The following is a 47717-nucleotide window of genomic DNA, read 5'->3' on the forward strand; positions in this document are numbered from 1 at the left end:
GACCGGCCCGGCTCTTTGTCCGGATTGAAAATCCGCCCTTCCTTTAAAGTCGACGCCCCGTATTAATCGTGATATAGTATATATGTTAAAACACAGTTATATATAGGGAGGCACAAAGTCATGAAGGAATATAAACCTTATAAATCCGGCAAAGTACGTGAAGTGTACGATATCGGCGACAGCATCATCATGGTTGCGACCGATCGTATTTCCGCATTTGACCACATACTGAAAAACCGCATTACCCATAAAGGCGCGATCCTCACACAAATGTCCGCATTCTGGTTCAACTTCACCAAAGATATTCTGCCTAATCATATGCTTTCGACAGATGTCCGGGACATGCCCGAATTTTTCCGGCAGGAACGGTTCAGCGGCAACAGCATGAAATGCCGTAAATTGAACATGATCCCCTTAGAATGCATTGTCCGCGGTTACATTACCGGCAGCGGCTGGGAAAGCTACAGAGAAAACGGTACGATATGCGGGATTTCCCTGCCGGCAGGATTAAAAGAAGCGGAAAAATTGCCCGAGCCGCTTTTTACGCCGAGTACCAAAGCCGAGTTGGGTGATCATGACGAAAATGTCTCCTTTGCACAAAGCGTCGGCGCAGTGGAAAAAGCATTTCCCGGAAAAGGGCGTGAATATGCGGAAAAAGTGCGCGATTACACGCTTGCGCTGTATCGGAAGTGTGCGGACTACGCACTTTCCAGAGGCATTATCATTGCCGATACGAAGTTTGAATTCGGTATTGACGAAAAGGGCGATGTCATCTTAGGCGACGAAATGCTGACCCCCGACAGTTCCCGTTTCTGGCCGCTTGAAGGATATGCGCCCGGCCGGCCTCAGCCGTCCTATGACAAACAGTTTGTCCGCGATTGGTTATCGGCTCACAAAGACAGCGGCTATCTCCTTCCCGATGCTGTCATCGAAAAAACGATCGCCAAATACAAGGAAGCGTATGAACTTCTTACGGGCAGCCCGTTTAACCGGTAACCAAAGTCCCGGTTTAATACGGCGTTCCCTGTATTTTATTACTCGAATTCTGAAAAGGAGTGTGCATCATGACAGCAGAAAAAGGTATTCTCAATCACCTCTTTCACCTCCATGAAAACGGTACTACCGTAAAGACCGAATTTCTTGCCGGTATTACGACCTTCATGACGATGGCCTATATTCTGGCCGTCAATCCTATTATTCTGAGCGCTACGGGAATGGACAAGGGCGCAATCTTAACGGCGACGGCGTTGGCTTCCTGCCTGGGCACCGTTCTCATGGCCTTGTTTGCGAACTATCCCTTCGCCTTAGCCCCGGGCATGGGTTTAAACGCTTTCTTTGCTTATACGGTAGTCCTCCAGATGGGATATTCCTGGGAAACGGCCTTATCCGCCGTTTTCGTGGAAGGTATAATTTTTATCGTACTTTCCCTCACAAATATCCGCGAAGCCCTGTTTAATGCTATCCCGATGACGCTGAAAAAAGCCGTGTCCGCCGGTATCGGTCTTTTTATCGCCCTCATCGGCCTTTTTAACGCCCAGGTCGTCGTCGCCAACGCGGCGACAAAAATCTCACTGTTTTCCTTTAAAGAGTCACTCCGTTCCGGCAATTTCCATACAGTAGGCATCACGGTGGTCCTTTCTCTTTTAGGCGTGCTGTTTACGGCGATTCTCATGCAGCGTAAAGTTCGCGGCAATATTCTCTGGGGCATTCTCTTCACGTGGATTTTGGGCGTTATTTGCGAGTTAACCGGACTTTACGTCCCCGATCCGGCTCAGCATATGTTCAGTGTAATTCCGAATTTTTCCGCCGGCGCCGCCGCTTTTACACCGTCCAGCATGGCTCCCATATTCGGTAAAATTGACTTTACGAATATGCTGACCCTTGATTTTTTCGTCGTCATGTTTGCCTTCCTGTTCGTAGACATATTTGATACGCTGGGGACCTTGATCGGCGTTTCGTCCAAAGCCGATATGCTTGACGCGGACGGAAAGCTGCCGCGCATTAAAGGGGCCCTTATGGCCGATGCGGTAGCCACGACGGCCGGAGCCGTTATGGGAACAAGCACGGTAACGACCTTTGTCGAAAGCGCCACCGGCGTGAGTGAAGGCGGTAAGACGGGGCTTACGGCCGTCTTCGTCGCTCTCTTCTTTCTCCTTTCCCTCTTCCTCTCGCCCGTGTTCCTGGCGATACCGGCTTTTGCCACGGCGCCTGCGTTAATTATCGTGGGATTTCTCATGCTCGGCGCCATTACGGGCATCGAATTCAATGATTTAACCGAATCGATCCCCGCCTATCTGACAATTATTGCCATGCCCTTCTGCTACAGCGTGTCGGAAGGCATTTCCTTCGGCGTTATCTCCTATGTACTCATCAATCTGCTGACGGGGAAACGGGAAAAGATCAGTATTCTCATGTATGTCCTGGCCGTTCTCTTCATTTGCAAATACATCTTTATCTAAAACGGGTACATCCCTACACCGCACTGTATGTTCGGACAGTGCGGTTCTTTTTCTGTAACACCTCTGCAAACAGTTTCATTTCATACGGCTTATACGACCGCTCTACCCCGCTCATATCCTTTTTTTCAAGAACCGTTAAGAGGTCTTTTAAAATCGTTGCCTTACGGGGCGGCAGGGACGAAGGCCGGCCGTCCGCCGCGTTTAAACAGGCACGCGCTTTTTCATAGTTCCCTGCTTTCAGGGCCCGGCGCAGGTTTGTCAGCTCTATATACGACGGTTCCATATAATCCCCGTATTCCTTTAAAAAAGCGCCTAATTTTTCTTCAGTGCCGCACATAAGATAAAAATCGCATAACGAATGATACATATGCGAGAATCCGCTGACAGGCAGGCCCTCACTGCGCCGTTTTCTGTCAAGTACGGCCGCGTACGTGAAGTATTTTTCACAGGACCGTACCGGCTCGGATCGATTCGGCAAGATATTATATTTTACGGCAAAGAGAAAGAGCCGCCCCATCATATAATAAATATCCCACGGCGCTTCATAACGGTAATCACAGTCATAATACCTGCAACCGTCCTCCATGACCGTGGGAATATTTTCATATCTGCGGACGCTGTCAACAGCTCTGCAAAGCGTATAAAAGACGGTTTTCTTTACTTCCTTCGCCCGTTCCGAAAGGTAATATCCGCCCGTCAGAAGCACATATTCCTTCTGTAACGGGGTTTCATACCCGTATAACTCCAGCCCGCAGCGGCAAAGACCGTACGCGGCCCGGATATACGGCCGTTCAACCGTTTTTTTATTATTATTTCTGTTATATGCCTCCATGACTTCGCCATATATACGGTACGCTTTTTCTTTTCGTTCCAGCCGTTCCCGAACGCCTGCGGCGGCGGAAAAGACGGAAGAGCTTTTATATAGCAAATGTGCATATTCATAAAGTTCATATTCATCGGGATGATCGTTATAAAGGCGTTCGTAACAGTCAAGCGCCCTATGAAGGAGCTCTTCTTTTGTTTTCGTCCCGATTCCGGGGCTGCCGCCGTAGGCCTGCCTGTAGAGTCCGGCGAGGACGGAATACACATAACGGGACGGGGCAGTATCAGCCAGGCGCAGAAACAGCGTTTCCGCCAAAAGCCAGTATTTTTCTTTATCGTCGCCCGTTCTGAAAGCGCATAGATAGGCTTTGCCCAGACGACGGGCGGCGGTATTTTCCAGTTCTTCCGGAACGGTATCGACAGCTTCCAGCCCCGACATGACGCCGTACCAGTCAAAGGTTTCTTTATTGCTCATCTTCATTCCTCCTTTTTCTTTCACTGCTCAGTATGGCAGATAATTCTGAAAAAAGAGGAAGAAAAAAGATTAAATTCTCATTAAAAAACAAACCGCTCCGTACTCCGGATTTTCTCATTCCGGTTTACGGAGCGGTTCACTGCGGGACACATTTTTTGTCAGCCCTGTAGGCGTTAATTTCTTCGAGAAGAGCCGGTACCAGCTCTTTCTCCGGCACAGTACGCAATACCTTCCCGTGCGAGAATATGATCCCCTTACCGACGCCCCCGGCAATACCGAAATCCGCTTCCCGCGCCTCACCGGGGCCGTTGACCGCACAGCCCATGACAGCAATTTTCAAAGGTTCTTCAATTCTCTCCAGGGCCTGCTCCACTTCTCGGGCCAGATGAATCAATCCGACCCGCGTTCGGCCGCAGGTGGGGCATGATACTAACGTGGGGCCGAAATGCCGCAGGCCCAGAGAGGAAAGGATAAGGCGGCCCGTTTTAATTTCCTCCGCAGGATCATCCGTAAGCGAGACCCTGATAGTATCGCCGATTCCCCGATAAAGCAACGTACCTATACCGATAGATGATTTGACGGTGCCTTCCCGCAGCAGGCCCGCTTCCGTAACGCCCAGATGCAAAGGATACTCCACCTTATCGGCAAGGAGCGAATACGCTTCTATCATCAGAGGCACATCCGACGCTTTCAGGGACACAACGAGATCCCTGCAGTCAAGCCGTTCGCATATACGGATATGCCGCAACGCGCCTTCAACCATTCCCTCCGCCGTCGGATGCCCCTCATATGCCGCCAGTATATCTGCCGGCAGAGAGCCGCTGTTGATGCCGATACGGATAGGGATATTCTTCTTTTTTACCGCGGCGACGACGGCCGCCACCTTATCATCCGAGCCGATATTGCCGGGATTGATGCGTAATGCGTCAACCCCGCTCGCAACGGCCTGCAAAGCGAGCATATGGTCGAAATGGATATCCGCCACCAGCGGTACGGGCGATCCTTTCACCACCGCGGCAAGTCCTTTTGCCGCTTTCATATCGGGGACGGCAAAGCGAATCAGTTCGGCGCCGCAAAGGGCCAACCGCTGTGCATCGATCAGGGCCGACTCGCTGTCTGCGGGACTTATCGTCGACATCGTCTGGACCGAAACGGGAGCATCTCCTCCGATTATGAGATTGCGCACCTTAACGGCACGGGATTTTCTACGTAACATATGACCTCTTTAAAATCTGCTTATATCCTGGAGCATTGCAAAAATAAACATACCGGCTAAAATAATGACCCCTGTCATTTGAATATAATATAAAGCCTTTTGCGGCATGCGCCGCCGTGTCAGTCCTTCCAGCATGATGAGGATGATATAACCGCCGTCCAGCATCGGTATGGGAAGGAGATTCAGTATCCCCAAGTTAAGACTGAGAAAGGCCGTAAACGTAAGAAGATTGACAAAGCCGACAGACGCGGCCTGGCCGGCCAATTGAGCCACGCCTATAGGTCCCGCCAGCTCCGCCTTTTCCGTTCCCGTCACCATGCGATATAAACCGCCCAGCATCATTGAACCGAGAGCCGCCGTGCGTTCCGCCGCGCAGCCGGCGGCGGCGGCAAAGCCCTTCTGCTCCGACGTAACGACGGGAACAACGCCTAAAAGCGGACGCTTAGTCTGGCTGTCCGTTTTCGGAATAAGAGAAACCGAATTGCCGCGGCCGTCGCGTTCAAATTCAACGGTGACGACTTCCCGGCTGTGCCTGGTAACGGTATCGGGTATATCCTGCCAGGTGGTCACGGCACTGCCGCTTATGGACGTAATGCGATCACCCGCTTTCAACCCGGCGGCCGCAGCGGCGGAATCTTCCATGACCGTGCCGATAACCGGCTCTGTCGAAACGGTAGCGATACCGTTGACAAAAATAATGCCCCAGAGAAGGACAAAAGCCAGGATGAAATTCATGACGGCGCCGGCACTGATGACGAGAAGGCGCGCCAGGACCGGTTTATTCAGGAACGACCGCGCCGTAAGCTCTTCTTCTTCAGTCATACCCGGCAATTTTATTAAAGCCGCCGAGAGGTATAACGCGTAAGGAATACAGCGTTTCCCCGCGCTTACAGGCGCAAAGTTTCGGGCCGAACCCGATAGCAAATTCGTCAACTTGCATTCCCGTTAATTTTGCCGTCAGAAAATGCCCCAGCTCGTGTACAAAAACGATTATACTGAACACAAAGACAGTTGCCAGAATTGTAATACCCAAAACGCGCTCCTTTCCGAGAGGCCGTTATGCGGCGAGAACCAAATAGGCATATACAGCGGGCGCGGCGATGAGAAGACTGTCGAAACGGTCTAAAATACCGCCGTGACCGGGAATTAAAGCCCCCGAATCCTTAACCCCGCAGGTCCGTTTCAATACGGATTCAGTCAAATCTCCGAGAGGCGCGGTTATGGCCACGATTAAACCGATAATAACGCCGTGCAGAACAGAAAAGCGGAAAACGAGCGAAACGATCAAAGCTACGGCGACGGTGCCTACAAAACCGCCCAAAGCCCCTTCCAGCGTTTTCCCGGGGCTGATGGCGGGACATAATTTATTTTTACCGAAAGCGCGTCCCGCAAAATAGGCGAACGTATCGCTGGCCCATACACTGAAGAGGACGAGGAACATGAAAAATCGACCCGGATCAAGCATAACCGCAGCGAAATCGTCACGAAAATAGGAACCGATCAAACCGCTCCGCAGGGCGAACATAGCTATAAACCCCGCGCCTACATATACGGTGCCGTACAGCGCATATGCCGAATTTACCGGTCTTATTCTGCCGTACTTGAAAACTGTGCGTAAAAAAAGAAAGAAAGGCAGGAGTACCGCTAAAAGAGTAAGCCCTTTTACACTGTTAAAAGCCAGGGCGAACAGGACGGCAAGCAGCCAGACGGCAATTGTGCCGCACGGCATTTTTTCTCCTGCCGCACGGACGAGCTTTGTATATTCAATCCATCCGCCGAGCATCAGGAACGACAGTAAAGCGAAGAACAGCCAGCTTCCTTCATAAATGATAAAAACGGCGGCCCCGCCACCGACGATACCCGAGATGACACGTGTTACCAACATATATCAGTTCTCCTTACTTCAAGCCGCCGAAACGACGTTCCCGGCCTTGAAAAGACTTAATCGCCTCTATCAGCGTTTCCTTTGTGAAATCCGGCCAGCACAGGGGAGTAAACCAGAATTCGGCATATGCGTTCTGCCACAGCAAATAGTTGCTGATACGCGTATCAGCGCCGGACCGGATAAGCAGATCCACATCATTTTCGGGAGCCGTATACAAATACGAGGCAACCAGCTCCTCCGTCACGTCGGCCGCACGCAACCCGCCTGCTTCCACGGCAAGAGCGATTTGCCGTGCGGCCCGGGTAATTTCCGCCCGCCCGCCGTAATTTACAGCCACATTGAGGCTTAATCCCGTATTGGCGGCAAGATTTGCCTCCGCTTCGGCAAATATCTCCTGCAGCGGACCGGAAAGGCGGCTTCTGTCACCGATAAAACGCAACCGGACATTATTTTTCCCTAATTCAAGCAGGTTCTTTTGCAGATACGTATACATGAGATCCATAATATATGTTACTTCTTCAGCCGGACGTTTCCAATTTTCAGTAGAAAAAGCATACACGGTAAGAACCTTTACACCCAGCTCTCCGGCGGCGGCAACTATTTTTTTCAGCGTATCGGCGCCCGCCTTATGCCCGGCGCTGCGCGGCAGCCCGCGGCGCTTGGCCCAACGGCCGTTACCGTCCATAATAACGGCAACGTGACGGGGAATAGTATTTATATCCGGTTTATCGTCATGACGGTCGGCCCGGGGTTCGCCGGACACGGAAAAAAACTTGCTGAGCATACTTCAGTTCTCCTTCTTTTCAAGTACAGCCCGTACAGAATCGCTCATACCCATACTCCTGTTGACGAGAAGACGGACATTTCCGTCTTTTTCTTCAGCACGCACTACATAAAGCGCCGCAGGATCACAGGAAAAAAAACGGCTTCCCGATTCCGTATACGTGATCTTGTAAGGGATATTTTCCTTCTCTAACGAAGATTTGGCATACCGCAACGGCATGCCAAAAAAATCTCGTATATTCATTATACTTCCATAACTTCTCTTTCCTTCTTATCCTTGATCTCGTCAATAGATTTAATCTTGGCGTCCGTAATCTTCTGAATTTTCATTTGGGCTTCCTTACTGTCGTCTTCCGTAATTTCCTTTTTTTTCTCCATCTTTTTAACGGCGTCGTTATTGTCACGGCGGATATTCCGGACGGCAACTTTTGCTTCTTCCGCTTCCTTACTTACTTTCTTACTCAACTCTTTACGCCGCTCTTCCGTGAGCTGCGGAATTTCCAGGCGGATAATCGTGCCGTCATTATTAGGGTTCAGGCCCAAATCGGATTTCAGGACAGCCTTCTCGATTTCACCGAGCATGGTCCGATCCCACGGCGAAATGGTGAGCAGCCGCGGTTCGGGTGCGGAAATATTGGCAACCTGATTTACAGGTGTCGGCGTACCGTAATAATCAACCGTGACACGGTCCAGCAGCGACGTACTGGCACGGCCCGTACGGATAGACGCCAGATTACGTCTGAACGTTTCAATCGTTTTATCCGTTTTAACTTCACATTCATTTAACAAGTCTTGAATTTCCATGGCAATCACTTCCTTATCGGGAGATTTCTACGTATATGATACCTTTTTTATTCCCCTTTGTCGACTATCGTACCCACTTCCTTACCGGCTGCGGCATCAATTATATTGCCCGGAATGTCAATACTGAAAACCAGGATGGGGATGTCGTTGGTCATGCATAAGGTCGTAGCCGTCGCGTCCATGACGCCCAGTTCCTTTTTGATTACGTCGAGATAGGTAAGTTTGTCAAACTTCCTGGCACCCGAATTCAGCTTGGGGTCGCTGTCGTAGACGCCGTCAACGAATTTCTTGGCCATGAGGATGGCGTCGGCTTCAATTTCCGCCGCACGCAGGGCCGCCGTCGTATCGGTCGAAAAATAGGGATTGCCCGTACCGGCGCCGAAAATAACGACGCGACCTTTTTCCATATGGCGAATCGCCCGGCGGCGGATATACGGCTCGGCAACCTGCTGCATGGTAATGGCGGTTTGCACACGTGTGGCGACGCCGTGTTTTTCGAGCGCATCCTGAAGAGCCAGGGAATTCATGACCGTGGCCAGCATGCCCATATAATCGGCAGACACGCGATCCATGCCTTCGGCACTGCCGGAAAGGCCGCGCCAAATATTGCCGCCGCCGACAACAATAGCGACTTGAATACCGCGTTTCGTCACTTCAACGATATCATCGGCTATGCTGTCAACCGTTTTCGGATCTATGCCGTACCCCTGTTCGCCGGCCAATGCTTCACCGCTCAACTTTAAGACAATGCGTTCAAATTTTCGGTCCATCCCTGTTTCCTCCCCTGTTGCAGCCTCTTCCGCTTAGAAAATAAGAGAACACGATGGGGTGTTCTCTTATTTTTGAATATCTTATTTAGCTTGTGCCATTACTTCCGCGACGAAATCGTCATTGCGCTTTGCCAGCCCTTCGCCCAATTCATATCGGACAAAACGGCGGACATCAATCTTTTCTCCGATCTTCGCAACGGCTTCCGTAATAACCTGGCTGACCGTTTTGTCCGGATCCTTGATGAATTCCTGATCCAGTAAACAGTTTTCCTTATAATATTTTTCGATACGGCCGACGATCATCTTTTCAACGATCTTTTCGGGTTTACCTTCATTCAAAGCCTGCTGACGAAGAACTTCTTTTTCATGTTCCAGAACATCAGCCGGCACTTCGTCGCGTTTCAGGTAAGACGGTTTGGCGGCGGCAATCTGCATGGCAATATCCTTGCAAAGATCTTTGAACCCGTCAGTTTGGGCAACAAAGTCCGTTTCGCAGTTAACTTCCACCAACACGCCGATACGGCCGTTACCGTGAATATAAGAGTACACAAGGCCTTCGGCGGCGATGCGATCCGCTTTCTTGGCGGCTGCAGCCAGGCCTTTTTCACGCAAAAAATCAATAGCTTTTTCTTTATCACCGTCCGTGGCAACAAGAGCTTTTTTAGCATCCATCATGCCTGCGCCTGTAATTTCGCGCAACTCTTTTACCAAAGCAGCTGTAATTTCCATATCATAACCTCCACAAAGTCGTTTGCCGTGTATTAGCCCGCATAACCGCCTTTAACCGCTTCGCGGGCATCTTCCTGCCAATCTTCAAAATGCTCCTCAGGCCGCGTCGCCGATCTGTTCGTCATTGTTGTAATCGCCGAGTTCCGTATTGTCTTCACCGTCCATGGATTCGCCCTGACGGCCTTCGAGAACGGCGTCGGCAATTTTACCCGTCAGCAGCTTGACGGCGCGGATAGCGTCATCATTTGCCGGGATGGGATATTCAATCATATCGGGATCGCAGTTCGTGTCAACGGTTGCAATAATGGGGATATGCAGCTTGCGGGCTTCCGCAACGGCGATTTCTTCTTTCTTCGGGTCAATGATAAAGAGAGCGTCGGGCACCTTTTTCATTTCTTTGATACCGCCCAGGTATTTCCGAAGTTTTTCCATTTCGTGCCTGAGGAGCGTAACTTCTTTTTTCGGCAGGACGTCAAATACGCCGTCTTCAGCTTGTTTTTCCAACGCTTTCAAACGTCTTACACGCTTTTCAATCGTCTGGAAGTTTGTAAGCATACCGCCGAGCCAACGTTCGTTGACAAAAAACATACCGCAGCGTTCAGCTTCATTTTTAATGCATTCCTGGGCCTGCTTTTTTGTGCCCACGAAGAGGATCTTGCCGCCTTCAGCCGCAAGGTCGCGAGCGAAATTATAAGCTTCATCCATCTTCTTTACGGTCTTCTGCAAATCGATAATGTAGATGCCGTTACGTTCCGTAAAGATAAAACGAGCCATCTTGGGATTCCAGCGACGGGTCTGATGCCCGAAATGAACGCCCGCTTCCAGTAATTGTTTCATAGATACTACTGCCATAATGTAATTCCTCCTGTTTTTCCTCCGCCCGCTCATCGCCTGCGGCTACCGTAAAACGGCACAGTGGCAGGCTCCGCGGTGCGTGCGTATTTAAACCTTATTGATTATATCACAGAACATATCCTGTCGCAAGACCGGACAGGGGATTCCCACAACCCGGAGCCCGCGAAAAAAAGAAGAGCCGCTACGGCTCTTCTTCTCAATCCAGTATATATACCGGTACGGTCCGGCGGCCGAAAGCCATACAGGCATCGTAATTTGTCATGCAGAGATCTATGCGGTTCCCGAGAATATCGCCGCCCGTGTCCTCCGCAACGGCGACCCCGTACCCCGGGATGAAGACTCTCGTTCCCAGCGGAATGACGCGCGGATCGACGGCAATTTCCCCGTAGCGGGCGAGCGTACCCGTGTATGTGATGCCCTCACCGTTTCCGTCGGTAGGCAAATACGCCGTCGCAACCATGGTAAGTACTTTTTTATACTTCGAAATATCGCCGGTACTGATTTCTATCGTTTCCTGCGTACCGACCTTACGGACAAGGGGTTTCATCTCGGAAATGAGTTCCGTTTTTACGTGTTCTTTGCCGACAACCTGTCCGTCCAGGCTGATAATGGTATTGGTAACTTTCTTTCTGCCGTTTTCCCCTTCCTGAACGATCCGTTCTTCCCCCTGACCGACAGTTTCATCGGGTATGCTTTCAATGACAAACTGCACGACGTCATCTTCCGTAACCGTTTTACGGGAAAGGTTGCCGATACGCACGGTCATATCACTGACAACCGGCGCATCGGGATTGCCGTAAGGTCTGTAGTTTTCACGGTCAAACCCGTATTGAGCCGCAACTTCCGCCACCGTCTTCTTACCCGACTCCACAGTGCGTACCTGCCCTTTATAGTCGAGCTTTACGGGAACGGCCCTGCGGACAGTCGCAACCGTCCCGTCCGTAAGTTCCGGTGTCGATAAATACAGTTCATCCTTTGATGACGGAGTAATGCCGAGTTCCCTCGCCAATGCGTCTTTATTTAATGAGCGCGTATATAATTCACGGCTGCCGCCGTACCGCACGACAGTAATATTTTTCCCTTTGTCCGCGAATCCCGTAAGGGACACCAAAATCAGCAGGGCCGTCAAAAGGGCATAGGTGCGTGTAACCGCTCCCTTCCATTTCCTCATACAATCCCTCCAACTTTGCCCTATTGTAGCAAAGGAGGCACGGACTGTCAATTTTCGGTCTCTACAGGCCCCTCTCTCGTTTCCGCTTCCTTTTGGAACGCGGCCTGCGCATCAATCGCCCCGTCCGTCGTTAAAGCGTCGAGCAGCGTATACGTGCCGTCGCTGTTCATGACATGGCCGTTCACATTGTCTTCATAATTAAGACGCAGGATCTCTTTTATCCGTTCTTTATGCGGGCCGTATTCAATCGGCACGAGAAGTTCGATACGTTCATTCAAATTGCGGGGCATCCAGTCGGCCGACGAGAGGAAGACGTCTTCCTCCCCGTTATTATAAAAGTAAAAGAGACGGCTGTGTTCAAGAAATCTGCCGACAATACTGTGAACGGTGATATTTTCGCTGACCCCCGCAAGACCGGGACGGAGAACGCAGATGCCGCGGATGATAAGACGGATGACAACGCCGGCCTGCGACGCCTCATAGAGACGGTTAATGACCTTTTTATCAACGAGGGAATTCATTTTGGCCACAATAAGGCCCTTCTTTCCTTCTCCAACCCACTTGATTTCCCTGTCGATCGCTTCATAAAGCCGTTCACGCAAATCAAAGGGAGCGACGCCCAGTTTATGCCACTGCGGCGCGTCGGAGTAACCGGAAAGGACATTGAAGAAAGCGGACGCGTCCATACCCATGAGAGGATCGCACGTGAAAATTGACAGTCCGTGTAAATGCGGGCCGTCTTCCCGTTATAGTTGCCCGTCGCCAGGTGAAGATAACGGCGGATGCCGTCCTTTTCCCGCCGGACCACCAGGGTGATTTTGGAATGCGTCTTCAGCCCGACTATGCCGTAAATAACGTGACAGCCCGCTTCTTCCAGACGGCGGGCCATATTAATGTTGTTTTCTTCATCAAAACGGGCCTTGACTTCCATAAGGACCGTCACCTGTTTACCGTTTCTCGCGGCATCGGCGAGGGCGGCGATAATAGCCGATTTGGCACTGACCCTGTAAAGAGTCTGCTTAATGGCCAGAACCTGCGGATCTTTTGCGGCCATACAGATAAACGCGTCAACGGCCGCAAAAGTTTCATAAGGGTGATGCATCATTATATTCTGCGTACGAATACTGTCCCATATACTTTGCCCGCTAAAGGGCAACAAGTCTTTAACCGGCTGCGGTACGGCGGCAGGATAGTGCAGCTCCTCGAAACCGGCAAGTCCCGTAAGCGCGAAAAAAGCTTTTAAGTCCAACGGGCCGGGAATGGAATACACATCGCCTTCATGCAACCGTAATACGGACTTTAAAAAATGCTTAATCGTGCGGCTGGCGTGCGAAGAAACTTCCAAGCGCACGGCAGCGCCTTTACGGCGTTTCTTCAACGATTTTTTTATTTCCGTCAAAAGGTCTTCCGCTTCATTGTTGATTTCCAAATCGGCATCTCTCGTTATGCGGAAGGCTACCGTCTCAAGGATTTCACAGCCTCTGAAAAAGATACCGGCATAGGCGCTCAGCACATCTTCCAGAAGGACGAATTTATGCGTCCGTCCTTCCGGCGGAAGGGCGATGATCCGTTTCGATACGCCCGTAGGCACGGGAAATACGGCCGCCTTTACACCGGTACCGTCGTTCTTACGCCGCAAGAGAACTGCCAGATTAAGTGACAGGCTTGTTAAAAACGGCACGGGATGGCTCGCATCAACGGCCAAAGGGGTGACCACAGGATACACTTCCCGTTCCACGTAATCGTCGAGCCATGTCCGTTCGCCGTCATTCAGCTCATCTACGGACGCAAGGACAATGCCTTTTTCTTTTAATCCGTCCTTGATCTTTTCGAAAAACTCATATTGTTCGCTTACCTGTCTGTGAACCATCTCTTCAATGGCATCGAATTGTTCCGTCGGCGACATGCCGGCCATATCAATATGTTTTATACCGCTTTCAATAAGATGTTTTACGCCGGCCATGCGAATCATGAAAAATTCATCCAGGTTGGAAGCGCTGATGGCCAGGAAATTCAGCTTTTCAAGAAGCGGGTTCTTGTCATCATCCGCTTCATGTAAAACGCGTTCGTTAAAATTTACCCACGTACATTCCCGATTGAGGAAATTCGTTCCTTTTGTCAGCATCATAGGGGCTCACTTTCCTTTCCGCCGCAATATAAAACGGCTCCCGGCAATACATATGCTTATATACAGTATAATACAGTATGAGCCTTTTTTCATGTGTCTTATGCCTGTTCACGGAGCGGATCGCGGGAACACGGTCACTGCAGAAGGTCATAAACTGAGTCTTTATCTTTTTGCCATTTATTTGTACAATAAAAGTGCTTCTACTACATTTCGGAAACGAGGTACTGATGGAACAATTAGCCATTATCGACATGGGCTCCAACTCAATCCGTTTCGTTGTAGCCCAAATCAAAGACAACGGCGCGTTCTCCTTTGTCTATCAGGATAAAGAGACGATTCGGCGCCGACAGGGGCTTAACGTGACGGGCGCACTCACGGAAGAAGGCATGGAAAAGGCATTGAAGAGCCTGCGCGTATACAAGCATTTAATGGATATAAAGGGGATCCGTAAATGCCTTGCCGTAGCGACGGCGGCCGTACGCAATGCTTCCAACGGGATGCGGTTTCTGGAACGCATTAAAGCGGAAACGGGGATCGACATGGAAATCATCCCCGGTGAACGTGAAGCTTACCTCGGCTATTTAGGGGCCATTAATACGATAGACATAAAGGACTGCCTTATTTTTGACCTTGGCGGCGCCAGTGTGGAAATGACGCTCGTAAAAAACAGGGAAATCATCCACTCCGTCTCCGTCCCTGTCGGCGCCGTCACGATTACGGAAAAATTCGACATGTCCCGCAGCGTAAGCGGGGAAACGGTAACGGCATGTCTCAAATATCTGCGCAAAACCTTAGGGGAAGTCAAATGGCTGTGCGACGCTGACCTGCCGCTCGTCGGAATCGGCGGCACGGCGCGTAATTTTGCAAAAATGGATCAGCGGGCACATAATTATGAATTGCCGACTATTCACAATTATATTCTCAGCGAACCGCATTTTGAAGAAATATTTACCCTGGTATCCTCCCGCAGCAGCGGCAATCGCAAAAAAATTCCCGGCCTTTCAAGTGAACGGGCCGATGTTATCGTTGCCGGCGGGGCCGTTATCAAAACGATTTTCGAGCTTTCGGGCAGCAGTGAACTCATTGTCAGCGGGTGCGGGCTCAGGGAAGGCCTGCTTTATGAATATTATGCCAGCTACTATCACATGAAGAGCCCCCGCTTTGACAGGATTCTCGAATTCAGCGTTAACAATTACCTGAATAACCTGGATAATTTCAATCGACCTCATGCAGAACAGGTTGCCAAAGTCGCGGCTATGCTCTTTGACGGCTTGCACCCGCTTCACGGCTTGGGCGACAGAGTGCGTGTACTGCTCATTACGGCCGCACTTCTCCACGATGTGGGGAAACGCGTCAATTTTTACAACCATGCACGGCATTCCGCCTTTATTATCGGCCATGCTCCCCTCTACGGCATGACCCAGCCGGAGCAAATGACGGCCGCCTTTATTGCCGGCTTCCATCACGGCATCAGCCGCAAAATTCAGCGTGCCTACAGGTATGCGAATATACCGACGGAAGAAGACTGGGCGATTATACGGAAAATGTCCGTTCTCCTCGCCTTGGCCGAAGCCTCGGACCATTCATACGAAAATATAGTGGAAAATATTGATGTCAAAATAGACGACAATGCCGTCGTTATCCTCTTAAAAGCCAAAAACGGCGTTCCTTATGAAAGCGCCGACTACGCAATGCAGCAGTACACGAAATCGTTCAAAAAAGAATTCGGCCTGCCTCTCGTACTGATCTGGCAGACGTAAATAACGGGGAATCACTGCGTTCTTATATCCCCTCTCTCCTTTTTCGCCCGCACGAACTCCGCCGCCAGCGATCCGGCGCCTGTCCCGTCCAGGGGGATCAGGGACGTAAAGGAGGTCGTCATATACAGAAGCAGAAGGGGGATCAGGCTCATATTGCACCACATATCAAGAAAACGCGTCCCCTTATGTTTTTCCCTCAGGAAAATATATTGATAGGTAAGAACATACAGGAAAAGATAACTGCCGACTGTAAAAATAATGAAGAAGAACGCGCCTGCCGCATCTTCCGCGACGTCCGAAAAGAAAAGAGCGTATTCAAATCCCAAAAATCCGGCAATGACGATAATGACGGACAAAAGGACGGGCATGACCGCGGCATACACGGCGTACCGCCACTCCCGCGCCACCTGCTTGATATATACTCTGTTTTTTACCGTTGACACCCCTATAAGGAAAAGCCAAAAAACAGCGATATAGATACGTCCGTCTCCCAATTCCGGAGCGAGCGAGACGGCATAAATTATCCATGAGACAAACGCGCCGATAAATGTTTTCAGAAAGAGCCGGAAAACCCGCCCCGTCATGAGTATATATACAAATATGCCTAATTCGAAAATGGAAACGGCCGCGCTCAGAACGGTACAGACGAGGCCGGCTCCCGCCGCGACAAGCGTGACGGTTCCCTCATTCTGCACGGTGCCGTAAGCGTCGACAACGGTTTCACTGAATGTCAGTAATACGGAAATGTACAGTAAAAAGATATAGGCGCCGTACTTTTTCGTTTCCGTCGGTAAGTACCGTTCTATCAAAGACCGTACAGGAAATCCTGACGGGGCCGTGTCATTTTTACTGATTATCGCGCCGCAGCGGGAACAAAAGGAATCACTGTCCCGGACAGGCTGGCCGCAATGCCGGCAGTACATGGGCAGGCCTCCTTTCCACAGTTTACCTATATAATACGTTAGTCCCCGCAAATATACAAGAGACGGGAATACGTATCATATTCCCGTCTCCCGTTACAGGCGGTCATTCTCCCGACAGCATCAGCGAATGGACACATCTTCACCGGCCAGGATTTTCTTCATGGTTCTGGCCGGACACATTTTACCGCACATCGTACACGTCCCCTCACATTCAGGCGTGCTCGATTCGTAATACTCGCGCGCTTTTACCGGGTCAACAGCCAGGGAAATCATCGTTTCGAAGTCCACGTCGACACGGGCTTTGCTCATGGCATCGTCCCAGGCCTGAGCCCCGGGTATACCCTTGGCGAGATCGGCTGCATGAGCCGCAATGCGCGCCGCAATAATCCCTTCCCTGACATCGTTGACATCGGGAAGGCGCAAATGTTCCGCCGGTGTTACATAACACAGGAAATCGGCGCCGCATGAACCTGCGACGGCACCGCCGATGGCACTTGTAATATGATCATAACCGGGGGCTATATCCGTAACGAGAGGGCCCAGCACATAGAAAGGCGCATTATGACAGAGGCGCTTCTCCAATTTCATATTAGCCGCAATTTCAGTTAAGACCATATGGCCCGGTCCTTCAATCATAACCTGGACATTCCGTTCCCACGCACGCCTGGTCAATTCGCCGAGCGTAATAAGCTCTTCTATCTGCGCGGCGTCCGTCGCGTCGTGAGTACACCCGGGCCGGCAGGCGTCGCCGAGACTCAAGGTTACGTCATAGGTCTCACAAATATCAAGAAGGCGTTCGTAATGTTCATAAAAAGGATTTTCCCGATCGTTCATTTCCATCCAGGCAAAGAGAAGCGAACCGCCGCGGGAAACGATGTTTGTCAAACGGGGATTGGCTTTAATCCGCTCCGCCGTCTTCCTGTTCATGCCGCAGTGAATCGTCATAAAATCAACGCCGTCCGCGGCGTGCTGCTCAACGACGCTGAAAAATTCTTCGACAGAAATATCCTTTAAATCTTTTTCCACCATCCCCACCGCATCATACATGGGCACGGTCCCGATCATAGCTGTCGACATGCCGACAAGACGCCGCCTGAATTCGCGGGTCTTGCCGAAATTACTGAGGTCCATGATGGCTTCCGCTTTCATGGAAATAGCGTTCTGCACCTTTTGCAGCTCTTCTTCGTAATTGTTCTGATCCTTCGAAACGCCCAAATTCACATTGATCTTCGTGCGGCATTTCATGCCTACGGCTTCCGGCGAGAGCGCGGTGTGAACCTTGTTGGCGGGAATAACGACTTTGCCTTCCGCCATCAGGGCCGTCAATTCTTTCACCTCCATTTGTTCTTTTGCCGCAACGATTTTCATTTGTTCGGTAACAATCCCCTTGCGTGCTGCATCCATTTGTGTTGTATACGCTGTCATCTTTACATCCTCCTCATGCTAAAAGCGGCTTACCCGTGCAGGTAAGCCGCTCTTTCACAAAGAAGTCCTGTTAAGCTTCCCTACGGTAGGATTATCTACATCAGGTAAAAGGGTCAAAGTGTCTTTTCTCAGCCGTTTACGGCTCCCCTAGCTTTTATTATTATTTTGTTCAGTATATCACATTATTCGTTTCAGAGCAATACTACGCCCGCTTATGAGCCGCCAGCCAGTTAACCGCGATCTGCGCGAATACGGCCGCCCCTCCGGTAAGCACGCCTTCATCGGAGGTAAAGTGATTGCTGTGATTGGAGTAAACCGTCCCCTCGGCTTCGTTATAATTGCCGATAAAGAAATACGCGCCCGGCTTTTTTTCCTGGAAATAAGAAAAATCTTCGCTGCCCATATTCTTTTCACATTCAAAGTACGCTCCGTCACCGAGCACCTGTGCGACCGCTTTGCCGATAAAAGCGGTTGCATCGTCGTCATTGATGGTCGCCGGAACGATGCGCTCATACTGAAGCGTCGCCGAACCGCCGTAGGCGGCCGCGGTATTCTCCGCAATAGAGCGGATAGAGTCCTTTACTTTCTTACTGATTTCCGAATTGAAATGACGTACGGTGCCTTCAATATGGGCTTCCCCGCCGACAATATTCCAGCGGTCGCCGGCATTGACGGTGCCGACTGTAACGACAACCGAATCAAGCGGGCTGATTTGGCGGGCGACGATGGCCTGAATATTCATTACCGTCGCCGCCGCGATGCAGACGGCGTCCACCCCCAGCTGAGGCTGGGAACCGTGTGACTGCTTTCCGCTGATATCAATGGTAAATTTTTCCGTAGCCGCCATGATCTCACCCTTACGCGAGCCGACGGTTCCGGACGGGAAGGTGCACCACAGGTGAGCGCCGAAGATAGCCCCCGTCTTTTCGAACCAGTCGCCGAATTCCATCATGTACGGGGCACCCGTACCGACTTCTTCACCGGGCTGAAAAACCAGATATATCGTGCCGCTCAGCACATCCTTTACAGACTATATCATCTTGGCGGCGCCAAGCAGCATGGCCATATGATTATCATGGCCGCAGGCATGCATGACGCCTTTATTTTCGGAAGCAAACTCCAGACCCGTATCTTCAAGCACGGGCAAGGCGTCGATATCGGCACGGAGCGCCACCGCGGGACCGAGCTTACCGCCGCTGATGACACCGACAAGGCCCGTATTCCGGGCCGGATTAATCGTGAAGGGAATACCCATTTCCGCCAGTTTTTCACCGATAAGGGCCGTTGTTTTCTGTTCGGCAAAACTGAGTTCCGGCATTCTGTGAAGTTCCCGGCGCACAGAGATGATATAGTCTGTATAATCGTTCATTATATCTTTGAAATTCATACCGTTTCCCTCCTAAAATTTACGGTTGCAGGAGCGGGATAAAGAGCGATGCGATAATAACGGAAGTGATCGTGACCGTTACAAACCCGCCGACGATCATCTGCGGCAGCATGGCATTCATTAAAAACTTCTTTTCTTCCGCCGTTTCCGCCAGCGCCGTCGTACATTCATCGGTTAACACGTAGTTCGGCGGGAAGCCGTAGAGGGCCGTCAAGCTGGCTGCAATAGCCATGTACGAGCTGATTTTCAAGAATTTGGATACTACATAGGAAAAAAGGACCATGCCGATGACGCCGACGATAATGATCAGCACCATAGGTCCGAGAATCCCTGCCAGCAGTGTCGGCGAAGCGCTGTTTAAACCGTTAAAGATAAAAATCATGACAATAAACATAATAAAATTAAAACAACCGTTCTGCACGAGAATGTTCGAACGCAGGAAGCCCAGCTCCGTGGCGATAATACCGAAAACAACGGCGAGTACGGCCGGATTAACGGCATAGGCGCCCATGAACGACTTGGTCCAGTTGCCGACGACAATGCAAAGCGTGGCAATAAGGCAAATGGTAGCCAGTGAATACGTAACGGAATAATATTTATCCGGAATCCGGGGGAACGGCTTTTTCTTAAGTGTCCCGCCCGTTTCCGCCATTTTGCCGTTAGCTTCATCCACGGTACCGCTGTCCGCAGTGTCCGTCATCTCCCCGTTCCGATAGGCCTTAAGAAGGCGATTGCCTTCTTTTTTCAGCATAACGGCGGTTAACGGGTATCCCGCAAATCCCTGGCAGACATACATGCAGATAGCCAGAACCGCTACCTTTTCAAGCCCCAGTTCCTGCGCGGCGGCCTGCATCATAGTGGCGGCAACGATACCGCCCGTCAAAGGCGGCAGGCCGGCAATGATATAATTGAAATCAATGACATCCGTAAAACCGAGAACCAAACAAAAAATAATCATACCGGCAAGCCCGGCCAGACAACCGATGATAATTTTCCATTGTTTGCCCAATTCTTTCAGGCTGATGGCCGTCCCCATATGCACGATGACCATCATAATGGCGATAATGCCGCCCAGAGGGGCGCCCAGCCCGCCTATTTTGACGACGTCTTTCGGTAAAAATGTCCAATAGCCGACGAGGAACAAGACGGCGATAACAAAAACCGACGGCACCCACGCTTTTGTGTAAGTCCCCACGAATTCACCGACAGCGTACAGCGCGCACAGGATGAAGAGGGCGAACACGGGGGTTGCCGTTAGAAAAGCTTGAAATTCCTGCATAAATAATTCTCTCCTTTACAAAAGTGTTGTTATATAAAAACGGCAGCCCCGTTTTTCGCAGAGACTGCCGTTATAACCCGACCTTATTTATGCGTCAGGTATTCCACCCGTTTAACAATCTTTCCGCCTCTTATATATACTCGCGGCACACGGCGGCTGATATTGCATGTCAGCTCGTAAACGATGGTGTGCATTTTTTCGGCAAGTTCGCTCAACGGGATAACCGCGCCGTCCTGCTCACCGAAGAGAACGACTTCGTCCCCGACTTTCGCATCGGGAATATGCGTGACATCGACCATACACTGATCCATGCAGATATTGCCTACCTGAGGCGCCCTCTTGCCGTGGATCAATACATCCGTATTGCGCGAAAGGATACGCGCATAGCCGTCAGCATAACCGACGGGCAATGTTGCTATTTTCGTCGGCTTTTCCGCCTTAAAGTGGCGGCCGTATCCGACCGTATCGCCCTCATATATGGTTTTAATATGACTGATACAGCAATGGAAACTCATAACCGGTTTGATTTTATCCGGATCGACAAGCACTTCATCGGATACATCATAGCCGTACTGAATAATGCCGGGGCGAATCATATCCCGATGAAAATCGGGCAATTCAAGTGTTCCCGCGCTGTTACAGCAATGGCAAACATTAAAGGTGACACCGGCCTTTTTCAGGGCATCAACAAAATCGGCAAAGCGTTTGTACTGTTCATTGGCCCATGTCTTATCCTTAATATCTGCTTCACTGAAGTGAGTGAAAATGCCTTCCATAACGACATTCGGCAGCGCCGCGATTTCCTTCACCTCGCCTACCGCGCCGGGCGACGGTACATAGCCGATGCGTCCCATCCCCGTATCGACGGCAATATGGAATTTCACCTTTTTGCCCAGTTCAACGGCTTTATCGGAAAAAGCTTTCGCATCCCTATACGTAAAAACGGCGGCATCAATATCGTTGGAAATCAACTCTTCCGCCCGTTCACCGGCCGTGTGCCCCAGGATGAGAACAGGCACATCTATTCCGGCACGCCGCAGTTCTACGCCTTCATCCATGCTGGAAACAGCCAACCGATCGGCACCGTTTTCCAAAAAAACCTCAGCCATCGTCACCGCGCCGTGACCATAGGCATCGGCTTTGACGACAGCCGTAATGAGCCGATCCGGGCCGGTAATCTTACGAATTTCCTGCATGTTGCGCGCCGCTCTGTCCAGATCGATTTCTACCCAGACAGGCCGTCGCGTATATTGTTCCGTCACTTCCGCCGTCGTGAGCTGAGTCATTTCCATCATCCTCTCTTTACTTTTACGACCGGGTATCCCATGCGCCGTATTAAAGAAATAAAAATATCTCCATTCACGTTAAATTATAAAGCAATATGCGTACAGTGTAAATAATAAAAAATAATTATGCCCCCGTTTACCGCTATATGTAAACCGGCGCAGACGGAACAGCGCCGACCATTCACGGAGTTTTTTTCCGGGTAACGGGAAACTTACCCTTGCCGACAGTGTCTTTTCCTATACCATGTTGCCACTATAAGCATAACAAAAATGACGAACACTGCAAATACTATATTAAAAATCTTGACATATCCCGTAAAACCGGCCCGGATCCCTAATAAAACAATACCCAGGCAGGTCCCCAGATCCATCATATTATAAAAGGTCGCACTCGCCCCGTTCCGCCGCTCGGCAGATACGAGCGTGAAAATCCAGGTCATGAGGGACGGCATGAGAAGGCCGGCGCCGAGCCCGTAAAAGACGGAAGCACCAAGCAGCACAGGCAGATTCTGCGCTTCAATCACTATATACAAGGCGGCGGCATAAAGCACGGCACCGGGCAAAATAACAAAAAACGGTCCCCGCCTGTCGTACAGTTTTCCCCCGATCAATCTGGAAAGAAAGGTAAAGGCGGTGCCGATAACAAAAAACATGCCGCTGCCTTCTATTCCCAATTCCAAAGCCGTCAGCGGCAGATATGTATTAACGCTGCCGAAGCCGAAACCGAAGATCACGGAGTATAGAGCCACAATTCCCGTTCCCGGCTCAACAACCCGTTCCCGCAGCGGTATATGCGGGTTCCCCGAGCAAACGTTTCGTTCGGGAGGACAACAGCCGCGCAGACACGCCCGGAAAAGCACAATGGATAAGATGATAAACGCCGTCGACAACCCGAAAAGGGCAAACGCCCCGACGCTTGTCAAAACGGCCACGCCCACAGCCGCCGCCGTACCCATGGAAATGGTATTGCCGAGGCCGAAATACCCCAACCCTTCGCCCCGGTGTGCGGGAGGCACTATTTCAACAGCCAGAGCGGCGGCAAAGGTGGTGCTCAGGCCGAAGCCGAACCCGTGAAGAATGCGCGCGGCCAACAAGGCATGAAATTCGGGAAACAAGACATATCCCGTTGTCGCCGCTACAGAACAGAACAGACCTCCGAAAAAACAAAGCCGTCTGCCCCAGCGTCTGACCAGTTCATCCGTAAAAAATCGCACAAAAATAGCGGAAACGGCGAAAATACCCGTTATAATCCCGATCTCGCCGCCCGATGCGCCGAGCGACGCGGCATACATAGCCATCGTCGGGACAAGACTGTGAAAATTGGCGAAGAGAAGACCGTTAGCCGCCGTCATCAAAATGAAATTACGGGTCCATAAAGAAGAACTTTCAGCCATCATTCCACCTCATTGAGAAAATCATATTACAGTAATTATAAGGGTAAACGGCCTGCAGCGCAAAGGCAGGACAGTCGTAACGATTATGCTTGGACCAGCGTCCTGAGCTCACCTTCCATTCGCTTGACGATCTCGTGCCATGAATGACTCTCCACTTCCTTTCTCACTTCCGGCGGCATGGATTTTCCGGCGGCCCATTGTTCGAATTGACGCAATACGGCCTCTGTCAACCGGTCTATATAAGCCGGTATATCTTCTTCAACGGGCTTATCCACCTCATAAAGCCGCGGTAATCCGACATATTCAATGAAGCCGGAAGCATTGACAACCGGTCCGAGCAGCTCCATGAGACCCGCGATTTCAGTTGTAATGACAGGTAAATTGCAGGCCATGGCTTCAACCGCCGTAAGAGCGATGCCTTCGTAGTAAGAAGGCAGCACATAAAAATCGGCCTGGCGCAAAAGAGCCGCCAATTCGGGCTGGAGCATAGCCGGCCGAAAAGCCAGATTCGGACAATATCCCGACAGACGTTTCAGTTCATCGATCTGCTCCGCCGTCCCGTTGCCGATGTATAAAAGCCGTGCAGGCTCCGTCCGATGACGCCGCGAAAATTCTTTTTGCGCTCCCGCAAAGGCCTGAACGAATTCAAAGATCCCCTTTGAACGGGAAATTTTTCCGGCATAGACAACAAGCGGAGCCTTTTTAATCAAGCGTTCCCGTTTTTCCGGCCCGGGTTTTTCGGCAAAAAAAACGGAATCCTTAAAGCCGCCGCCCATAATTTTTATTCGCTTTGCAGGTATGCCGAAGAGTTCGGCAATACATTTTTTATCATTTTTGCCGAGCGCCCAGTAGGCCTCCAATTCCGCCGCCGCAGATACATACTGCCTGAAACGCTCATGTTTTTTCAGCTGCCGCAGGTCCGTGCCGTGGCTTACGCCGATAACGGGAGTATCCGGAAACACGTCCCGCACGACGGCCGTCATAATAAAAAGATGATGCGAAATAACGACATCCGGCTGAAAGATTCTTTTCGCCTCTTCCAGACGACGGCGGAACGCGGTACGATAGACAGTTATCCGCTCATCCGTCATTTCACTGTAGACTGTCGAAGGATAAGGCATTTCGTCACTCATTCCGGGAACGGGAAACGGCAGGCTATCCGTATTAAACTGTACGGGAAACGCCATTGAACAGGCCGGCGCCGGCGCAAACGGTTCCTGTACCCCGTAGAGAGCGGCATTTTCATGCCCGAACTGCCGCATGTAAGCAATGACGGTATCGTAGTAAACGCCGCTGCCCGTCTTCATCGGCAATTGGGACAGACAATGTAAAATTCTCATAAAACACCTCATAAACTGAATTTTTACCATTATAACACAACGGCGTTTTCCGGTCAGACTTTTATCAACAGGAACGATACTTGCTTCTTCCCTGTCGGCGGAACGGTTTAAAATCTTGCTACTCCCTGCAAAACCTTATATAATAAGTAGTACTTGCATACTTTCAGAACAGACTGACGAGGTGTCCCATGTCCTTAATTGAAGAAGTAAATAAACGGCGAACCTTTGCCATTATATCGCATCCCGACGCGGGAAAAACCACTTTGACCGAAAAGCTCCTCCTTTACGGCGGCGCTATCCATCTGGCAGGTTCCGTAAAAGCGCGAAAAACGGCTAAACACGCGGTTTCGGACTGGATGGAAATTGAAAAACAGCGCGGCATTTCCGTAACCAGCTCCGTTTTGCAGTTTGATTATGAAGGCCGCCGTATCAATATCCTCGACACGCCGGGCCATCAGGATTTCAGTGAAGACACGTACCGCACGCTCATGGCCGCCGACAGTGCCGTCATGCTTATCGACGTCGCCAAGGGGGTTGAAGAACAGACGAAGAAGCTGTTTAAAGTCTGTCGTGAACGAGGCATCCCCATCTTTACTTTCATCAACAAAATCGACCGCTTCGGCCGCAATCCGTTCGATTTAATGGACGAAATCGAAACTGTCCTCGGCATTCATGCGTATCCCATGAATTGGCCCCTCGGCGTTAACGGCAGTTACGAAGGCATTTACGATCGCACGACGTCATCTATAGAACTTTTTGCCAAAGACACGAATCACGGGCAGCGTAAATTATCCTCCACCAAGGGTTCCGCCGCCGATCCCGCATTTAAAGAACTGCTGTCGGAAGAGGTCCATCGCTCTCTTATCGACGACATTGAACTGCTGGACGCGGCAGGCGACGAATTTTCTATGGAAAAAATAAAGAACGGCACGCTCACGCCTATGTTCTTCGGTTCCGCCATGACAAACTTCGGCGTAAAACCGTTTTTGGAAAAGTTCCTCGAACTGGCCCCGCAGCCGCAGCCGCGGCAGGCAAAAGAAAGAACGGTCGAGCCGACGGACGAACAGTTCACATCGTTTATCTTTAAAATCCAGGCCAACATGAACCCTCAGCATCATGACCGTATCGTCTTTATGCGCATCTGCTCCGGTACATTCGAAAAAGGTATGACCGTAACGCACAGACAGTCCGGCAAACAACTCCGTCTCCTGCAGCCGCAGCAGTTTCTGGCCACAGAGCGCACCATGGTCGAAGACGCCTGGCCCGGAGATATTATCGGGGTCTTCGACAGCTCTTCTCTGGGCGTGGGCGATACGCTTTACGCCGGAAAAAAACAGGTTACCTTTGCCGACTTCCCTACCTTCCCGGCCGAGCTTTTTGCCCGGATACGGGCAAAAGATTCGCTGAAGCGCAAACAGTTCTTAAAAGGCATGACTCAACTTGCTCAGGAAGGGGCCGTGCAAATTTATGAAAACCCCGGTTCCCTGGAAAGCTATATTGTCGGCGCCGTCGGCCAGCTGCAGTTTGAAGTGCTTGAACACAGACTGCTCCACGAATACGGCGTTACGTTGGAAATGAACCGTCTGTCTTATACCGTGGCAAAATGGATTTATTCTGAAACCCGAAAATATACGGACTTGAAAAATATTGACAGCGCCATGATCGTCAAAGACCACAAACAGCGCACGGTCTTATTAATTGCCAATGAGTGGCAGGCCGGCTGGATCAGAGAACGCAATCCGGACTTTCTGTTCTGTTCGACACCGGATGAACTGCCGCCGTCGGAGAAGTTATAAAAAAAGGAGCTTTTTTGTACCGCCCCAAAAGTTGGCCCCGATGCTGACGAGCGGAGGCCGGTACATTTCAGCTCCTTTTTTATATCCTCAAAAGGGTTATGCCCCTGCTTTATTTCTCGCTGAGATCCTGTCGTGCTTCAACTTCGTCAGATACATGGAGCCGCCTATAATCAGAAGGCCGCCCGTTAAGGTCATGGCAGTCATGATCTCGCCGTAAAAAACGTACCCCCAGAGGGAATTGAAAAAAACGGCAATATACGCTACAAAGCTGGCCGACGGCATTACCGTACATGTAGGAGCGGGTAATCCAGATTTGTCCCAATACCGAAAATATGCCCAAGGCAATACAGAATCCCCATTCCGTCATATCAGGCATCCGGAAATCTCTGCCCATGAGGACGGCGCCGGCAATGGCGGCACAAATGAGAAAATAAAGGACGATTTCATATTGATGGTGCTTTCCCGAAGCGGTCAGCCTGCTCACGGTCGTATAAGCCGCTGCCGCCAGGACGGCCTGAGCCAGGACAAAGAGAGAGTACACGTTAAACGCGTCAAAATGCCACGGCCTGACAACGAGAGACGCACCGCAGACAATAACGGCAAGCGGCAAAATCGCTCCTTTAGGAATCAATTCTTTGAGAAAAACGGCTGCAAACAGCATCACGAAGAAGGCCGAAAGCTGCGATAAAATAGACGCGTCGGCCAAAGGAACGCCGCGCAGGCCGTAAAAAAGGCAAATCATCCCCAACCCGCCGAAAATACCGCGTAAGATCAATGTCGGCCTGTCTTCATGAGAAAAATGGACGTCCTGTATTTTCATCAGCACGATGATAATAATCGCACTCAAGGTACCGCGGAAAAAAGCAATTTCCCCAGTCCCCATTGTAACGGACAATTCTTTGACGGTCGCATTTTGAAGACTGAAGGAAAGGGCCGCCAGGACAGCATAAATTACGCCTCTGTTCAAATCGATCCCCGCTTTTCTTTTTTTCCGCTCACTGTATCAACAAAAGCAGTCACGCTTTGCGCCATCTCTTCTTTGTCGATGACCTCCGTAAACCTGAACGGTAACTCTTCCAGCTGTCGCAACGGTTCCGGAACGGGGATGGACGACAGCGTCCGAAGACGTTCCAGATCTTCGAACGGATCGGCGGCGGCCGGGACGGCCAGCGCTTCACAAATAACGGGCGGAAACTTATAAGGATGCGCGGTCGCCATGATAACCGTATGGCGTCCCGACGTAAGGCCCTGCCGCCGGCGTTTTAAATACACGCCGTAGGCTACCGCACTGTGCGGGTCGAGAAGGTACATGCGATCATTAAATGTATGATTGATGACATGTTTCGTTTCGGCATCATCAATCCAGCCGCCGGCAAAGGTTTCGTGTACCTCCTTCATTTCTTCGTCACTGATCGTCAAGGTGCCCGTTGCGAGAAGATTTTTTTCCCGGGCGGCCACTTTGTCCGTATCGCAGCCGCTTAAATAATAAAGGAAACGTTCAAAATTACTGGAAAGAAGAATATCCATGGACGGGCTGGCCGTCGTGTAGAAGGGCCGGTTCATATTATATGTGCCCGTTTCAAAAAAATCGGCCAAAACCTTATTTTTATTGGATGCGCAAATCAGCTGCCCGATAGGGATCCCCATTTTTTTAGCAAAATAAGCCGCTAAAATATTACCGAAATTACCGGTCGGCACGACTATATCAAAGCATTCCCCCGCGTTGATGCTGCCGTTGTCAACCAACGCGGCATACGTGGAAGCATAGTAGACCGCCTGCGGTAAAAGCCGTCCGATATTGATGGAGTTGGCGCTGGAAAACATGATACCCCGCGTATTCGCATAGGCGTTGACGGTTTTATCCGTAAACACACGTTTCAGAAAGGCCTGGGCATCATCGAAATTCCCGCGGATCGCCGCCACCTTTACGTTTTCTCCCCGCTGCTTCTGCATTTGTATTTTCTGTATCGGGCTGACGCCTTCCGACGGATAAAAAACCATAATATCGGTGCCTGCCACATCTTTAAAGCCTTCGAGAGCGGCCTTGCCCGTATCGCCGCTGGTAGCCGTCAAAATGAGGATTTCTCTCTCTTCTCTTTCTTTTTTTTTGGCGGCTGTCAGTAAATGAGGAAACAAAGACAGGGCCAGATCTTTGAACGCCAATGTGCGCCCGTGGAACAGTTCCGCGACGGACACGTCCGTATCAAGGGAATGGAGCGGAACAATACGTTCATCTCTGAATGTTTCGGCATTATAACTTGCCGCAATCATGGCACTGAGGTCTTCTGACGTAAAATCGGTAAAGAAATGAGATAGTACGCGGCCCGCCAGTTCCTGATACGATGCACCTTCCAGATCTTCATAGGTCAGTACATTGACCGGGAAACTCTCGGGAACATAAAGGCCCCCGTCGTCCGCAAGCCCGTGCAGCAGAGCATACGCGGCCGTCACCGTTTCGCCTGAACGCGTGCTTCTATATTGCATAACTCTCCCTCCTGAAACGAATACTATGTCCGGTCTTCCTTCATGTAGGTCCAGCCGCCTTCCTGCCGGATTTTTCCTTCTTTCATCAAATGGCCGAGCGCGCGCTTAAAGGCGGCTTTACTTAACCCGAACTTACTTTTTATGACGGCGGGGTCCGTCTTATCACAATAGGGCATCTTGCCGTTGCGGGCCGTAAGCAACTCCATAATTTTCACGCCGTCATCAGTAAGGGCCGCTTCTTTAACTTTACGCAAGGAAATATTAATGCGGCCGTCATCACGCAGAAAAGTAATACGGCCCTTCACCATTTGACCGATCATAACCGGTCCCCGCCACTCGCTGCGGTGTAAAAAAGCGATCCACCGCTCGCGTGTCATTAAATAGGCGCCCTGCTCGGTCATATTGTAGACGGCACCTTTACCCAATCGCCGACCTTAGCGTCTGTCGCCGCCACGGAGGCGCGGCGCATTTCATCTTCCACCTCCATGGTCACGGCGAGGCGCCGCGATTTATCCTCGTACAATTTCACCCATATATATTCCCCTTCTTTAGGACGTCCCCTCATTTCCGCAAACGGCATAAATATCCCCCGTTCCGTGCCGACATCGACAAAAGCGCCGAAACGGGTCGTATTGATGACCGGGGCATACCCGATCTGACCTGTTTTAATTTTAGGCAGACGCATACTGGCTGTAAGGCGGCCCGACGGATCATGATAGAGAAACACGGTTACGTTATCACCGATCTTTACTTCATCGGTCTGCTGGTTTTTATGGAGAAGGATATCGTCATTCGTATTTCCCGTCCGGCCGTCGAGGAAGGCGCCGGCCTCGCTGAGCCGCAGAACTTTCAGCGTGGCAATCGTATTTTCCTGTAAAGGGCTACTCATATTGCTCACCGTCAAAAGGAATGCGTTCGACATCGGCCCAGACATTTTCCAGGCCGTAGTATTCCCGTTCCGCTTCCGTAAAAATATGAACGACCGTTTCACCGGCATCAAGCAGAATCCACGATCCACCGGCATATCCCTCTTTATGGCGGACAAGATACCCGTCTTTCTTTAAAAATTCGTCTATATTATCGGCTATCGCCTGGGCCTGTTTTGCGTTCCGTGCGCTGACAATAACGAAATTATCAGCCATCAGTGACGTGCTTCTCATATCAAGGACGGCAATATCATAGCCCTTCTTGGCATAAGCGGCCTGTACCGCTATTCGGTATACTTCTTTCATTTCATTCATGTATGCTCTCCTTTATTGTTTATTCACTTTATTCCCGTCTGCATGTGTATCGGTATCCTTCTTTTTTCCGTCTTTTATATCGTCTTTTGCCGTATCCTTACGCTCCCCTTTGCGCCCGCTCTTATCGTCCGCCGGCTCGGGGCGTTCGGGAACGGCCGCTACATCCGCCGCCAGGGCATTGTTGGTCAGGCCGATAACCTTCTGTACTTCAATGGGGTCATAGACCCAATAATCACTGTCGGCCAAGGCTTTGTCATCATGTAACTGCGACGACTCGCCGGGAAGAATATAGAAAGAAATATCCTTACTGTCGGCGCCGCCGAAAGCATAGACCAAACGCGCCATATCTTTGGCGGAAACATTCGACGTCACATTATTCCAGAACCGGTACGCCTCAACAGCATTCACAATACCGAAATGTTTTAATCGGGCTGTCAGAAAAAGCTTGACAAAGCGCAGCTGCCGCTGCGTCCGCGATAAGGTCCCGTTACTGTCCAAATACCGCATATAGCCGAGCGCTTCCCGGCTGTCCAAATGCTGATACCCCTGAAAAATATTGATATCCGCCGTACCGCTGCTGTCCGCGTGATACATGTTTTTTTCGACGTACATATTCATGCCGTCATTCATATCCATAAGCTTCATAAACGCGTCTTCTTTAAATACGGCATACCCGGTGACAGGGACGTGAAACATATCCTCCACTACGGCCTGAACAAGGACTATACCTCCTTCACTGTAGACCGAAGCCAATGTCTGCGGCCCCTTTTCCCTGCGGCCTTCAATTTTCGTGTTATCCGGCAGCATGATGATGTCAATATGTTTCTTTTCTTTATTAACGGCGGCGACGCCGATAAAATTACACTGCTGCGGATTTTCTTCATCCACGCCGACGACAAGCATATACACGGGGACATCGGCGCTTACCTGGCTGAAGCTGTCACCGCCTGTCGGCGACGGATTGCCGGCATCACGCGAATGCCAGGTAAATACCGCTACAGATGCAAGAAGGACAACAGATACAAGAATCAGGATCCTGCGAACGGTCGAGCCGCTCTTATGTATCCCCGAATGATTTCGTTTACGCCCCGTAGGTCTTCTTTTATTTTCCCGTTTCATATCTTTACTTCCCGCGACAGCGCCGCATTTCGTTAAGCAGCGCGTTTCTGTTAACGACCGTACCCGTAAATATAGTCTTTTCCTCTTGCAGCAGATAAGAAATAGTCATGTCATAGCCGGCTAAAACGGCCCTGTCCAGATCTTTAAAAGCAATTTCCCGCAAGGTACCGACACCGGGAAAATCACGGTTTTCCTCAATATAATCAGCCATGAAAATAACCTTTTCAAGCGGTTTCATTTCTTTTGCACCCGTCGTATGATGGGCGATGGCATCGACGATTTCCTTATCGAGAATATTATATTTTAATACGGCATATGCGGCCGCCGCATAACCGTGCAGGAGATTTGCCTGCTCCATAATTTCCGGATCCAGAGAATCGGCGTACAGGGAATCGGCAAGAGACTGCATCTCTTCAAGGCCGGCTTCCTTTTCCGCATCATGCAGTAATCCCGCCACTTCCGCTTTTTCTTCATCAAGACCGTATATATGGGCCAATTTTACGGCGGCGGCGGCGACACCCAGCGTATGTTTATAGCGTTTCGGCGACAGCCGTTCCGCCATATCCAGTTTCAATTTTTCCGTAAATCCCTTATCGAATATCATAGACCCTCTTCTCTTTTATATACGCATATACCTCTTCAGGTATCATATAACGCACGGATTTTCCCGCGGCGCAACGGCGACGTACTGCCGATGAGGAAATATCCACGGCCGGCACAATAAGAGGCAGAATATTTTCACCCAGCCTGCCGAACGAGTGAATGACCTCTCTGAACGAATCGGTACAGCCTGGCCACGGCACCGACGAATTTGCACAGTTTCAGCACCTCTTCCGGCTCGTGCCAGTTAGGCAAGTCCGCAACCGTATCGGTACCGGAAATAAAGTACACCGTACACCGGGGACCGTACCTGTCCTTCAGACGGCGTAACGTATCTACCGTATACGACCGGCCTTTGCGTTTGATTTCCATATCGCTGACTTCAAAATACGGATTATCTGCCGTGGCCAGGCGCACCATCTCCAACCGTTCTTCAGCCGTTGCGCCGCGTACTTCTTTGTTGGGCGTAATATACGACGGCACAAAGAGTACTTTAGGTAACTGAAATTGTTGACGCCCTTCTTCGGCAATGATGAGGTGTCCCATATGAATAGGGTTAAAGGTACCTCCCATTACGCCGATACGATCACATTTCATAACAGAGATACATGCCTCCCCAAATAAAAAATACGATAAGAGCCGTCATGACCAGGAAGATCCCGTAATGCTTGTATTCATATTGTGTTTTCGGCGCCGCGGCATATTGCCGCAGTGTTTTGATATAACCGCGGAATACGCGTAACACTGTATCCTCCTTTTTATCTATCCTTTGATAAAATCAAATTTCGACTTTTCCTTCTTTTTTTTAAAGAGGATGCCGTAATGACCGATCGTTTGCACCAACTCGGCGCCCAGCATACCGGCCAGGGCGGCCGCCGTTTCCCGGATATCCGAATCGGCGTTTTTAAGAACATGGATTTTAATCAGCTCCCGCGCCGTAAGGACCGCTCTGGCGCTGTCAATGACGGGATTGCTGAGCCCGTCCTTGCCGATTTGAACGACTGACGGCAAGCGGCTCGCCATCGCTTTTAAAGTCCGTTTATCTTTGCTTGTCAACATAGGCCCTCACATTCTACTGATGATATTCAAACTCCGTCGAATAAATGCGTACCGTGTCACCGTCCCGGATACCGGCTTCTCTCAGCATCTTATCCAGCTCCATATACCGCCAGATACGCTGAAAACGGCGTACGGACTCATCATTACCGAAGTTAGTCATGGCAACGAGACGTTCAATGCGCATTCCCGTAATGACAAAAGCGCCGTCCTTATCGCGGGTTATTTCAAAGTCGGCCTTAATTTCCGGTTTATAAAGCACTTCTTCTTCAATCTCTTCCGACTCCGGTTCATATTCCTGAATATATGTCCAAAGTCTCTCCAGAAGCGACTGCAGACCGTCTCCGCTGACGGCACAAACGGGAAATACTTCCATATGCCGTTCGTCCATATACGCCTGCAGGCGGCTTAAATTGTCACTGTCGCCGCCAAGAAGATCCGTCTTATTGGCCGCCACGATTTGACGTTTCTTAGCCAGCTTTTCACTGTACTTGGCCAGTTCCGCATTGATATTCTCAAAATCTTCGACAGGATCGCGTCCCTCCGTGCCGGAAACGTCGAGAACATGCACAAGGACTTTCGTGCGTTCTATATGGCGCAAAAAGTCATGCCCCAGGCCCACGCCTTCGCTGGCTCCGTCGATGAGGCCGGGGATATCGGCCATAACGAAACTCCGTTGATCTTCCAGATCAACTACCCCGAGAATCGGGTTGAGCGTGGTAAAATGATAAGCGGCCACTTCCGGCTGCGCGGCCGACACTTTGCGCAAAATACTGGATTTGCCGACACTGGGATAGCCAATGAGGCCGACGTCGGCGAGAACTTTCAGTTCCAACTTCAACCAGCGTTCAACGCCGGGTTCGCCTTTTTCGGCAAATGTAGGCGTACGGTTCGAACTCGTCCGAAAATGGTAATTGCCGCGGCCGCCGCGCCCGCCTGCGGCAACGACGGCTTCCTGTCCGTCACGGCTGAGATCAGCCATAACCGTATCCGTCGCCTCATCTTTTATAACCGTACCGACAGGCACGGGGATAATTAAATTCTCGGCATTGGCACCGTATTTATTGCTGCCCGCTCCCTTTCCGCCCGGTTTGGCCTTAAAGAGCCGCCGATACCGGAAATCAACAAGTGTGTTCATATTGCGATCCGCAACGAGAACGACATTGCCGCCGCGCCCGCCGTCACCGCCGTTCGGGCCGCCTTTGGGGACATATTTTTCATGACGGAAACTGCTCATGCCGTCACCGCCCTTGCCGGACTGAACAAAAATTCTGGCTCTGTCTATAAACATGGTTTCTCCTCTGTATAAAAAGACACGGTATACAGATATACCGTGTCTCAGTCTATCTGTTCAGATTCATTGTACGCACAACGTCAATCGCTCTTTCGAGTTGATAATCTGTAGTGCTGTTCGCCTGCAGCTGCACGACCATATCGGGTTCAATGCCCGTACCGTCCACTTCTCTTCCTCCTGCCGTTTTATACTTGGCGATGGTCACTTTCACCACCGCATCGGTCCCTACGGGATAAACGCCCTGAACGGTTCCCTTTCCGTAGGTTTTCGTGCCGACGATAACACCGGCATGCGTGTCCTGTACATCTCCGGAGAGAATTTCCGCCGCACTTGCCGAGTTCTCATTGACTAATACCGCCAATGGTATTTTATCATCTGCGGAAGATGTCGTAAACACTTCATTTTTACCGTTTTTCTGTGTATATGACACGACGGTGCTCCCGGCAGGCAGCAGGTACTCGGCAACACGGGCGGCCTGATCTACAAGGCCGCCCGGATTATTGCGCAAGTCCACAATAAGCCGTTCCATGCCTTGAGCCTTTAATTTTTCATACTCTTTGGCAAACTCGTCGCCTGTACCGGTACTGAAGGAAGAAATACGGATATATCCGATATCCGTGCCGTCAACCATCTTTCCGGCTACCGTCTTCATCGTGATATCACTGCGAACGACGGCAATATCCTGCGCTTCATCGCCGCGTTTGATCGTAAGCGTAACGGATGTACCTATTTCACCGCGTATATCTTCGGACACCTCCGCAAGTTCCCGGCCGATCGTAAGATTCCCGTCAACGGCAACGATCAAATCACCGCGTTTAATCCCGGCCGCTTCGGCGGGACTGTCCTCAATGACGCCGGCGACAAAAGCCTCTTTTTGATCCGTTTGGGAAACATAGACCCCGATACCGCCGTATGAAGCATTGGTCGATTCGGTGAATTCTTCATATTCGGCGCCGTCCAAAAAGACGGTATGCTTTTCGCCCGCCGCATCGACAAGCCCGTGCAGGGCGCCGCTCAGAAGAGTATGTCTGTCCAAGTCGCCGACATAATGGGTTTCCATGATCTGCATGATACGGATAACTTTAAAAAGACCGAACGGATCGCCTAAATAAGTATATGAAGCGGCGCAAATGAGAAGGTTTGCGCTGACCAGCACGGCCAGAATAAACGTAAAACACCGTAGAATAAGTTTCGTAAATTTCATCTATCGTCTACCTGCTTATAAATAGCCCATCGGATCGACCGGTTCGCCGCCGGAACGCACTTCAAAATGACAATGGGGCCCCGTCGAGTTGCCTGTCGAACCGGAATAAGCAATAATCTGTCCCTTGGAAACACTCTGTCCCGCCGAAACAAGCAGCGACGAGTTATGGCCGTAAACCGTCGACAACCCGTTGCCGTGGTCGATAATAACGGCATACCCGTAGCCGCCCAACCAGTCCGCGTCAACGACAACGCCTGAATCGGCGGCTGCCACGGGAGTACCTTCATCAACACCGATATCTATACCGGAATGGAGGATCTGCCTGCCGAAAATAGGATGCTCGCGATAACCGAAAGGCGATGTTATGGGTCCGCTGACAGGCCACATGAAAACGCCGGAACCGCTGACAGGCTGATACGAGGCGGCACCGCCGCTACCTGCGGCGGCTGCGCGTTCGGCGGCCCGCTGCCGCAGTTTAGCCGTAATGGCATTGGACGAAGCCTGAAGTTCCGCCAATGCGGCTTCAGCCGTGGCCTTATCATTTTGAGCCTTGGCCAAAAGGACCTGCTGTTCGGCTTTATGCTTTTCGATCTCTTCTTTCTTTGCCGCCGATTGAGCCTGCAATTGAGCCTGGCGGGCGCGTTCCTCCTCCAATATCGCCTTGGCGGCGGCAACCTGATTTTGTTCATCTTTAATCGTTGCTATCAATTCCATGTCGGCGGAAATAATGCGCCTTAACAACTCGACACGGTTGGCGAAATCGTTAAAATCCTTGGCACCGATGACGACATCCAGGTAATTTAATTGTCCGTGCATATAAATGTCACGGATGCGCCTGCTCAATATGCCCTGCCGGGACTCCAGCTGTTTCTGAACTTTATCCAGCTGCGCCTGCGTAACGGCAATTTTCTTTTCCGTCTCCGTAATCTGAGCCGTAATGTCCTTATACTCTTTCATGGCCGCATCGAGGTTTTCCTGGATGACGCGCAACCGTTCAAAAACATTCCCGATTGTCGCTTCGGCCTCCCCTTTTTTCTGCTGCTGCTGCTCCATCTGAGTCTGTACGTCCGTAAGCTGCCCCTGCAGATCTTCATCTTCCGCCGCCGTGAAGAAACACGGCGCAAGGAGCAAAACAACGGCCAAAGCGGCTAATTTCTTCTTCGTGATCACTATCTGCCCCATACGTTACACCTTCATATACCGTTTCAACGAAATTGTACTGCCGATGGCGCCGATAACCATACTGATCAGGAGCAGCCCTCCCGCAAGCTGATACATAAAGGGGAAAAAACCGATTAACGGCAGGAACGCCAGCGATTCATGAATGGACTCCGTGACGAATTCATAGAATTGGAAAAGCGCGATATCGGCAATAACCCCGCCGATAAAGCCGAGAAGCAATCCTTCCAGGAGAAAAGGCCAGCGGATGAACCAGTTCGTCGCACCCACATATTTCATAATGCCGATCTCCTTGCGCCGTGCGAAAACGGTCAGGCGGATCGTATTGGAAATAATAAAAAGAGTCGCAAAAGCAAGAAAAACAATGAGGACAATGCCGCCCCAGCGAATAACGTTGGCAATGTTAAAAAGCTGTTCGATAATGTCCTGTCCGTAATGCGTGCTTTCGACACCGTTGATATCCCTGACCTCGATTGCCGCCGACTTTACGGACTGCGGATTGTTAAACGTTATTTCATAGGATGCGGGCAAGGGGTTTTTACCGCCGAGCGCATCAAGGATCCCCGGCTGGTCCTTCATTCTTTCCTTCATCCGTTCCATGGCCTGATCCTTATTGGTAAAGGTCAGCTCTTTAACGTCCGGCAGGGCTTTCAGCTGCCTGCCTACAGCCATAACCTGATCCGTCTTCAAATCATCCTTTAAATAAACGCTGAGCTGTACCTGATTTTCCAGATTATCCGCAAAGTAGTCCAGATTGGCGGCGAGCATGGAAAAGAGTCCCAGGATAAAGAGCGCCAGCGCCACCGTCGCAATAGAAGCAACGGACATGAAGCTGTTGCGCCAAAAAGACTTGAAGGCTTCGGATGTATAATACTTCATCGTTCTAATCTTCATCACCGTAGCCTCCTTTCAATTCATCGCGCACGATTTTACCGTTATCGATTTCAATAACGCGTTTATTCATTAAATCGACCATCTGTTTATCATGCGTAACCATGAGGACGGTCGTCCCCATATGGTTTATTTTGGTAAAAATGTCCATGATCCCCTTCGACGTTTCCGGATCCAGGTTGCCTGTCGGCTCGTCCGCAATAAGCAGCAGCGGCCTGTTGACGATAGCTCTGGCAATGGCTACACGCTGCTGTTCACCGCCGCTCAGATTCTGCGGCAACTCATCGGCTTTACCGGCGAGACCGACTAAATCAAGGACTGTACGCACACGTTCTTTCATGATCCGTTTCGGCGTTTCTATGACCTCCATCGCAAAGGCCACATTTTCAGCGGCCGTTTTATTCGGCAGCAGGCGGAAGTCCTGAAAGACGATGCCCATACTGCGGCGCAAATAGGGAACACGGCTTTTCCTGATACGGTTTACTTCCGTGCCGTCAACGATGACACTGCCCTTCGTCGGCACTTCCTCATGTGACAGAAGCTTGATAAACGTCGATTTTCCCGCGCCGCTGGCGCCGACGAGAAAAACGAACTCCCCTTTGCCGATATGAATATCGATATTGTCCAGGGCAACGGAACCGTTATCATATATTTTTGATACGTTTTTAAAATCAATCATATGCACACCTCTTTACAGCTTATTCTGAGTAACGCCCACTTTTTTTCAAGAGTTCCGCGACGAGGATGTTATTGCGCCAGGCCCTGTTTTTCAAAGCTTGAATACGTGCCCGTACCGCCTCGTCTTTCGCACGGTGCTGCAACTTCGCGGACGCATCCTCGACGACGGCGGCGGCGCTTAACGCCTCCATGGTGGTACAAACCGTTTCCCCGATGAGAGAAACAAACCCGTCAATCTTCGGATCGTATGATACGGCCGTCACGGGTATATCCATAACCGCCGCAAAAACGAGCGCATGGAGCCGGTTGGCGATGATCAGATCCATTGCTCCGATAAGGCTCATGAACTCTTCCGTATTATACGCCTCTTTGAGGACAATTGCATCTTCCGACATATGGGCGGCGATTTCTTCGGCCGCCTGTACGTCTGCCGGAAACTGCATGGGAATAAACACAATGCGGCTGTCATACAGCCGGGTTAATCGGTCGGCCGCTTCGGCCAGTTCGGACTTATGATCTTCCAGCCCCTGCCAGTTACGGAAGGCGATACCGATTTTTTTCCCCTTTTCCGGGACGCCGTATTTCTCTAAAATAGCCGCACCGATTTCTTTTTCCGGCAGGGGCACGGATAAAACCGCATCCGCCGTTACTTCAACCGGCGGCACGGTCACGCCGATATTCCGTAAAGCGACCAGGGATTCTTCATCCCGAACGGTGATCAGAGCCGCCCGCTGTAACACCTTACGCACGGAATCACGCGCGCCTGCACCGTTGATCGGGCCTATACCCTGAGCATAAAGCATGACCGGCTTATTAAAAAAGAGCGCGATGCGCATAATCAGCAAATAATAATACAGGCTGCGCGAACTCGTGACATCCTGGAGCAGGCTGCCGCCGCCGCTGATCAGTAAATCACAGCGGCGCACCGCAAAAGCAATGGCCAAAAGGTTAAAACGATGCACGACATTGACGCCGTGATTCTTCCGCGTCAGTGCCGGATTTCCTGTAATGACCGTGATTTCCGCATGGGCCACGACTTTTCGCAGCGAAGCGATTAACGCTGTCAGCATGGCTTCATCACCGGCATTGGCGAAGCCGTAGTAACCGGATATGACGATTTCAGTTATCATGAGATACCTGCTTTCCGAGCCAGGACGTCAAATAACGGAGAAACGCAATCGCCACGATGACGGAAATGCCGATGACCAGACCGGTAAGCCACCCGTTTATACCGCGGATAAAGGATACAAGAAAAGGGGTCCGTATATGTGCAAATGTTTCCACCATGGAACCGAGTCCGATAACGGAAGCGACGACCAGGAAGAAATGAAGCAATTGAGGCCATTTGCGGTAAATAGACGCCACCATGAGGAAAAAAGCGGGATGGCCGATAAGAAATTCTTTTTCTCGCGGCCGGGCAAACATGATATTTTCCAGAAAACGGCGCATCGCCACTTCTATGCCCGGCACGGGAACGCCGGCAGTATGACCGCTGCGGCCGACAAACACGACAGCCGCCAAGCCGAGCAGGCCGACGATGACCAGCGTCCCCATACGTACGGGAACCGCCAGAAAGCGCCGCACGAAATCAGGAAATTCCTCTATCGTCGAAACGGGGCCGCCTAACAGCGGAAAACGATGAATATAAGCAATCGCCGTCAAGATAAGAGGCAAAACGAAGGTCAGTTTTACACCTCTGTAAAAATTAAATTCCATGAAAAAGCGGGTATCGCCGAGCAGTGAAGCAATATATATACCGCCCGTCATGGCAACGGCAACGGCGGCAGTAAGTCCGACAGCGCCGTCCGTAATGACCCTTTTATAGCCAATGACCTCCGTAATTTTCTTTTGATTGTACTTGTCAAGCAAAAGGAGAACCGCCGCGACAGGCGCGCATACGGCACAGCCCACGGCCACGATCTGCAGAAATAAAGGAGAGGAAATCATGACCGCGCCGCCTGCGCCCGCAATAATTCCCGCCGCCAGAAGAACATAATTTACCGTTTCCGGTAAGGGGAAAATAAGATTCAGCGTGAACAGCATGCCGCAGAAAGCGGCCGCCGCAACAAGGGCCAACAAAAGTTCCTGCGGATAATAAACGGGCATGATTGACGCTTTTTTCAAATCATACCCCCGTTCCAACAGTTTGGCGGATGCCTGCCCGATATAATCAAAGGTCCGTTTAGTACGGCTCATGCCGTGCAGCGGCCGCTTGTACAGGGGATACAGATTGACGCGGCAGTTGCGCTCCAAGTCACTGATGTAAAAACGCATAGCGCCTTCTTCTTCCGTGACCTTGTCGAGCTCATCCTTGCTCATGGCATAAACGCGCGCCGTGTCATACGCGACAAGATCGGCCAGCTTATACATGCCGTCCTGTTGATCATATTGCAGCTGATTAGCCGCTTCAATCATATAAAAAGGTATGTGCCGCGCCGTCATGTGCTTTGCCGTATAGGCAAGAAGTTCGTCTCGCTTATCTTCGTCAGCCGAGTACCCGAGAACTTCTTTACCGACAAACATGATCCCTGTGACGCCGCGGATCTTGTCTACGCGTTGAAAAAAGCCGTCTATATCTTCTTTTGTCGGATCGGCGTAATTCGTAGGCCGCAGGATAACGCCGAAGCCCATGTCGGCTATATGGTTGGCATCGGCCGAAAGAATGCCGAGATTCAGATCGCCTAAATCGGGCATGGCACCGCGCAATCCGAGTATCCGGCCGGTACTGTCGGAGAAATCGGCTACATTGTCCGTACCGAGACGGGCAATGAGATCCTCCTTTACCTCGTCGAAATACGGATCTTCTTCGCTCCTCGGCTTTCCGACAAGATAATACGTATATGTATCACCGTCTACATGAAGCTGCGGATAGTAAAGACGTGCGGTTAATGCCGTAACGAGAGATATATCGCCGCGCTGGGCCAATTTATTCAAGGTCGTTTCATAAACGGCAAAAGATGTGATTCCCGATTCTCTCGCCATTTGTTCGGCATCGCGGACCGTATACCCGTCGTTACGGGCCACGGCCGCAAGAGCCTCATAGTCCATAGCCTGCTCAACGGACATCGAACGCAGTTCCACCTGATAGCGGGAAAAACAGAGGACAACGGCACAGATAAATCCGACCGCGACGGCCGCCAGCATATACAACATACTTCTCTTTTCCTTTATCTTCATCATATCCACCTTATTGTATATCATCGGACTCGGCCGTGAATAACTAAACGATTATTTTCTATGGCCGCACTGTCGGGAACCAGGCCGAAGGGGAAATTGTCAAAATCATATATTTCCACCTTCCCCACAGTTTCTGTCCCGAACTTTTTTCCCGCCCCTTCAACGTAAATACGGGAGGGAGCGAATTTGAGAGACGTACCTTCAACTACAAACTTCCCCGTCACATCGGCGGCCGCCGAAATGAGGCCGCCCAACCCTATATCTCCGCGCACATGCACCTCATCGCCTTCAAAGGTAACGACGGCGCCGGCAATTTTATCCGTCCTGGCCCGCAGATATTCTTCCAAATCCCGGGCGCCGATCACCGCCTGTACCTGTCCGCCTGCAGCACGGCCGACGGACAAACGGGTATGCAGAAGCGTTTCAAACGGGTTAATGCTGAGACGGTCAAGAGAACAGTCGAAAGATTCGAACCGGAGCTTTCCCACAGTGAAAGCTCCGCTGTGAATATCAACAGCGTCAAGTCGGCCGATGAGAATTTTCATACCCGGCTCGGCAACGACGCGCACATCCTTGCGGGAAACATTCATACGTCCCTGCAGCGAATGATACAGCGCCGTTTCCGCCGCCTCCTGCCCCCACAGCTGCGCGGCTCCGCAAATACCCGCCGCCATAAAAATGACGGCTAAAAGTTTTCTCATTATACTTCTTCCTTCATTTTGTTACTCCGGTTCTTCAGAAATTGCAAATATCCTTCAATGAACATATCGATATCCCCGTCCGCAACGGCTTGGATATTGCCCGTTTCCACACCCGTGCGGTGATCTTTGACAAGCGTGTACGGATGGAATACATAGGAACGGATTTGGCTGCCCCATTCGATGGCCTGCTGTGTTCCCGTCAGTTCGGCGCGAAGCCGTTCTTTTTTTTCTTCTTCCAACTCAAAAAGTTTTGCCCGCAAATATTTCATACACATTTCTCTGTTTTGCACCTGTGACCGTTCATTCTGGCACTGTACGACAATCCCCGTCGGAATATGAGTCATGCGGACGGCAGAACTCGTCTTGTTGACATGCTGGCCGCCCGCGCCGGAAGCCCGGAAATAATCGACGCGGACGTCGTCCATGTTGATTTCCACCTCCACATCGTCCGGCAGTTCGGGCATGACGTCGACGGCGGTAAAAGACGTATGACGGCGCGCATTGGCATCAAAAGGGGAAATGCGGACCAGACGATGGACGCCTTTTTCGGACTTCAAATATCCGTATGCGTTTTCCCCTTCGACAGTAAAAGCACAGCTTTTAATACCGGCTTCATCACCGGCCTGATAATCTATCATACGAATCTTGTAACCGTGCTGTTCAGCCCACCTGCTGTACATACGCACGACAATCTGCGTCCAATCCTGCGCTTCCGTACCGCCCGCACCGGCATGAAAGGTCATAATGGCATTACATGAATCGTATTCTCCCGAAAGAAGGAGCAATACTTCCCGCCGCTCCAACTCCCTGAGCAGATGATTATATTGGCGTTCAATTTCGGCGGTAAACGAAGGGTCGCCATCCTCCAGAGCCATCTCACAGAGTTCATGGAGTTCGGCCGCTTCTTCAGCCAGGTCGTCATGTCCCTGAACTTCTTCCTTGAGCTTCGTCGCTTCCTGCGAAACGATTTTCGCTTTATCGGGATCATTCCAAAAATCCGGATCGCTCATCTGCATATCCAGATCCATAATGCGTTCTCTCTTTTTATCCAGGTTAAAGTGAATCCCCGATTTCCTGTATTTTTATTTGCAAGTCTTCAATGGGTTTACGCATTTCTTCCAATAACACAAGAATCACCGTCCTTTAAATACCAGACAACAACATATAGAAAACGGAAGACGTTACTCTTCCGTTTTTTCTTTGTCGGTTACAGTTGTATTCAAATCTCTCGATTCTTCCTCCACAACGACGCCGCCGGGCGTGTCCGAATCGGCATGAATTTCTTTTGCTCCCTGCAAATGATCTTCTGCCTGCGGTACGGGACGGTTGAACGTAACCTGTACGTGGTAGAGGAAGGTCACGACAGTCCGTTTGATGGATTCAACCATTTCTTCGAACATTTCGTACGCTTCGAATTTATATTCAACAATCGGATTCTTTTGACCGTACGCACGTAAATTGATGCCTTCTTTCAGAGCGTCCATGGCGTCGAGATGATCCATCCACTTGCTGTCGACAACGCGCAGCATAATCGCTTTTTCAAGCTCACGCATCGTCTCACTGCCGATTTCGGCTTCACGCCGATCGTACAGATCAACAGCCAATTCAGTCAATTTTTCCTGTACTTCCGGACGGCTGAGGTTTTCCAGTTCCGCAACCGTAATGGAGCCTTTCGGCACAAAGTATTGCTCCATCAGGCCGAGCAGCCCTGCAAAATCCCATTCTTCCGGATAGAGTTTTTCGTTCGCATAGATCGTTAAACCGTCGAGGATAATGTCGTCGATCATGCCGAGAATCGTTTCTTTCAGCGAATCGGACGTCAATACCTTGCGACGCTGCGCATAAAGCACTTCACGCTGCTGATTCATAACATCGTCATATTCAAGGACATACTTACGAATTTCGAAATTATGCGCTTCCACCTTCTTCTGCGCTTTTTCAATCGATTTAGTAATCATGGAATGCTCAATAGGCTCGTCTTCCTCCATACCGAGCTTATCCATAAATCTGGAAATATTGTCGGCGCCGAAAATACGCATCAGGTCGTCTTCCAGAGAAAGATAGAACTGTGTCGAACCGGGATCCCCCTGACGGCCGGAACGGCCGCGCAGCTGATTGTCGATACGGCGGCTTTCATGGCGTTCCGTACCGATGATCATCAAGCCTCCCATTTCAGGCACGCCTTCGCCCAGTTTAATGTCCGTACCGCGGCCGGCCATATTCGTAGCAATGGTAACCGTATTTTTCTGACCGGCATCTTTGATAATTTCAGCCTCTTTTTCATGATACTTGGCGTTCAGCACATTGTGAACGATATTTTTTTCTTTCAGGAGGCGGCTGATGATTTCAGACTGATTGATGGAAGTCGTGCCGACAAGGATAGGTTGGCCCGTAGCGTGTCTTTTCTCCACTTCACGGACTACGGCACGATACTTGGCGTTCTTCGTTTTATAAATGACATCGGGAAGGTCTTTACGGATAGACGGCCTGTTCGTCGGAATGACATAGACATCGAGCTTGTAAATTTTATTGAATTCATCTTCTTCCGTCTTTGCCGTACCGGTCATACCGGACAGTTTCTTATACATACGGAAATAATTCTGGAAGGTAATCGTTGCCAAGGTCTTGCTTTCGCCCTGGACCTTGACGTTTTCCTTCGCCTCAATAGACTGATGCAGTCCGTCGCTGTAACGGCGGCCGAACATGAGCCTGCCCGTAAATTCATCGACAATAACTATTTCTCCGTCTTTGACAACATAATCTTTATCACGGTGCATCATAAAATTTGCGCGTAATGCCTGAATGACCAAATGGTTCAAATCGAGATGCTCATTATCAAACATATTGTCGATGCCGAGCATTTTTTCAACCTTTGCCACGCCTGAGTCCGTGGGTGCAATGGTCTTTTGCTTTTCATCCATCGTATAGTCTTCCGGCGTCAGCCGTTTGACAATTGCCGCCAGGGTATAATAAAGATCCGTCGACTTTTCACCGGGGCCGGAAATGATAAGAGGCGTACGCGCTTCGTCAATAAGAATACTGTCAACTTCGTCGACAATGCAGTAGTGAAGCGGCCGCTGTACCATCTGCTCCTTGCTGATAACCATATTATCGCGGAGATAGTCGAAACCGAACTCATTATTGGTGCCGTACGTGACATCGGCGGCATACGCGCGATGGCGCTGCTCATAATTGAGGTCATGGACAATAAGACCGACAGAAAGGCCGAGGAATTTATAAACCTGTCCCATTTCTTCACTGTCACGCGTCGCCAGATAGTCATTAACCGTAACGACATGCGCCCCCTTACCGGAAAGAGCATTTAAATAGACGGGCAGCGTGGCTACCAGTGTCTTGCCTTCACCGGTCCTCATTTCGGCAATATCGCCGCGATGGAGTACAATGCCGCCTAAGAGCTGCACATCGAAGTGCCGCATGCCGAGAACGCGGCGCGACGCTTCACGCACGACGGCAAACGCTTCCGGCAATATATCGTCCAACGTTTCACCTGCGGCGAGACGCCGTTTAAATTCAAATGTCTTCTCTTGCAAAGACGTATCGCTCAACGCCGTCATTTGAGGTTCCAAATTATTAATCTGACGGACAACGGGCTTCATTTTTTTCAACTCGCGTTCCGTATTATTGCCCAGCAGTCTCTGCACCAATGTATTAAACACGCTACGACCTCCATTAATCCAACACTTTTATTACATTTTACATCAATTATAAAGTATACATTAGTTACTGCCGAAAATGCAAGGTAATATGCCCTTTTTCGATTGGTACGCCGTAGCGTAACCGGACATTTGCGACAAGCACTGCGGCCCGATCGGACAGGAAGACAAAGCGGCACGGGATTACCTAATGAACAAGATACGGAAGAAGGGGGTCCGTACGGGAAGTCTTTATGCGCCCCGCGCCGTTATATTCTTGCCGTCGCTCATACCGATCCTCCGTAATAAACCGGAAATTTTCCGCCATGGTGGTTTTAATATCATACGTATGGTATAATAATGAAATTGCTGTTTCACGGGAGGTATACATGTTAGAAAAATTTAAAAATCTGAACATCAGTGATGTCATTATTAATGCGTTGAATGAAATGGGCTTTGAAGAACCCACGCCTATTCAGGGTGAATCTATTCCTGTCGCGATGGAAGGACATGATATGATCGGCCAGGCTCAGACGGGTACGGGCAAGACGGCCGCTTACGGTATTCCCGCTTTGGAAAAAATCCTCGCTGCAGGCATACCGAAAGAATTACAAGCCGTAGTCCTTTCTCCGACGCGTGAGTTGGCTATTCAGGTTGCCGAAGAAATTAACCATCTCGCGCAGTACACGCCCATTCAGGCCCTGCCCATTTACGGCGGTCAGGATATAGAGCGTCAGCTGCGCCGTCTGCGCAAGGCGCCTCAGATCATTGTCGCCACGCCCGGCCGCTTAATAGATCACATGAAACGAGGCACTATAAAACTCAACAATATTTCTACAATCGTCCTTGACGAAGCGGACGAAATGCTGAATATGGGCTTTATTGACGATATCAATCTCATTATGTCGGCTACACCGGAAACGCGGCAGACATTGCTCTTTTCCGCCACCATGCCCGCACCCATTCAGAAATTGGCGGAAACATTCCTGCACGAGCCGCAAATCATACGTATGAAAACAAAAGAAGTTACGATTGATCTGGTGGAGCAGGCCTATATTGAAGTGGCCGATCGGCAGAAATTCGACGTACTCTGCCGTCTGCTTGACCTGCAGGAACCGGAACTGGCCATTATTTTCGTTCGCACCAAACGCCGTGTTGACGAGCTGTCGGAAGGGTTAAAAAAACGCGGGTATTCTTCTGAAGGCATTCACGGCGATTTAACGCAGGCAAAACGTGACTCCGTTATCCGCCAGTTCCGTGAAAAGACCATTGACATTCTCGTTGCGACGGACGTCGCCGCGCGCGGGCTTGATATCAGCGGCGTTACACACGTTTTCAACTACGATTTACCGCAGGACCCGGAAAGCTATGTACACCGTGTCGGTCGTACAGGCCGCGCCGGCAAAAGCGGTGAAGCGACGACTTTCGTTATCCCCCGTGAAATCGACCACCTGCGTACGATTGAAAAACTGATTAAGCATCGCATCACCCGCCGCAAAGCGCCGTCCTTCTCCGAGGCGCTGGAAGGCGCTCAGCAAAGTGCTCTGCGCACCTTGGCAAACACTGCCGAAGAAGGGGACATCGGTGGGTATCGCGCCAGTGCGGAAGAACTCCTGGATAATTACGACTCTGTCGCTCTCGTCGCGGCGGCTATAAAACTGCTGACCAAAGAACCGGACACGACACCGGTCAAGATCACGGAAGAAGCGCCTTTGCGCATACACCGCCGCCGCGACAGAAACAGCGGCGGCAG

The 47717-nt window shown here is 50.7% G+C and carries 41 protein-coding genes, 3 pseudogenes and 1 riboswitch; of the genes and pseudogenes, 5 read left to right on the top strand and 39 right to left on the bottom strand.

The window, feature by feature from the left end:
* Positions 1 to 120: 120 nt before the first annotated feature.
* Complete coding sequence (locus HMPREF0080_RS04755) at positions 121 to 996, top strand: phosphoribosylaminoimidazolesuccinocarboxamide synthase (RefSeq protein WP_006790138.1); 876 nt, start codon at positions 121 to 123, stop codon at positions 994 to 996.
* Positions 997 to 1064: 68 nt separating this feature from the next.
* Positions 1065 to 2459, top strand: coding sequence for an NCS2 family permease (locus tag HMPREF0080_RS04760; protein ID WP_006790139.1), 1395 nt, complete (start codon positions 1065 to 1067; stop codon positions 2457 to 2459).
* 13 nt (positions 2460 to 2472) lie between these two features.
* Here the strand turns inward: HMPREF0080_RS04760 and HMPREF0080_RS04765 are convergent, their stop codons facing one another.
* From HMPREF0080_RS04765 to ppk1, 13 genes and pseudogenes are all read right to left on the bottom strand, one after another.
* Entirely contained in the window at positions 2473 to 3756 is a 1284-nt protein-coding gene (locus HMPREF0080_RS04765) for a hypothetical protein (RefSeq protein WP_040347281.1), read from the bottom strand.
* 136 nt (positions 3757 to 3892) lie between these two features.
* Complete coding sequence (ispG, locus tag HMPREF0080_RS04770; protein WP_006790141.1) at positions 3893 to 4972, bottom strand: flavodoxin-dependent (E)-4-hydroxy-3-methylbut-2-enyl-diphosphate synthase; 1080 nt, start codon at positions 4970 to 4972, stop codon at positions 3893 to 3895.
* Positions 4973 to 4981: 9 nt separating this feature from the next.
* Positions 4982 to 5794 carry an RIP metalloprotease RseP gene (gene rseP / locus HMPREF0080_RS04775; protein ID WP_006790142.1) on the bottom strand — a complete coding sequence of 271 codons (813 nt, stop codon included), beginning with the start codon at positions 5792 to 5794 and terminating at the stop codon, positions 4982 to 4984.
* Complete coding sequence (locus tag HMPREF0080_RS11520) at positions 5787 to 6005, bottom strand: site-2 protease family protein (RefSeq protein WP_006790143.1); 219 nt, start codon at positions 6003 to 6005, stop codon at positions 5787 to 5789. Before HMPREF0080_RS11520 ends, rseP begins: the two co-directional genes overlap by 8 nt.
* A gap of 24 nt (positions 6006 to 6029) precedes the next feature.
* Positions 6030 to 6857: a phosphatidate cytidylyltransferase gene (locus tag HMPREF0080_RS04780; protein WP_006790144.1), complete on the bottom strand. Its 828-nt coding sequence runs from the start codon at positions 6855 to 6857 to the stop codon at positions 6030 to 6032.
* Between the two features lie 13 nt (positions 6858 to 6870).
* Positions 6871 to 7641: an undecaprenyl pyrophosphate synthase gene (locus HMPREF0080_RS04785; RefSeq protein WP_006790145.1), complete on the bottom strand. Its 771-nt coding sequence runs from the start codon at positions 7639 to 7641 to the stop codon at positions 6871 to 6873.
* A gap of 3 nt (positions 7642 to 7644) precedes the next feature.
* The gene (locus HMPREF0080_RS04790) at positions 7645 to 7860 is read right to left on the bottom strand and encodes a hypothetical protein (protein ID WP_245527226.1); all 216 of its coding nucleotides are present in this window, start codon (positions 7858 to 7860) and stop codon (positions 7645 to 7647) included.
* Positions 7861 to 7883: 23 nt separating this feature from the next.
* The gene (gene frr, locus HMPREF0080_RS04795; protein ID WP_006790147.1) at positions 7884 to 8444 is read right to left on the bottom strand and encodes a ribosome recycling factor; all 561 of its coding nucleotides are present in this window, start codon (positions 8442 to 8444) and stop codon (positions 7884 to 7886) included.
* A gap of 47 nt (positions 8445 to 8491) precedes the next feature.
* Complete coding sequence (pyrH, locus tag HMPREF0080_RS04800; RefSeq protein WP_006790148.1) at positions 8492 to 9214, bottom strand: UMP kinase; 723 nt, start codon at positions 9212 to 9214, stop codon at positions 8492 to 8494.
* Positions 9215 to 9295: 81 nt separating this feature from the next.
* Complete coding sequence (gene tsf, locus HMPREF0080_RS04805) at positions 9296 to 9943, bottom strand: translation elongation factor Ts (protein ID WP_006790149.1); 648 nt, start codon at positions 9941 to 9943, stop codon at positions 9296 to 9298.
* A gap of 96 nt (positions 9944 to 10039) precedes the next feature.
* Positions 10040 to 10795: a 30S ribosomal protein S2 gene (gene rpsB, locus HMPREF0080_RS04810; RefSeq protein WP_040347284.1), complete on the bottom strand. Its 756-nt coding sequence runs from the start codon at positions 10793 to 10795 to the stop codon at positions 10040 to 10042.
* A 199-nt stretch (positions 10796 to 10994) separates the two neighbouring features.
* The gene (locus HMPREF0080_RS04815) at positions 10995 to 11969 is read right to left on the bottom strand and encodes a 3D domain-containing protein (protein WP_006790151.1); all 975 of its coding nucleotides are present in this window, start codon (positions 11967 to 11969) and stop codon (positions 10995 to 10997) included.
* 47 nt (positions 11970 to 12016) lie between these two features.
* Positions 12017 to 14094 (bottom strand): annotated as a pseudogene (gene ppk1, locus HMPREF0080_RS04820) (polyphosphate kinase 1).
* A 230-nt stretch (positions 14095 to 14324) separates the two neighbouring features.
* Between ppk1 and HMPREF0080_RS04825 the strand changes: the two are divergent.
* Positions 14325 to 15857, top strand: a complete 1533-nt coding sequence (locus HMPREF0080_RS04825) for a Ppx/GppA phosphatase family protein (protein ID WP_006790154.1) — start codon at positions 14325 to 14327, stop codon at positions 15855 to 15857.
* Between the two features lie 11 nt (positions 15858 to 15868).
* On the opposite strand, the gene HMPREF0080_RS04830 is transcribed toward HMPREF0080_RS04825, so the two are convergent.
* From HMPREF0080_RS04830 to HMPREF0080_RS04860, 7 genes and pseudogenes are all read right to left on the bottom strand, one after another.
* Positions 15869 to 16780: a zinc ribbon domain-containing protein gene (locus HMPREF0080_RS04830; RefSeq protein WP_040347288.1), complete on the bottom strand. Its 912-nt coding sequence runs from the start codon at positions 16778 to 16780 to the stop codon at positions 15869 to 15871.
* 120 nt (positions 16781 to 16900) lie between these two features.
* Positions 16901 to 18205 carry a phosphomethylpyrimidine synthase ThiC gene (gene thiC, locus HMPREF0080_RS04835; RefSeq protein WP_006790156.1) on the bottom strand — a complete coding sequence of 435 codons (1305 nt, stop codon included), beginning with the start codon at positions 18203 to 18205 and terminating at the stop codon, positions 16901 to 16903.
* Positions 18206 to 18265: 60 nt separating this feature from the next.
* A riboswitch (TPP riboswitch) is annotated at positions 18266 to 18364 on the bottom strand.
* Between the two features lie 43 nt (positions 18365 to 18407).
* Positions 18408 to 19592: pseudogene (locus HMPREF0080_RS04840) on the bottom strand (M20 metallopeptidase family protein).
* Positions 19593 to 19611: 19 nt separating this feature from the next.
* On the bottom strand, positions 19612 to 20871 hold the full coding sequence (locus HMPREF0080_RS04845; RefSeq protein WP_006790159.1) for a hypothetical protein: 1260 nt from the start codon (positions 20869 to 20871) through the stop codon (positions 19612 to 19614).
* Positions 20872 to 20954: 83 nt separating this feature from the next.
* Positions 20955 to 22157, bottom strand: a complete 1203-nt coding sequence (alr, locus tag HMPREF0080_RS04850; RefSeq protein ID WP_040347304.1) for an alanine racemase — start codon at positions 22155 to 22157, stop codon at positions 20955 to 20957.
* A 212-nt stretch (positions 22158 to 22369) separates the two neighbouring features.
* On the bottom strand, positions 22370 to 23554 hold the full coding sequence (locus HMPREF0080_RS04855; protein WP_006790161.1) for an MFS transporter: 1185 nt from the start codon (positions 23552 to 23554) through the stop codon (positions 22370 to 22372).
* 80 nt (positions 23555 to 23634) lie between these two features.
* Positions 23635 to 24891: a glycosyltransferase family 4 protein gene (locus HMPREF0080_RS04860; protein ID WP_040347290.1), complete on the bottom strand. Its 1257-nt coding sequence runs from the start codon at positions 24889 to 24891 to the stop codon at positions 23635 to 23637.
* Positions 24892 to 25079: 188 nt separating this feature from the next.
* On the opposite strand from HMPREF0080_RS04860, the gene HMPREF0080_RS04865 reads away from it, so the two are divergent.
* The gene (locus HMPREF0080_RS04865) at positions 25080 to 26687 is read left to right on the top strand and encodes a peptide chain release factor 3 (protein WP_006790163.1); all 1608 of its coding nucleotides are present in this window, start codon (positions 25080 to 25082) and stop codon (positions 26685 to 26687) included.
* A gap of 109 nt (positions 26688 to 26796) precedes the next feature.
* Here HMPREF0080_RS04865 and HMPREF0080_RS04870 read toward each other — a convergent pair whose 3' ends face one another.
* From HMPREF0080_RS04870 to secA, 19 genes and pseudogenes are all read right to left on the bottom strand, one after another.
* A complete protein-coding gene (locus tag HMPREF0080_RS04870; RefSeq protein WP_006790164.1) occupies positions 26797 to 27654 on the bottom strand; it encodes a DMT family transporter in 858 nt (285 codons plus the stop codon).
* On the bottom strand, positions 27651 to 29171 hold the full coding sequence (gene thrC / locus HMPREF0080_RS04875) for a threonine synthase (protein WP_006790165.1): 1521 nt from the start codon (positions 29169 to 29171) through the stop codon (positions 27651 to 27653). Before thrC ends, HMPREF0080_RS04870 begins: the two co-directional genes overlap by 4 nt.
* A gap of 23 nt (positions 29172 to 29194) precedes the next feature.
* Positions 29195 to 30060: pseudogene (locus tag HMPREF0080_RS04880) on the bottom strand (CvfB family protein).
* Positions 30053 to 30412, bottom strand: a complete 360-nt coding sequence (gene rsfS, locus HMPREF0080_RS04885; RefSeq protein ID WP_006790168.1) for a ribosome silencing factor — start codon at positions 30410 to 30412, stop codon at positions 30053 to 30055. Before rsfS ends, HMPREF0080_RS04880 begins: the two are co-directional and overlap by 8 nt.
* 12 nt (positions 30413 to 30424) lie before the next feature.
* Positions 30425 to 31531: an LCP family protein gene (locus tag HMPREF0080_RS04890; RefSeq protein ID WP_006790169.1), complete on the bottom strand. Its 1107-nt coding sequence runs from the start codon at positions 31529 to 31531 to the stop codon at positions 30425 to 30427.
* Between the two features lie 4 nt (positions 31532 to 31535).
* The gene (gene yqeK, locus HMPREF0080_RS04895; protein ID WP_006790170.1) at positions 31536 to 32135 is read right to left on the bottom strand and encodes a bis(5'-nucleosyl)-tetraphosphatase (symmetrical) YqeK; all 600 of its coding nucleotides are present in this window, start codon (positions 32133 to 32135) and stop codon (positions 31536 to 31538) included.
* A 134-nt stretch (positions 32136 to 32269) separates the two neighbouring features.
* Positions 32270 to 32728 (bottom strand): nicotinate-nucleotide adenylyltransferase, encoded by a 459-nt coding sequence (gene nadD / locus HMPREF0080_RS04900; protein WP_006790172.1) that lies wholly within the window; start codon positions 32726 to 32728, stop codon positions 32270 to 32272.
* A complete protein-coding gene (locus HMPREF0080_RS10030) occupies positions 32718 to 32876 on the bottom strand; it encodes a hypothetical protein (protein ID WP_006790173.1) in 159 nt (52 codons plus the stop codon). The genes nadD and HMPREF0080_RS10030 overlap by 11 nt, the downstream gene beginning before the upstream one ends.
* Before the next feature lie 17 nt (positions 32877 to 32893).
* A complete protein-coding gene (locus HMPREF0080_RS04905) occupies positions 32894 to 33187 on the bottom strand; it encodes a YhbY family RNA-binding protein (protein ID WP_040347312.1) in 294 nt (97 codons plus the stop codon).
* Between the two features lie 16 nt (positions 33188 to 33203).
* On the bottom strand, positions 33204 to 34478 hold the full coding sequence (gene obgE, locus HMPREF0080_RS04910; protein ID WP_006790175.1) for a GTPase ObgE: 1275 nt from the start codon (positions 34476 to 34478) through the stop codon (positions 33204 to 33206).
* A 52-nt stretch (positions 34479 to 34530) separates the two neighbouring features.
* A complete protein-coding gene (locus tag HMPREF0080_RS04915; RefSeq protein WP_006790176.1) occupies positions 34531 to 35685 on the bottom strand; it encodes a S41 family peptidase in 1155 nt (384 codons plus the stop codon).
* 15 nt (positions 35686 to 35700) lie between these two features.
* Positions 35701 to 36867: a murein hydrolase activator EnvC family protein gene (locus HMPREF0080_RS04920; protein WP_006790177.1), complete on the bottom strand. Its 1167-nt coding sequence runs from the start codon at positions 36865 to 36867 to the stop codon at positions 35701 to 35703.
* Between the two features lie 3 nt (positions 36868 to 36870).
* On the bottom strand, positions 36871 to 37758 hold the full coding sequence (ftsX, locus tag HMPREF0080_RS04925; protein WP_006790178.1) for a permease-like cell division protein FtsX: 888 nt from the start codon (positions 37756 to 37758) through the stop codon (positions 36871 to 36873).
* Positions 37748 to 38434, bottom strand: a complete 687-nt coding sequence (gene ftsE, locus HMPREF0080_RS04930) for a cell division ATP-binding protein FtsE (RefSeq protein ID WP_006790179.1) — start codon at positions 38432 to 38434, stop codon at positions 37748 to 37750. Before ftsE ends, ftsX begins: the two co-directional genes overlap by 11 nt.
* A gap of 19 nt (positions 38435 to 38453) precedes the next feature.
* Entirely contained in the window at positions 38454 to 39563 is a 1110-nt protein-coding gene (gene csaB, locus HMPREF0080_RS04935) for a polysaccharide pyruvyl transferase CsaB (protein WP_006790180.1), read from the bottom strand.
* Complete coding sequence (locus tag HMPREF0080_RS04940; protein ID WP_245527228.1) at positions 39553 to 41613, bottom strand: DUF5693 family protein; 2061 nt, start codon at positions 41611 to 41613, stop codon at positions 39553 to 39555. Before HMPREF0080_RS04940 ends, csaB begins: the two co-directional genes overlap by 11 nt.
* A gap of 17 nt (positions 41614 to 41630) precedes the next feature.
* The gene (locus HMPREF0080_RS04945) at positions 41631 to 42311 is read right to left on the bottom strand and encodes an LmeA family phospholipid-binding protein (protein ID WP_006790182.1); all 681 of its coding nucleotides are present in this window, start codon (positions 42309 to 42311) and stop codon (positions 41631 to 41633) included.
* Positions 42311 to 43424, bottom strand: a protein-coding gene (gene prfB / locus HMPREF0080_RS04950; protein WP_425358113.1) for a peptide chain release factor 2 whose coding sequence is annotated in 2 segments (ribosomal slippage) — positions 42311 to 43366 and positions 43368 to 43424 — 1113 coding nt in all. Because the reading frame shifts where the segments join, the coding sequence is not laid out codon by codon here. The genes HMPREF0080_RS04945 and prfB overlap by 1 nt, the downstream gene beginning before the upstream one ends.
* A gap of 68 nt (positions 43425 to 43492) precedes the next feature.
* The gene (secA, locus tag HMPREF0080_RS04955) at positions 43493 to 45988 is read right to left on the bottom strand and encodes a preprotein translocase subunit SecA (protein ID WP_006790184.1); all 2496 of its coding nucleotides are present in this window, start codon (positions 45986 to 45988) and stop codon (positions 43493 to 43495) included.
* Positions 45989 to 46353: 365 nt separating this feature from the next.
* On the opposite strand from secA, the gene cshA reads away from it, so the two are divergent.
* A partial coding sequence (gene cshA / locus HMPREF0080_RS04965; RefSeq protein WP_071777893.1) for a degradosome RNA helicase CshA occupies positions 46354 to 47717 on the top strand: 1364 nt, incomplete at its 3' end.

The organism is Megasphaera geminata F0357 (genome assembly GCF_000239275.1).
GTDB lineage: Bacteria > Bacillota > Negativicutes > Veillonellales > Megasphaeraceae > Megasphaera > Megasphaera geminata.

Excerpts from the sequence above, each read along its gene's own strand:
- HMPREF0080_RS04755 (WP_006790138.1), top strand. The coding sequence starts at position 121 with ATGAAGGAATATAAACCTTATAAATCCGGCAAAGTACGTGAAGTGTAC.
- HMPREF0080_RS04760 (WP_006790139.1), top strand. The coding sequence starts at position 1,065 with ATGACAGCAGAAAAAGGTATTCTCAATCACCTCTTTCACCTCCATGAA.
- HMPREF0080_RS04765 (WP_040347281.1), bottom strand. The coding sequence starts at position 3,756 with ATGAGCAATAAAGAAACCTTTGACTGGTACGGCGTCATGTCGGGGCTG.
- ispG (WP_006790141.1), bottom strand. The coding sequence starts at position 4,972 with ATGTTACGTAGAAAATCCCGTGCCGTTAAGGTGCGCAATCTCATAATC.
- rseP (WP_006790142.1), bottom strand. The coding sequence starts at position 5,794 with ATGACTGAAGAAGAAGAGCTTACGGCGCGGTCGTTCCTGAATAAACCG.
- HMPREF0080_RS04780 (WP_006790144.1), bottom strand. The coding sequence starts at position 6,857 with ATGTTGGTAACACGTGTCATCTCGGGTATCGTCGGTGGCGGGGCCGCC.
- HMPREF0080_RS04785 (WP_006790145.1), bottom strand. The coding sequence starts at position 7,641 with ATGCTCAGCAAGTTTTTTTCCGTGTCCGGCGAACCCCGGGCCGACCGT.
- HMPREF0080_RS04790 (WP_245527226.1), bottom strand. The coding sequence starts at position 7,860 with ATGCCGTTGCGGTATGCCAAATCTTCGTTAGAGAAGGAAAATATCCCT.
- frr (WP_006790147.1), bottom strand. The coding sequence starts at position 8,444 with ATGGAAATTCAAGACTTGTTAAATGAATGTGAAGTTAAAACGGATAAA.
- pyrH (WP_006790148.1), bottom strand. The coding sequence starts at position 9,214 with ATGGACCGAAAATTTGAACGCATTGTCTTAAAGTTGAGCGGTGAAGCA.
- tsf (WP_006790149.1), bottom strand. The coding sequence starts at position 9,943 with ATGGAAATTACAGCTGCTTTGGTAAAAGAGTTGCGCGAAATTACAGGC.
- rpsB (WP_040347284.1), bottom strand. The coding sequence starts at position 10,795 with ATGGCAGTAGTATCTATGAAACAATTACTGGAAGCGGGCGTTCATTTC.
- HMPREF0080_RS04815 (WP_006790151.1), bottom strand. The coding sequence starts at position 11,969 with ATGAGGAAATGGAAGGGAGCGGTTACACGCACCTATGCCCTTTTGACG.
- HMPREF0080_RS04825 (WP_006790154.1), top strand. The coding sequence starts at position 14,325 with ATGGAACAATTAGCCATTATCGACATGGGCTCCAACTCAATCCGTTTC.
- HMPREF0080_RS04830 (WP_040347288.1), bottom strand. The coding sequence starts at position 16,780 with ATGTACTGCCGGCATTGCGGCCAGCCTGTCCGGGACAGTGATTCCTTT.
- thiC (WP_006790156.1), bottom strand. The coding sequence starts at position 18,205 with ATGACAGCGTATACAACACAAATGGATGCAGCACGCAAGGGGATTGTT.
- HMPREF0080_RS04845 (WP_006790159.1), bottom strand. The coding sequence starts at position 20,871 with ATGCAGGAATTTCAAGCTTTTCTAACGGCAACCCCCGTGTTCGCCCTC.
- alr (WP_040347304.1), bottom strand. The coding sequence starts at position 22,157 with ATGACTCAGCTCACGACGGCGGAAGTGACGGAACAATATACGCGACGG.
- HMPREF0080_RS04855 (WP_006790161.1), bottom strand. The coding sequence starts at position 23,554 with ATGATGGCTGAAAGTTCTTCTTTATGGACCCGTAATTTCATTTTGATG.
- HMPREF0080_RS04860 (WP_040347290.1), bottom strand. The coding sequence starts at position 24,891 with ATGAGAATTTTACATTGTCTGTCCCAATTGCCGATGAAGACGGGCAGC.
- HMPREF0080_RS04865 (WP_006790163.1), top strand. The coding sequence starts at position 25,080 with ATGTCCTTAATTGAAGAAGTAAATAAACGGCGAACCTTTGCCATTATA.
- thrC (WP_006790165.1), bottom strand. The coding sequence starts at position 29,171 with ATGCAATATAGAAGCACGCGTTCAGGCGAAACGGTGACGGCCGCGTAT.
- rsfS (WP_006790168.1), bottom strand. The coding sequence starts at position 30,412 with ATGAATGAAATGAAAGAAGTATACCGAATAGCGGTACAGGCCGCTTAT.
- HMPREF0080_RS04890 (WP_006790169.1), bottom strand. The coding sequence starts at position 31,531 with ATGAAACGGGAAAATAAAAGAAGACCTACGGGGCGTAAACGAAATCAT.
- yqeK (WP_006790170.1), bottom strand. The coding sequence starts at position 32,135 with ATGATATTCGATAAGGGATTTACGGAAAAATTGAAACTGGATATGGCG.
- nadD (WP_006790172.1), bottom strand. The coding sequence starts at position 32,728 with ATGAAATGTGATCGTATCGGCGTAATGGGAGGTACCTTTAACCCTATT.
- obgE (WP_006790175.1), bottom strand. The coding sequence starts at position 34,478 with ATGTTTATAGACAGAGCCAGAATTTTTGTTCAGTCCGGCAAGGGCGGT.
- HMPREF0080_RS04915 (WP_006790176.1), bottom strand. The coding sequence starts at position 35,685 with ATGAAATTTACGAAACTTATTCTACGGTGTTTTACGTTTATTCTGGCC.
- HMPREF0080_RS04920 (WP_006790177.1), bottom strand. The coding sequence starts at position 36,867 with ATGGGGCAGATAGTGATCACGAAGAAGAAATTAGCCGCTTTGGCCGTT.
- ftsX (WP_006790178.1), bottom strand. The coding sequence starts at position 37,758 with ATGAAGATTAGAACGATGAAGTATTATACATCCGAAGCCTTCAAGTCT.
- ftsE (WP_006790179.1), bottom strand. The coding sequence starts at position 38,434 with ATGATTGATTTTAAAAACGTATCAAAAATATATGATAACGGTTCCGTT.
- csaB (WP_006790180.1), bottom strand. The coding sequence starts at position 39,563 with ATGATAACTGAAATCGTCATATCCGGTTACTACGGCTTCGCCAATGCC.
- HMPREF0080_RS04940 (WP_245527228.1), bottom strand. The coding sequence starts at position 41,613 with ATGATGAAGATAAAGGAAAAGAGAAGTATGTTGTATATGCTGGCGGCC.
- HMPREF0080_RS04945 (WP_006790182.1), bottom strand. The coding sequence starts at position 42,311 with ATGAGAAAACTTTTAGCCGTCATTTTTATGGCGGCGGGTATTTGCGGA.